47 protein-coding genes (1 of these 47 running past the window's edge) are annotated in these 57,671 nt (G+C 44.0%); 35 read left to right on the forward strand and 12 right to left on the reverse strand.

Features of this window, described 5'->3' with window-relative positions:
- The first annotated feature begins 436 nt into the window (after positions 1–436).
- The gene (locus ACPEPR_RS07760) at positions 437–1,798 is read left to right on the forward strand and encodes an aromatic acid/H+ symport family MFS transporter (protein ID WP_005181158.1); all 1,362 of its coding nucleotides are present in this window, start codon (positions 437–439) and stop codon (positions 1,796–1,798) included.
- 78 nt (positions 1,799–1,876) lie between these two features.
- Here ACPEPR_RS07760 and ACPEPR_RS07765 read toward each other — a convergent pair whose 3' ends face one another.
- Complete coding sequence (locus ACPEPR_RS07765) at positions 1,877–2,560, reverse strand: TIGR04219 family outer membrane beta-barrel protein (protein WP_156188662.1); 684 nt, start codon at positions 2,558–2,560, stop codon at positions 1,877–1,879.
- A 137-nt stretch (positions 2,561–2,697) separates the two neighbouring features.
- On the opposite strand from ACPEPR_RS07765, the gene ACPEPR_RS07770 reads away from it, so the two are divergent.
- From ACPEPR_RS07770 to ACPEPR_RS07780, 3 genes are all read left to right on the forward strand, one after another.
- Positions 2,698–4,149 carry an aldehyde dehydrogenase family protein gene (locus tag ACPEPR_RS07770; RefSeq protein ID WP_423562243.1) on the forward strand — a complete coding sequence of 484 codons (1,452 nt, stop codon included), beginning with the start codon at positions 2,698–2,700 and terminating at the stop codon, positions 4,147–4,149.
- Positions 4,150–4,673: 524 nt separating this feature from the next.
- Entirely contained in the window at positions 4,674–6,161 is a 1,488-nt protein-coding gene (locus ACPEPR_RS07775; protein WP_016658905.1) for a sodium-dependent transporter, read from the forward strand.
- A 1-nt stretch (position 6,162) separates the two neighbouring features.
- Positions 6,163–6,273 carry a methionine/alanine import family NSS transporter small subunit gene (locus ACPEPR_RS07780; protein ID WP_005181164.1) on the forward strand — a complete coding sequence of 37 codons (111 nt, stop codon included), beginning with the start codon at positions 6,163–6,165 and terminating at the stop codon, positions 6,271–6,273.
- Positions 6,274–6,352: 79 nt separating this feature from the next.
- Here ACPEPR_RS07780 and rsmB read toward each other — a convergent pair whose 3' ends face one another.
- Positions 6,353–7,657: a 16S rRNA (cytosine(967)-C(5))-methyltransferase RsmB gene (rsmB, locus tag ACPEPR_RS07785; protein WP_163143347.1), complete on the reverse strand. Its 1,305-nt coding sequence runs from the start codon at positions 7,655–7,657 to the stop codon at positions 6,353–6,355.
- Positions 7,654–8,616 (reverse strand): methionyl-tRNA formyltransferase, encoded by a 963-nt coding sequence (gene fmt / locus ACPEPR_RS07790; RefSeq protein ID WP_168399137.1) that lies wholly within the window; start codon positions 8,614–8,616, stop codon positions 7,654–7,656. The genes rsmB and fmt overlap by 4 nt, the downstream gene beginning before the upstream one ends.
- Positions 8,617–9,039: 423 nt before the next feature.
- Here fmt and ilvD (ACPEPR_RS07795) point away from each other — a divergent pair, with 423 nt between their 5' ends.
- The 6 genes from ilvD (ACPEPR_RS07795) to ACPEPR_RS07820 all read left to right on the forward strand — a co-directional run bounded on the left by ilvD (ACPEPR_RS07795) (position 9,040) and on the right by ACPEPR_RS07820 (position 15,508).
- Positions 9,040–10,869 (forward strand): dihydroxy-acid dehydratase, encoded by a 1,830-nt coding sequence (gene ilvD / locus ACPEPR_RS07795; RefSeq protein ID WP_423562244.1) that lies wholly within the window; start codon positions 9,040–9,042, stop codon positions 10,867–10,869.
- A gap of 199 nt (positions 10,870–11,068) precedes the next feature.
- On the forward strand, positions 11,069–11,272 hold the full coding sequence (locus ACPEPR_RS07800; protein ID WP_067731511.1) for a hypothetical protein: 204 nt from the start codon (positions 11,069–11,071) through the stop codon (positions 11,270–11,272).
- A gap of 293 nt (positions 11,273–11,565) precedes the next feature.
- Complete coding sequence (ilvD, locus tag ACPEPR_RS07805; RefSeq protein WP_005181175.1) at positions 11,566–13,251, forward strand: dihydroxy-acid dehydratase; 1,686 nt, start codon at positions 11,566–11,568, stop codon at positions 13,249–13,251.
- Positions 13,252–13,330: 79 nt separating this feature from the next.
- On the forward strand, positions 13,331–14,653 hold the full coding sequence (locus ACPEPR_RS07810; protein WP_423562245.1) for a hypothetical protein: 1,323 nt from the start codon (positions 13,331–13,333) through the stop codon (positions 14,651–14,653).
- On the forward strand, positions 14,634–14,921 hold the full coding sequence (locus ACPEPR_RS07815) for a chorismate mutase (RefSeq protein WP_075167674.1): 288 nt from the start codon (positions 14,634–14,636) through the stop codon (positions 14,919–14,921). Before ACPEPR_RS07810 ends, ACPEPR_RS07815 begins: the two co-directional genes overlap by 20 nt.
- Positions 14,922–15,331: 410 nt before the next feature.
- Positions 15,332–15,508 carry a hypothetical protein gene (locus ACPEPR_RS07820; RefSeq protein WP_423562246.1) on the forward strand — a complete coding sequence of 59 codons (177 nt, stop codon included), beginning with the start codon at positions 15,332–15,334 and terminating at the stop codon, positions 15,506–15,508.
- A gap of 242 nt (positions 15,509–15,750) precedes the next feature.
- Here ACPEPR_RS07820 and ACPEPR_RS07825 read toward each other — a convergent pair whose 3' ends face one another.
- The 3 genes from ACPEPR_RS07825 to ACPEPR_RS07835 form a co-directional block, all read right to left on the reverse strand.
- A complete protein-coding gene (locus ACPEPR_RS07825) occupies positions 15,751–17,061 on the reverse strand; it encodes a solute carrier family 23 protein (RefSeq protein ID WP_423562247.1) in 1,311 nt (436 codons plus the stop codon).
- Positions 17,062–17,360: 299 nt separating this feature from the next.
- Positions 17,361–20,045: a phosphoenolpyruvate carboxylase gene (ppc, locus tag ACPEPR_RS07830; protein ID WP_160240750.1), complete on the reverse strand. Its 2,685-nt coding sequence runs from the start codon at positions 20,043–20,045 to the stop codon at positions 17,361–17,363.
- Between the two features lie 139 nt (positions 20,046–20,184).
- On the reverse strand, positions 20,185–20,796 hold the full coding sequence (locus tag ACPEPR_RS07835; protein WP_160232189.1) for a TetR/AcrR family transcriptional regulator: 612 nt from the start codon (positions 20,794–20,796) through the stop codon (positions 20,185–20,187).
- A 153-nt stretch (positions 20,797–20,949) separates the two neighbouring features.
- On the opposite strand from ACPEPR_RS07835, the gene ACPEPR_RS07840 reads away from it, so the two are divergent.
- The 4 genes from ACPEPR_RS07840 to dnaJ all read left to right on the forward strand — a co-directional run bounded on the left by ACPEPR_RS07840 (position 20,950) and on the right by dnaJ (position 26,924).
- Positions 20,950–22,050, forward strand: a complete 1,101-nt coding sequence (locus ACPEPR_RS07840) for an efflux RND transporter periplasmic adaptor subunit (RefSeq protein ID WP_075167670.1) — start codon at positions 20,950–20,952, stop codon at positions 22,048–22,050.
- Positions 22,051–22,052: 2 nt separating this feature from the next.
- A complete protein-coding gene (locus ACPEPR_RS07845) occupies positions 22,053–25,199 on the forward strand; it encodes an efflux RND transporter permease subunit (RefSeq protein ID WP_423562249.1) in 3,147 nt (1,048 codons plus the stop codon).
- Positions 25,200–25,330: 131 nt separating this feature from the next.
- Positions 25,331–25,708 carry a hypothetical protein gene (locus tag ACPEPR_RS07850; RefSeq protein ID WP_005181203.1) on the forward strand — a complete coding sequence of 126 codons (378 nt, stop codon included), beginning with the start codon at positions 25,331–25,333 and terminating at the stop codon, positions 25,706–25,708.
- Positions 25,709–25,814: 106 nt separating this feature from the next.
- The gene (dnaJ, locus tag ACPEPR_RS07855; RefSeq protein ID WP_104472330.1) at positions 25,815–26,924 is read left to right on the forward strand and encodes a molecular chaperone DnaJ; all 1,110 of its coding nucleotides are present in this window, start codon (positions 25,815–25,817) and stop codon (positions 26,922–26,924) included.
- A gap of 72 nt (positions 26,925–26,996) precedes the next feature.
- Here the strand turns inward: dnaJ and ACPEPR_RS07860 are convergent, their stop codons facing one another.
- Complete coding sequence (locus ACPEPR_RS07860; RefSeq protein WP_016658893.1) at positions 26,997–27,269, reverse strand: hypothetical protein; 273 nt, start codon at positions 27,267–27,269, stop codon at positions 26,997–26,999.
- Positions 27,270–27,517: 248 nt separating this feature from the next.
- On the opposite strand from ACPEPR_RS07860, the gene dapB reads away from it, so the two are divergent.
- Positions 27,518–28,339 carry a 4-hydroxy-tetrahydrodipicolinate reductase gene (gene dapB, locus ACPEPR_RS07865; protein WP_075167666.1) on the forward strand — a complete coding sequence of 274 codons (822 nt, stop codon included), beginning with the start codon at positions 27,518–27,520 and terminating at the stop codon, positions 28,337–28,339.
- A gap of 56 nt (positions 28,340–28,395) precedes the next feature.
- Positions 28,396–29,040 (forward strand): START domain-containing protein, encoded by a 645-nt coding sequence (locus ACPEPR_RS07870; RefSeq protein ID WP_016658891.1) that lies wholly within the window; start codon positions 28,396–28,398, stop codon positions 29,038–29,040.
- A gap of 98 nt (positions 29,041–29,138) precedes the next feature.
- On the opposite strand, the gene ACPEPR_RS07875 is transcribed toward ACPEPR_RS07870, so the two are convergent.
- The 4 genes from ACPEPR_RS07875 to ACPEPR_RS07890 form a co-directional block, all read right to left on the reverse strand.
- A complete protein-coding gene (locus ACPEPR_RS07875) occupies positions 29,139–30,581 on the reverse strand; it encodes a capsule assembly Wzi family protein (protein ID WP_423562251.1) in 1,443 nt (480 codons plus the stop codon).
- A 145-nt stretch (positions 30,582–30,726) separates the two neighbouring features.
- Entirely contained in the window at positions 30,727–32,913 is a 2,187-nt protein-coding gene (locus ACPEPR_RS07880) for a polysaccharide biosynthesis tyrosine autokinase (protein WP_423562252.1), read from the reverse strand.
- 17 nt (positions 32,914–32,930) lie between these two features.
- The gene (locus ACPEPR_RS07885) at positions 32,931–33,359 is read right to left on the reverse strand and encodes a low molecular weight protein-tyrosine-phosphatase (protein ID WP_004814137.1); all 429 of its coding nucleotides are present in this window, start codon (positions 33,357–33,359) and stop codon (positions 32,931–32,933) included.
- The gene (locus ACPEPR_RS07890) at positions 33,359–34,441 is read right to left on the reverse strand and encodes a polysaccharide biosynthesis/export family protein (protein WP_423562254.1); all 1,083 of its coding nucleotides are present in this window, start codon (positions 34,439–34,441) and stop codon (positions 33,359–33,361) included. Before ACPEPR_RS07890 ends, ACPEPR_RS07885 begins: the two co-directional genes overlap by 1 nt.
- Before the next feature lie 317 nt (positions 34,442–34,758).
- Here ACPEPR_RS07890 and tviB point away from each other — a divergent pair, with 317 nt between their 5' ends.
- From tviB to galE, 19 genes are all read left to right on the forward strand, one after another.
- Positions 34,759–36,036 (forward strand): Vi polysaccharide biosynthesis UDP-N-acetylglucosamine C-6 dehydrogenase TviB, encoded by a 1,278-nt coding sequence (gene tviB / locus ACPEPR_RS07895; RefSeq protein WP_423562256.1) that lies wholly within the window; start codon positions 34,759–34,761, stop codon positions 36,034–36,036.
- A gap of 21 nt (positions 36,037–36,057) precedes the next feature.
- Entirely contained in the window at positions 36,058–37,083 is a 1,026-nt protein-coding gene (locus ACPEPR_RS07900; protein ID WP_423562257.1) for an NAD-dependent epimerase/dehydratase family protein, read from the forward strand.
- 1 nt (position 37,084) lies between these two features.
- Complete coding sequence (locus tag ACPEPR_RS07905) at positions 37,085–38,602, forward strand: hypothetical protein (protein ID WP_423562259.1); 1,518 nt, start codon at positions 37,085–37,087, stop codon at positions 38,600–38,602.
- Positions 38,599–39,936 carry a Coenzyme F420 hydrogenase/dehydrogenase, beta subunit C-terminal domain gene (locus ACPEPR_RS07910; protein ID WP_423562261.1) on the forward strand — a complete coding sequence of 446 codons (1,338 nt, stop codon included), beginning with the start codon at positions 38,599–38,601 and terminating at the stop codon, positions 39,934–39,936. Before ACPEPR_RS07905 ends, ACPEPR_RS07910 begins: the two co-directional genes overlap by 4 nt.
- A gap of 1 nt (position 39,937) precedes the next feature.
- A complete protein-coding gene (locus ACPEPR_RS07915; RefSeq protein WP_423562263.1) occupies positions 39,938–41,074 on the forward strand; it encodes a polysaccharide pyruvyl transferase family protein in 1,137 nt (378 codons plus the stop codon).
- A gap of 25 nt (positions 41,075–41,099) precedes the next feature.
- Positions 41,100–42,065, forward strand: coding sequence for a glycosyltransferase (locus ACPEPR_RS07920; RefSeq protein ID WP_423562265.1), 966 nt, complete (start codon positions 41,100–41,102; stop codon positions 42,063–42,065).
- Complete coding sequence (locus ACPEPR_RS07925; RefSeq protein ID WP_423562266.1) at positions 42,062–43,138, forward strand: glycosyltransferase family 4 protein; 1,077 nt, start codon at positions 42,062–42,064, stop codon at positions 43,136–43,138. The genes ACPEPR_RS07920 and ACPEPR_RS07925 overlap by 4 nt, the downstream gene beginning before the upstream one ends.
- A 197-nt stretch (positions 43,139–43,335) precedes the next feature.
- Positions 43,336–44,421 carry a glycosyltransferase gene (locus tag ACPEPR_RS07930; protein ID WP_423562268.1) on the forward strand — a complete coding sequence of 362 codons (1,086 nt, stop codon included), beginning with the start codon at positions 43,336–43,338 and terminating at the stop codon, positions 44,419–44,421.
- Between the two features lie 52 nt (positions 44,422–44,473).
- Positions 44,474–45,823 (forward strand): phenylacetate--CoA ligase family protein, encoded by a 1,350-nt coding sequence (locus ACPEPR_RS07935; RefSeq protein WP_423562269.1) that lies wholly within the window; start codon positions 44,474–44,476, stop codon positions 45,821–45,823.
- 2 nt (positions 45,824–45,825) lie between these two features.
- A complete protein-coding gene (locus ACPEPR_RS07940) occupies positions 45,826–46,965 on the forward strand; it encodes a hypothetical protein (RefSeq protein WP_423562270.1) in 1,140 nt (379 codons plus the stop codon).
- Positions 46,962–48,104 (forward strand): glycosyltransferase family 4 protein, encoded by a 1,143-nt coding sequence (locus ACPEPR_RS07945; RefSeq protein ID WP_423562271.1) that lies wholly within the window; start codon positions 46,962–46,964, stop codon positions 48,102–48,104. The genes ACPEPR_RS07940 and ACPEPR_RS07945 overlap by 4 nt, the downstream gene beginning before the upstream one ends.
- Entirely contained in the window at positions 48,105–48,716 is a 612-nt protein-coding gene (locus ACPEPR_RS07950; protein WP_423562273.1) for a sugar transferase, read from the forward strand.
- On the forward strand, positions 48,709–49,365 hold the full coding sequence (locus ACPEPR_RS07955; RefSeq protein ID WP_423562275.1) for an acetyltransferase: 657 nt from the start codon (positions 48,709–48,711) through the stop codon (positions 49,363–49,365). The genes ACPEPR_RS07950 and ACPEPR_RS07955 overlap by 8 nt, the downstream gene beginning before the upstream one ends.
- A 41-nt stretch (positions 49,366–49,406) precedes the next feature.
- A complete protein-coding gene (locus ACPEPR_RS07960; RefSeq protein WP_423562277.1) occupies positions 49,407–50,576 on the forward strand; it encodes a DegT/DnrJ/EryC1/StrS family aminotransferase in 1,170 nt (389 codons plus the stop codon).
- Between the two features lie 139 nt (positions 50,577–50,715).
- Entirely contained in the window at positions 50,716–52,590 is a 1,875-nt protein-coding gene (locus ACPEPR_RS07965; protein WP_423562278.1) for a polysaccharide biosynthesis protein, read from the forward strand.
- A gap of 24 nt (positions 52,591–52,614) precedes the next feature.
- Positions 52,615–53,490: a UTP--glucose-1-phosphate uridylyltransferase GalU gene (galU, locus tag ACPEPR_RS07970; protein WP_075167645.1), complete on the forward strand. Its 876-nt coding sequence runs from the start codon at positions 52,615–52,617 to the stop codon at positions 53,488–53,490.
- Positions 53,491–53,508: 18 nt separating this feature from the next.
- Positions 53,509–54,765, forward strand: coding sequence for a nucleotide sugar dehydrogenase (locus tag ACPEPR_RS07975; protein WP_423562279.1), 1,257 nt, complete (start codon positions 53,509–53,511; stop codon positions 54,763–54,765).
- Positions 54,765–56,429 (forward strand): glucose-6-phosphate isomerase, encoded by a 1,665-nt coding sequence (gene pgi, locus ACPEPR_RS07980; RefSeq protein ID WP_423562280.1) that lies wholly within the window; start codon positions 54,765–54,767, stop codon positions 56,427–56,429. Before ACPEPR_RS07975 ends, pgi begins: the two co-directional genes overlap by 1 nt.
- Positions 56,422–57,438, forward strand: a complete 1,017-nt coding sequence (gene galE, locus ACPEPR_RS07985; protein WP_423562281.1) for a UDP-glucose 4-epimerase GalE — start codon at positions 56,422–56,424, stop codon at positions 57,436–57,438. The genes pgi and galE overlap by 8 nt, the downstream gene beginning before the upstream one ends.
- Before the next feature lie 57 nt (positions 57,439–57,495).
- On the opposite strand, the gene ACPEPR_RS07990 is transcribed toward galE, so the two are convergent.
- Positions 57,496–57,671: the 3' end of a phosphomannomutase CpsG gene (locus ACPEPR_RS07990; RefSeq protein ID WP_423562282.1), read on the reverse strand. 1,195 nt of this gene lie beyond the right edge of the window; only the last 176 of its 1,371 coding nucleotides appear in the window; its start codon lies beyond the right edge, outside the window; the stop codon is at positions 57,496–57,498.

The following is a 57,671-nucleotide window of genomic DNA, read 5'->3' on the forward strand; positions in this document are numbered from 1 at the left end:
TTCAAAATCCCCCGAGCAAAAGCTTGGGGGATTTTTTTATGGGCGTAATTTCTAGTTTCTACATCTACGACTTGGATAGTATTTTTCTGGCTTTATGACACAATTTTTACATTTATTTGCAAATTTGTGTGGTAGAAGTTGTCATTTAAGCCTGTCTTAAAAATTGCAATGATGAAGCTTTTATTTCACTGTTTTGTAATATAAAAATTTTAAAAAATAGAATAAGTTTCCACTAATTGTAAGATTTATAACTAAATTTTCTGCTCTGAAATTGAGCTTTATTGCTAAATCAAATCTGATTTTTAAGAAAAATTTATCATTTAGACCTTTTATCCATAGACAAAAAATGAATAATCATTCATTTTATAGACAAAAGTGAATGATTGTTCATTTTTTCATATTAAGAATAAAATCTCACAATTGGAGGTGAGGATTAATGACAGCAACAACAATGAATGTGAATGCTGTAGTGGACAAGGCGAAGTTCAAACCTTTTCATTTAAACGTCGTACTCTGGTGTTTATTTGTAGTCATCTTTGACGGTTATGACCTGGCGATTAATGGCGTAGCCCTACCACTACTGATGCAAGAATGGAATATGACTGCTGTGCAAGCAGGCATGTTGGCCAGTACTGCCCTGGCCGGAATGATGTTCGGTGCCATGTTTTTTGGCATGCTGGCCGATAAGATTGGCCGTAAAAATGTCATTTTAATTTGTGTGACCTTATTTAGCGGTTTTACCTTCTGGGGCGGTTTCGCATCTAACCCGACTGAATTCGGAATTTTGCGCTTTATTGCCGGTTTAGGAATTGGCGGAGTATTACCGAATCTGGTGGCCTTAACCTCTGAATATGCACCACAAAAACTGCGCAGTACCTTGGTGACCACCATGTTTAGTGGGTATGCGGTTGGCGGGATTATGGCTGCATTACTGGGTGCCTGGTTAACTCCAAGTTTTGGCTGGGAAGTGATGTTCTATATCGCGGGTATTCCACTGTTGCTGTTACCGATCTTGTGGAAGTTTTTACCTGAATCATTGACCTTTTTAGTGAAAAAACAGCAGGATGAAAAAGCGCGCCAGATTATTCAGAAAATCACGCCAGAAGAAAAAGTCAGTGCGCAGACTCAACTGGTCTTAAATGAAGTACAGGTGCCGGATGCCTCTATTGCCGCCTTATTTAAGCAAAACCGTGGCATGAGTACCTTATTGTTCTGGTGCTGCTTCTTTATGTGTTTATTGATGGTCTATGCACTGGGCAGCTGGTTACCAAAACTAATGATGGCCGCTGGTTACTCGCTGGGTAGCAGCCTGATGTTCCTGATGTCGATGAATATTGGCGCAGTAATTGGCACCATTGGCGGCGGGATTCTGGCAGACCGTTTTCATTTAAAACCGGTGATTATTGGCATGTTCCTGATGGGGGCTGTGGCGCTGGTTGGATTAGGCTTTAACTCGCCACAACCGGTGATTTACCTACTGGTGGCGCTGGCTGGGGCTTCCGCAATTGGCAGTAGTATTCTGCTATACAGCTTTGTGGCGCAGTATTATCCACTAGCGGTGCGCTCAACCGGGATTGGTTGTGCCTCTGCGGTCGGCCGTGTAGGTGCAATTGTCGGCCCGATTATTATCGGGGTGCTATTGGGTATGGAATTACCGCATAAACTGAATTTCTTGGCGGTGGCGATTCCAGCGGTGATTGGTGCAATTGCAGTTGCCCTGATTCGCATCCAGAAAGCCTCAGAGCCGGTTACTGAAACACCACCGGTGGTGTCTAAGGCCAGTCGCTCTTATAGCTAAACCGATGTAATTCATCTAAACCAACAAAAAGCCTCAGTAGAGGCTTTTTGTTTAAAGGGAAAAAGATGTTTTGTTGTTTTAGAAATGTGCTTCCAGCCCGAGATAAGGACCTTTGAAATCCAGCTGGAGATTACGTTCATCACCTTCGTTTAGCTCCACATCTAGAATGCGGTAACCGGCTTTCAGGCCGACATCGACCAGTAAATTATCAATAAAATTATATTTCAATTCTGCCTGCGCATCGCTAATGACAGTATCATCAAACTTGGCATAGCTGGCTTCGGCTTTGGCACTTAAACCGGTAAAAGGTAGTTTCACCCCGGCTTCGGCATACAGCATTGGCAAGGTTTCACTGACCTGTTCCACTTCGGTTAAATTCTGCTGCACGGTACCGTCCAGCACCTTGGCACCCACACCAATATCGGCACTGACAATATTGTCCAGAATTTCGTAATAGACAATGAAGTCGGAATAATCGAGGTCGATCCGCTCCATCTTTTCATTCAGAACTTCACGTTCTGATTCTGCCTCAAGTGTGCTGTGCTTGATTTTGACATTCGGCAATAACGGTACTGGATGTTCAACCGCCAAGGCAAAAGACAAACTGGAGTCATCTTTCATCTCGGGCTGGCCCAAGGCGCTCGATAAGTCACTGTCATAATGCCAGTAATCGACGCTACCTTTAACACCAATAATATCGGCCTGCGCGGCGCTAAAACAGCCAAGACCGAGGATGAAACACAATGCTGGACGGGTACGCATAAAAATCCCTGTAGAGCTTGTATATTCTCAGAATAAATTTATTGTGGAGGATGGAACCGGGAAACATCTCGGCGCATCATATCGGGAATTGGTATAAATTGCATTGACGCATCATGCAAAAAATAGAGGACCTGCACATGGCTACGCACACTGATCATCCGCACGATTATCCTTTATATCTGGCTGGACAGCCGCATGTGACCGGCCAGTGGCTAGAGGTCGAAGATAAGTATCTGCAGCGCTGTTATGCACGTGTGGCGCTGGCCGATGCAGAGACGCTGGAGCAGGCGATTCAGGCCGCAGTCCAGGCGGAAGCGGCGATGGCGGCGTTAAAACCGTTTCAGAAACAGAAAATCCTGCTGCATTGTGTGCAGCGTTTTCAGGAATGCCGGGCCGAGCTCACCGAACTGCTGATTATTGAAGGCGGTAAACCGAAAAGGGCTGCCGCTGCTGAAGTAGAGCGCTTAATCAATACCTTCCAACTGGCTGCGGATGCGGTCACCCAGATGGATCAGGGCCGGATGATGCCATTGGCGGTGACTGCTGCGGCTTGCAGTTATCAGGGCATCAGCAAACAGGTACCGATTGGCGCAGTGTCGCTGATCAGTCCATTTAATTTTCCTCTGAATTTGACGGCCCATAAAATTGCACCCGCGATTGCTGCAGGCTGTCCCTTTGTTTTAAAACCGGCCAGCCTAACCCCGATTTCTGCCTTAAAAATTGCCGAGATTCTGGCGGAAACCGATTTGCCGGCTGGGGCCTTTTCGGTATTGCCCTGTCCGCGTGAGCAGGCCGATGTGCTGGTCACCGATGACCGCTTTAAACTACTGAGCTTTACCGGTTCCGATGTGGTGGGCTGGGACATGAAAGCGCGTGCCGGACGTAAAAAGGTCACGCTGGAGCTGGGCGGCAATGCTGCCGTGATGATTGAGGCTGATACCGAAGTCAATGATGCGCTGGTTGACCGGTTAATTGGAGGTGCCTATAACCATGCCGGGCAGGTGTGTATTAGTGTGCAGCGTATTCTGGTACATCGCGCGATTTACACACAGCTTAAAGATAAACTGGTCAGCCGTTTGCAGTCATTACGGGCGGCTGATCCGCGGCTGGACAGCGCTTTGGTTGGGCCGATGATTAAAGAGAATGAAGCCGTGCGCCTGAAAAAATGGCTAGATCAGGCCGTAGCAGAAGGCGCGACGATACTGGTGGGCGGTGAACAGCAGGGAGTGATGTTCGAGCCGACATTGCTGGAGCAGGTTTCGCCTCAGTCAGAAATTTACCAGAATGAAGCTTTTGGTCCGGTGGCTATTCTGGAGCCGTATGAACAGTTTGAGCAGGGCATTGAACGGATTAACCAGAGCCGCTTTGGTTTGCAGGCCGGGGTCTATACCCAGAGTCTGCAGCAGATGCTATATGCCTGGGACCAGCTGCATGTTGGCGGGGTAATTATTAACGATATTCCATCATTTCGGGTCGATAATATGCCGTATGGCGGGGTCAAAGATTCAGGTCTGGGCCGTGAGGGAATTCAATCGGCAATTCGTGATATGCAGGAAGAACGTTTACTGGTGATCCATCAACCGGGTTGATGGCTTGGGGATACATCAAGGGCAATATTGAACTTGATGCATCCTTATCTATAGATCACGGCAATCTATTTATTAAACAGGCCTCTGAAGAAAGCGCTGCGGGTAGGCGATAGGCATTTTATATCATCGGGTATAAATGACCGTTTAAAGGATGGCAATTGAGTTTTCAGTTTTACTTCATAATATATTCCAAAAAGTTTGGTGATTCATAACCAAAATTGTACAATAAATAAGCTGATTAATTGAGCGGTTGAATCAGGATAGATTATAAAAACCCAAGATTTGGAGCAGAAATTACAGAATAATTTTTTAAAAGTGAGTATTGTTGAACCATATAAAAGGGAGTCTTCACGATGCACTTTAAGCAAGTTTTCGTCATTCACTCCCTGTTTGTCATTTAGAAACCAGTACCCAAAAGGTCAAGGCTAAATCAAACACTCAAGATTAATATTGCATGGTGCTTTTTTGCTTGCGAGAAAACCACATAAAAAGCAGTGGAAAAAGCATCTAGGTTTAGGTGTTTTATGTCAGGAAATCGTGAAAACTGGTCCGCGCGATCAGGCTTTATTATTGCAGCGATTGGTTCAGCTGTAGGCTTGGGGAATATTTGGCGTTTTCCCTATGTGGCTTACGAAAATGGTGGTGGTGCCTTCCTGGTGCCGTATCTGGTGGCAATTTTTGCTGCTGGTTTGCCGTTATTATATTTAGATTACGCGGTTGGACATAAGTTCCGTAAAGCGCCGCCACTGGCGTATAAAAAGCTCATGAACAGCGAGTCCTTGGGCTGGTGGCAGGTGATGGTGACTTTGGTCATCGGGATTTACTATGCCAGCGTTCTGTCCTGGGCCGGTAGTTATATGTACTACGCGATTGGCCAGAAATGGGGGGCAGATACCCAGGCCTTCTTCTTTAATTCCTATTTGCAAAATGGCGAAGGGCTGGCCTTGGGCTTTGTACCGACCTTATTTTTCGGTCTGGTGATTGTCTGGGCGGTGGTGATGTTCATTCTTTACGGTGGTGTACGTCGTGGTGTGGAACTGGCCAATAAAATCTTTATGCCGTTACTGGTGGTACTGTTCACGATTCTGGTGATTCAGGCGATCCGTTTACCGGGCGCAACCGCAGGTTTAAATGCCTTCTTTACCCCGAACTGGGAAGCGATGGGCAACTATAAAGTCTGGCTGGCCGCATTTGGTCATATCTTCTTCTCGCTGTCTGTGGGCTTCGGGATCATGCTGACCTATGCCTCGTATTTAAAGCGTAAAACCAATATGACCGGTTCCGGTGCGGTGGTTGCGCTGGCCAATTCGTCTTTTGAAATTCTGGCCGGTATCGGGGTATTTGCGGCTTTGGGCTTTATGGCGTTCAGCTCAGGCTCAACCGTGGAAGAAGTGGTATCTGGCGGTATTGGTCTGGCCTTTATTGCCTTCCCGAAAATTATTTCCAGCATGGGCGCAGGCGGCGACTTATTTGGCTTCCTGTTCTTCGCCTCATTGACCGTTGCTGGGATTACCTCGATGGTCAGTATTCTGGAAGTGCCGATTTCAGCTTTCCAGGACAAGTTAGGCTGGTCACGTAAAAAATCGGTCAGCATTATTGCCGGTGGTTCAGCCATTGTTTCGACCCTGATTTTCTCGACCCATAGCGCGATTACCTTTGTCGACATCATTGACTACTTTGCCAATAACATTGGTATTGTCGGTGGTGGTTTACTGTCGATTATTCTAGTGTCATGGTTCCGTCGTCCGCTATTGTCACAGTTACAGGCGCATATCAACCAGTACTCTAGTATTAAACTGGGTGCCGGCTGGAACTTCCTGTTAACCGTGATTACTCCATTATCATTACTGGTGGCTTTAGGCCTAACCATCAAGTCGATTGTTGCAGAAGGTTATGGCGGTTATCCGGCTGAAATCTTATGGCTGGTGGGTGGCGGTACGCTGGCCCTGTTTATTGTGGGTGCCATTGTACTGAGCTGTCTGAAAGACAAAGTCCCGGAAGAGGAGAACTAAGATGAATACTGAAGCAATTATCATGATGATCATCTCGACTGTCCTGCTCTGGGGCGGTTTAATCTTGGCCATGATTCATCTGAGCAAACATCCAGATGAACCAGAGGATTAAGTCTGTGGTACATGCATGTGCAGACTAAGCTGCTGTAGAATAAAAAAAGGAACCACCTGAGGGTTCCTTTTTTTATCGTCTAGATTTTTTCGATCCGGCAATAATAGAAGCCATCGCCGCGTCCGGCTTCCGGTAACAGCTGGCGGCCATACTGCTGTTCGACACCATAGTCTGTGACAATTTTAATTTCTTTGGCATCGGCATGCTGGGCAAAGAACTGCTGCATCTGCTGTTCATTTTCTGCTTTTAAAATGGAACAGGTGATATACAGCAAGGTGCCGCCGACTTTTAGCTGGGACCACATCTGTTCCAGAATCTGCTGCTGCAGCTCGACAGTTTGCTGAATGTCAGCGGACTGGCGTAACAGGCGAATATCCGGATGACGGCGCATCACCCCAATGGCAGAGCAGGGTGCATCCAGCACAATACAATCGACCGGTTCGGTTGCGGTCCAGCGCGTAGCATCTGCCGCCAGAATTTCGACCTGCTGCGTATCGGTCAGTTGCAGGCGCTCCAGATTTTCCGTGACCCGTAGCAGGCGTTTCGGGTCCTGATCCAGTGCCACCAAAGTGGCCGGACTAAATTTTTCCAGAATATGTGCGGTTTTTCCGCCCGGGGCTGCACAGGCATCAATCACCACTTTGCCATTTAAATCTGGCAGTAACTGCGCACAAAGCTGGGCATGTTCATCCTGTACCGAGAACCAGCCGGCATCAAAGCCCGGCAGCTCCGGAATCTGCACCGCCTGTTCCAGAATAATCGCCACATCGGAACGCTCGCCCGGACGTGCCTGAATACCGGCGCCCAGCAGTTTATTCAGATAGGCTTCACGGCTGATCTTGCGCTGATTGACCCTTAAAGTCAGTGGTGCTGTCTGTTTCAGGTCCTGGGTCAGTTGCTCCAGCTGTTCCGGCCAGTCTTTTTTCAGACGTTTAAACAGCCAGCTGGGTAAACCATGCGCCGCTTGCAGCGTCTGCTCAAAGACCGATGTTTCACGTGAAACACGACGCAGGATGGCATTGACCACACCACTGAGCGCCTGAAAGCCTAACTGCTTGGTGGCAGTCACGGTTTCTGAAATAGCCGCATGGTCGGCAATACGGGTACATAAAATCTGATACAGCCCGACATAGAGACAGGTTTCGACGGTTTCATTGTTCAGTGGTTTGACCAGCAAAGGCAGGGTAATGCTTTTCAGGCCATACCATTGACGCAAGGTGCCCAAGACCAGTTCGTGATACAACGCCCGGTCACGCTCGGCGACCTTGGTCAGATGCAGCGGTAAAATACTGGCCAGAGATTGGCCCTGCTGGACGGCCAATAAAGTACGAATCACTTGGGCGCGTAAGTTCAGATGTGACTGACCGGATGGATGTTGATTCATGCCAGCACCTGCCCAATACTTAATTTCTGGGTTTGTGCAATCTGGACCGGATTCAGCGCTTTACCACCCGGCCATTGCAGGCTGGTCAGACAGATGGCTTTGCCATCGCCACAGGCCACATGCACGCCCTGTTTATCCAGTGCCAGAATGGTCCCCGCCGACTGGCCATTGACCGCTTCATTCGACAGCACAGATCCCCAGACCCGTAAATTACTTTGCTCATCCAGCGGAATAAACGCCACCGGCCACGGGTTAAAGGCGCGAATATTGCGGTCAATTGTCACAGCATCCTGAGACCAGTCAATTTTCGCTTCGGCTTTAGACAGCTTGTGGGCATATACCGTTAAAGCTTCATCCTGTACTTCGCGCTGTTCCAGATACTGTTGTAAAGTCTGCTCCGAAGCCAGTACCGCCACAATCGCCTCCGCACCCTGAATGGCCAGTTTGTCATGCAGGCTGGCAGAGGTATCTTCAGCTGTAATCGGGCACAGGGTTTTATACATCATATCGCCGGTATCCAGCCCGGCCGCCATCTTCATAATGGTCACGCCGGTTTCAGCATCACCGGTGGCAATGGCGCGTTGAATGGGCGCCGCTCCTCGCCAGCGTGGCAGCAGCGAACCATGAATATTCAGGCAGCCATATTTGGGTGTATCCAGCACCACTTGTGGCAAAATCAGGCCATAGGCCGCCACCACCATTACATCGGCATTCAGGGCTTTTAGTTCTGCCTGTGCCGCCAGACCTTCTTCTGTGGATGATTTAAAATGTAACGGTTGATATACCGGAAGATTATGTGCCAGCGCCAGTTGTTTCACGGCAGAGGCCGTAAGTTTTTGTCCGCGGCCTGCTTTGCGGTCAGGTTGAGTATAGACCGCCACAATTTCATGCTCGGTTTTTAATAAGGCATCGAGCGCTACAGCTGCAAATTCTGGTGTTCCCGCAAAGATAATTTTCACACATGAGATTCCATATAAACTTGCCCCACATTATATGCGAAAAGCCTTTTTAAGCCTAAATTGTCATGTAAATAGAGATTGCATCTTCATGAGTTTGGCTGGGTGCTGTTCTTTGCAAACAAAATTTTATTTAAAAAATTAATATCAATAAATTTTGTTTATATAAAAGGTAAAAATTATTCATGAAAATGCCGGAGCTAATGCTTTATGATCAAATCATATCGGCTCCGTAGGCGAGTCTCCCCAGTTTTCATCAGTTGAAAGATCGCAGAATAAAAGGTTCAAAAGACCCGATCACCCAGCACGCTGACAGATTGAGCTGTAGTATGATGTGACGAAATTTCAACTGATAACCTGAAGATCAGTACATTTTAGCCAGAGATGGGGATTCACCCTCTCAAGCACAACTCGTTGGAAATACACATGCCTGACTATCGTTCAAAAACATCGACACACGGAAGAAATATGGCGGGCGCACGTGGCTTATGGCGTGCGACCGGGATGAAAGATGAAGATTTTGGCAAGCCGATTATTGCGGTGGTCAACTCTTTTACCCAGTTTGTACCGGGTCACGTGCATTTAAAAGACCTAGGTCAGCTCGTGGCACGTCAAATTGAAGCGTCAGGCGGTGTAGCAAAAGAATTCAATACCATTGCGGTCGATGACGGCATCGCCATGGGTCATGACGGTATGCTGTATTCACTGCCTTCACGTGACCTAATTGCTGACTCGGTAGAATATATGGTCAGCGCACACTGTGCCGATGCGATGGTGTGTATCTCGAACTGTGACAAGATCACTCCGGGGATGTTAATGGCAGCAATGCGCCTGAACATTCCAGTGGTATTCGTGTCTGGCGGTCCGATGGAAGCCGGTAAAGTGAAAATCCGTGGTAATGATAAAGCCATCGACTTGATCGATGCCATGATCGTCGCTGCAGATGATAACTATACTGATGAAGAAGTGGCTGAATACGAACGTTCAGCCTGTCCAACCTGTGGTTCATGTTCAGGCATGTTCACTGCGAACTCAATGAACTGCTTGACTGAAGCATTGGGTCTATCGCTTCCAGGTAACGGTTCAACTTTGGCAACTCATGCGAACCGTAAAAAACTGTTCGAACGTGCAGGTTCTCTCATTGTTGAACTGGCAAAACGCCATTATGAACAAGACGATTACAGCGTATTACCACGTTCAATGGTGACTAAAGCTTCGTATGAAAATGCCATGACTTTGGACATCGCAATGGGTGGTTCAACCAATACCGTTCTACACTTATTAGCTGCTGCAAACGAAGCGGGTGTGGACTTCACCATGGATGACATCGATCGTCTATCTCGTAAAGTACCAGTGCTTTGTAAGGTCGCTCCTGCGAAGAATGATGTACATATGGAAGACGTGCACCGTGCCGGCGGGATCATGTCGATCCTCGGTGAACTAGATCGTGCAGGCCTGTTAGATACCTCTGTCGGTACGGTTCACGAAGCAACATTAAAAGATGCTTTAGATAAATGGGACATCATCCGTACTGAAGATGAAGACGTATATCAATTCTTTAAATCAGCACCAGGTGGCGTACCAACCCAGACTGCATTCTCACAAGACCGTTACTACTCACGTTTGGATGGCGACCGTGAAAATGGTGTGATCCGTAATGCAGAACATGCATTCTCTAAAGACGGTGGTCTGGCTGTACTTTATGGCAACATCGCGCTAGATGGTTGTATCGTAAAAACGGCCGGTGTAGATGAATCAATCCTGAAATTCAATGGGACTGCACGTGTATTTGAAAGCCAGGATTCTGCGGTCGAGGCGATTCTGGGCGGAAAAATCAGCGCCGGTGATGTGGTTGTGATTCGTTACGAAGGCCCACGTGGTGGCCCTGGTATGCAGGAAATGCTGTACCCAACCAGCTACCTGAAATCGAAAGGTTTAGGTAAGGAATGTGCACTGTTAACTGACGGCCGCTTCTCTGGCGGTTCATCAGGTCTGTCGATTGGTCACGTTTCTCCAGAAGCGGCTGAAGGCGGTGCGATTGGTCTGGTTGAAGATGGCGATCGTATCGAAATCGATATTCCAAACCGTAGCATTCACCTGGCAGTAGATGATGCGACCATGGCAGCGCGCCGTGAAGCACAGGAAGCCAAAGGCTGGCAGCCCGCTGAAGAACGTCCACGCAAGATTTCTAAAGCGCTGAAAGCCTATGCCATGCATACCACCAGTGCGGCCAAAGGTGCGGTACGTGAAATCTAAGCTGTAAATTTTTATAGCGCGAAAAAGCACTCCAGATGGGAGTGCTTTTTTATTCCTTAGCGATTTAAACTTAAGTAAAACACCTAAACTTTCAATAAAATCAATGGAGAGAGGGCTTTAGATACTTAAAACCGATAAAGTCTTAAAAAAAGTATGTGTATACTAAAGCGACAGTATCAATGCAAAAGTGATTACACGCATGTCCATGAAATTTATTAGCCGCTTTGTGGCAATTTTAGCGCTCATTATGATTTTAGCTGCACTGAGCATTCAATTTTTCTTTGATCCACATTATACCGTCGTCTTTTGGATCTTAGCTGTTCCTGTGATTTTGGCGGCTCCGATTCTGGCATCTGTGGTGTTGGCTTCCAATGAAGAACTTGGTCTGCATCAGGTGAATTAAGTACGCCTACACTAAAAATTTATAAGTAATTGATTTTAAATAGTGTAAAGATGAATCTAATCAGAAATCATCCCATGACTGATTTACAGTCTCAGTAAAAGGCCCGGCTTGAAAAGACCGGGTCTTTTATTATGTATGGCAACTTCGTACTTCAAATACTCATCTAAGAAAATAAAAAATAACTGAGTCAGATACACAGAGTCTTACTTTTATGTCGAGATTGCTTTCTATACAATCGGATAAAACCTAGCCAATATTTAGGCTTCTCAAAAATTACACTCAGGACGAATAAAATGAGTAAAGACAATATCCGAGAACATTCCGCGCCTGTTTATGAAGGCATTGAAAATGCACCGGCCCGATCCATGATGCGTGCCACCGGTTTTCAGGATGAGGATTTTACGCGTCCTTTTATCGGGATTGCCTCAACCTGGGCCAATGTCACGCCGTGTAATATGCATATTGATGGGCTGGCGCGTGAAGCCGAAGCCGGGGTCAATGCCGCTGGTGGTAAGGGGATTATCTTCAATACCATCACCATTTCTGACGGGATTTCAAACGGCACCGAGGGCATGAAATATTCGCTGCTGACCCGCGAAATTATTGCCGATTCGATTGAAGCCGTGGTCGGCTGTCAGGCCTATGATGGGGTGATTGCCATTGGCGGCTGCGATAAAAATATGCCGGGCTGTATTATGGGACTGGCGCGCCTCAACCGTCCGGGGCTGTTTGTCTATGGCGGCACCATCAAGCCGGGCGCAGGCCATACCGACATGATTTCGGTATTTGAGGCCGTGGGGCAGCATGCCAAAGGCGAAATTAACGAAATTCAGGTCAAACAGATTGAAGAAGTGGCCTTGCCTGGACCGGGTTCCTGTGGCGGCATGTACACCGCCAACTCGATGGCCTCGGCGATTGAAGCTTTGGGCATGAGTTTGCCGGGTTCATCGGCACAGGAAGCGGTGTCTGAGGACAAGAAAATTGACTGTCAGCGTGCCGGTGAAGCGGTAATGAACCTGCTGCGTCTGGACATTAAACCGCGCGACATTATGACCAAAGCCGCGTTTGAAAATGCCATTAAAGTGCTGATTGCTCTGGGCGGTTCCACCAATGGCGTACTGCATTTACTGGCCATGGCGCATACGGCCGGGGTCGAGCTGAGTCTGGATGATTTTGTCCGCATTGGACAGGATATTCCGGTGGTGGCCGATGTACGTCCATCCGGTCAATACCTGATGTCTGAACTGATTGCGATTGGCGGGATTCAGCCGCTGATGAAACGGATGCTGGATGCCGGTATGCTCGATGGTTCCTGCCTGACCGTGACCGGTAAAACACTGGCCGAAAACCTGGCGGATGTTGAAGACTATCCGGAAGGCCAGCAGATTATCCTGCCATTTGATGCACCGGTGAAAAAAGATTCGCATCTGGTGATTTTAAAAGGCAACCTGTCGCCAACCGGTGCGGTGGCAAAAATTACCGGTAAAGAAGGGCTGTATTTTGAAGGCCCGGCACGGGTGTTTGAAGGTGAAATTGGTGCCATGCGCGGTATTCTTGACGGTCAGGTGCAGCCGGGCGAAGTGGTGGTAATTCGCGGTGTTGGTCCAAAAGGCGGACCGGGCATGCCTGAAATGCTAAAACCGACCTCAGCGATTATTGGTAAAGGCCTGGGCGATGCTGTGGCCCTGATTACCGATGGCCGTTTCTCTGGCGGCAGTCATGGCTTTGTGATTGGCCATGTGACCCCGGAAGCCTATGAAGGTGGGCCAATTGGTTTGGTGAAAAATGGCGATAAAATCTCCATCAATGCCGAAACCCGTGAAATGACCTGGCATGTGTCTGAACAGGAAATTGCCGCGCGTCAGGCAGCCTGGGTCAAGCCAAAACCAAATTATACGCATGGTGCACTGGCCAAATTTGCCCGACTGACCTCAGGGGCAGAGACCGGCGCCGTGACCGATTTAAATTTGGATGTGTAATTGATCATTTAAGATCAAATTGTTATAAACCGGTGTAGTATCTTTTATTCCGCCGTTTAATCCTTTAGAGGCTCAGCTCATGTCACTGTTACGCCGTTGGTTTGATCCAATCCGATCGAGTTGGTTTTATCAAAAACCGTCTCGTCAAGCGGTGTTACCGATTGAGCAGGGCCTCAGTATTCATCTGCGTTTAGATGATGTGTATAGCTATCTGGCAGTGCAGGAACTGCCACAGCTTGAAGAAATTCTCTCCGATGCCTTAAAGCCGTTAAAGGTAATTATTTCCAGTGGCAGTGCAGAGCCGCCGAACCAGATGTCGGCGCTGGAATGGCAGAACTATTGCCTGAATGATGCACAGATCCTGTCCAAGCAGCATCGTTTCAGTTTTCATGACACCCCGGAACAGCCGACCCCGGAAGCCTTGGTGCAAGCTGAAACCATCTTGCGGCATACGCCTTTGCGTGGTCAGGATTTTCTGTATTTGCTGGAAGATGTATTCCATATGCTCTGGCAAAAACAGTATGGCAAATTGCGCACCCTGTATGCCATGGCCAGTCGCCATCATCAGGAACAGCATTTTCCGGAACGGATTTTTAATCAGGATGCCATCCTTGCCAGCTATTTCGAGTTTGGTGGCCGCCAGTATCATGCGGTAGATGATTTGTTGCGCCTGACCCGGCGCCTAAAACAGCAGAAGCTGCTGACCGGTAATCCGATTTTCCTGATTAATCATATTGAATGGCGTGAGCATTTAATTAATGATGCCGAAGCCTTAAATGAAATTCAGCGTATGGACCCGGAGCTGGATTTATATATCGCGCTGGAAGATCCGATTTCCTGGCTGCTGCTGGCCTATATTCAGGAAGAGCTGGCCAATTATTATAATATTCATTTGAATGTCTATCCGCTCAGTTATCAGGGCCGTGACCTGTTTGACTGGAGCCTGGCCACCCGTTTATCCAAACGCACCGAAGTCGCCTTTACCCCATTTTGCCGGCCGACCCAGGATGCCACCTATCAGATGGCGCGATTGTTTTATAGCGTGCCGGAAGAGCAGCGTATGCAGGCCATTCACCGAATTTTGCAGGCGGTATGGACCCAGGGCAAAGACCTGTCTTTTAAAGCCCATTTCGAGCAGTTACGCCGTGAGCTGAACATTGTTGAACTGAGCAGTGCCGATATTGAACAGTATCTGAAAGACAATGACATGCTCTGTGAAATGAAGTCTCAACCGAACTTACCGGTGCTGGAGCTGCGAATTGACGGACAAAGTTATGTGTTTAATAGCCTTTATCGCGTCTGGATGATTGAAAGTATTTTCAGTAATGTGTTAGAAGAAAAGTACAAAAGTGAAAACGAAGCTGAAAATGACATCTTACAACATGAAAAAAGAGAAAGTTGAGTCGCTGGAACAGGCTCGCGCACAGATTGATGTGATTGATAGTGCTTTGGTGGAGCTGATTGCAGCGCGTCAATATTATGTTGATCAGACCACCCGTTTTAAAAAATCAGAAACCGATATGCAGACCCCGGAACGCCAGGCCCAGATTCTGGAGCGTTTGCGTAGCCAGGCCACCAGCTTGGGGCTCGATGCTCAGCTGATTGAACAGCTGTACCAGACCATGTTCCAGCACTTTATTCAGCGTGAACTGAAACAGTTTAGACCTTAAAACCGATAACAATTAAAAACGCGCTGGCACTCTGTTTTCATCACAGCAGGCCGGGATAATCTTCCTGATTCCGGCGGCGCGGATTATTTTTGTTCGTCTTTAATCTTTAGCCAGAACCGTAGACATCAGCACTCGGCAGGTGAGATGAATCTGGGAGGTTATTTCGCTTCAAGATCAAGGTTGGTTGAAAAACAAGCGAATCATCTAACTTTAATTTAAAAATAAACCGATGGCGGTATTTTGCGCAAAGCTAGAGCCCGGCAGGCTTTGCGCGCGTCTATAGTTTTTTGGTAAACTAAATCTATTGATTTTATTACATATTTTAACACGATAGATTTGACTTAATTGAAAATGTATATATATTGTATATACATCTTTTTGTTAAAGCGTCTTTATTTTGGAGTGAAGCAATGAGCGAGCAAATCAAAAAAATAAAGACAGGCAAAAAAGATGGACAACTTTTAATTCGTATTAATAGTGCTGAACGCGATGAATTTATTCATCTGTGTGAAGAACTGGATACTAGTGCTGCTCGTGAATTAAGAAAATTTATTCGTAACTTTGTGAAACAGCACAAGCGCGAATAGCCTTACTAGGGAGTAATACCATGGCGAAGCAAGTTAAATCGTTAAAGCAAAAAATCAAAGCACGTTTGAAAAAGATTTCAAAACATCAGGGCAAATTGAAACAGCTGCAAAAAGCCCTGAAAAAGCAAAAATAATTTAATTTTGCCTTGAAACCTGACTGCTAGCGTTTAGGTTTCAGATAAAAAACCGAAGCCGGTACTGATCATACCGGCTTCGGTTTTTTTGTATATTAGTCAGGGCAGTTATGCTTTTTCTGATTTTTCGCCCAGGCTAAAGAACAGGTTCAGTAACAGCGCAGCAAAGGTCGCTGTCCCAATACCACCCAGGTTAAAGCTGCCGAATTGCAGGGCAAAGTCACCGGTACCTAAAATAATGGTCACTGCCGCCACCATCAGGTTTTTGTTTTTCGAGAAGTCGACTTTGTTTTCAATCCAGATTTTCGCTCCAGCAATGGTAATCAGACCAAACACCACAATTGAAGCACCGGTTAAAATCGCGCTTGGAATGGTATGAATAATGGCACCAAACTTAGGCGATAAACCAAGGAAAATGGCAAATACACCGGCAACTGCAAAAATAATGGTCGAGTAGACACGTGTCACTGCCATCACGCCAATATTTTCACCATAGGTGGTCATGCCCGGCGCACCGACACCACCGGCTAAAGTGGTGGCTACACCATCGGCAACAAAGGCTTTACCAATGTGTGGGTCCAGGTTTTCACCGGTCATGGCACTCACCGCTTTAATATGACCGAGGTTTTCTGCCACCAGAATCAGCGCTACAGGGGCAATGATCAGCATGGCATTGACTTCAAATTCCGGACCATGGAAGGTTGGCAGGCCAAACCATGCCGCCTGCTGGATTGGGGCAAAGTTAATTGGCGTGCCATAACCCATGACATTGCTGACAATAAAGTAAACCAGATAGGCCAGCAGCAGACCAACCAGGAGCAACAGGCGCTGTAACAGTCCTTTGGTAAATACCGCAATTGAACCCATACATAGGACAGTCACCAGCGCCATCCACATATTAAATGGATTACCAGCCACGCCTTTGACGGTGACCGGCGCCAGGTTCAGACCAATGATCATCACCACTGCACCAGTGACCACAGGCGGCATTAATTTTTCAATCCAGCGCGTGCCGGTGGCCATGATCAGAAAGCCGAGCAGGGCATATAAAATACCGCAGGCAATAATCCCGCCGGCTGCCACCGCAATATTCGGGTTGGGTCCGCCCGTGCCGGATGCGGCATAACCGGTCGCAGCAATTACCACCCCAATAAAGGCAAAGCTGGAACCTAAATAACTAGGAACGCGACCACCGGTCATAATAAAGAACAGGATGGTACAGATCCCGGACATCAGAATGGCCAGGTTCGGGTCAAAGCCCATCAGGAAAGGCGCAAGTACCGTCGCACCAAACATGGCAAACGCGTGCTGAACCCCCAGAACCACAGTTTGCGCAGGTGGAAGATACTCATTGGTACCTACAGGACGTGCATCGATACTGCCTTGATACGGGCGCCATTTGGGAAACCAATTGGACATATTTTGAGCACTCTAAAGACAAATTGTGCCAATCATACTCCTGTTTTTTAAAAGATTTAATCGGAGATACAAAATTTTTGTTCAAATTAATTCTATGACTTTGCTTTGTTTTTTACCGCAGGGTAAAAATTTTTCACTATAAAAATAGTATGAAATCAGTAGATTAATTCATCGACTCTGGCTGGAGGGAATGTATAAATAATAATTATTTTATTCATAAAAAAAGAAATGACAGCTTTATGACTGCTTAAAAATACAGCACATGCAGAACATGTGCTGTATGTTTTTGCCAATTTGACTTAGCCGGTGTTGCGTAATCCGGCGGCAATACCGGCAATGGTGACCATTAAGGCATGATCTACCGGACTATGCTCGGCCTGCTGGCTGTTGAGATACTGGCGGCGGCGTTTCATCAGTTCGGCCTGCAGCAGATGTAGCGGCAGCAAATATGGTTTACGCACTTTCATCGACTGATCCAGTACATCATTGCTGCTGAGTAGTTGCGACTCACCTTTTAGCGCCAGCAAGGTCTGGACTGCATCTTTCAGGCGTTGACGCAGCTCGGCGCCCAAGGCTTTCAGTTCTTCATCTTCAGTCAGATGCGCCTCATAGTAGAGCGCAATATGCCCATCGGCCTTGGACAGAACCATCTCCAGCATATCCACCAGGGTCTGAAAATACGGCCATTCGCGCAGCATTTCTTCCAGCAGCGCCTGCTGGTCTTGGGCAATCACCTGGTTAATAGCCGCACCGGTGCCCAGCCAGGCCGGTAGCATCAGACGAATCTGGGTCCAGGCAAACACCCAGGGAATGGCACGTAGCGATTCAATGCCGCCGCTGACTTTACGCTTGGCCGGACGTGAACCAAGCGGCAGCATTTGCAGCTCCAGTTCCGGGGTCACGGTACGCAGGTATTTCACAAAATGCGGATTTTCCCGCACGGTCTGGCGATAGACCTGCACCGACAGGTCGGTCATGCTGTGCATTAACTGGCGCCATTCCTGTTTAGGAACCGGCGGTGGCAGCAAGGTCGCCTCCAGCGTCGCGGCGGTATAGATTTCCAGATTCTGTAAGGCAATTTCTTCCAGACCAAACTTGAAGCGGATCATTTCGCCCTGTTCGGTAACGCGAATCGCGCCGGAAATTGAACCTGGTGGTTGTGAGAACAGGGCCTGCTGGGTCGGTGCGCCGCCACGGCTGATAGAACCACCACGACCGTGGAACAGGGTCAGCTGAACCCCGTGCTGCTGCGCCACAGCAGTCAGTTCTTCCTGGGCACGATACTGGGCCCAGTTGGCCGACATAAAGCCGGCATCTTTGGCCGAGTCGGAGTAGCCAATCATCACCTCATGTTTGCCCTGAATATGCTGCTTGTACCAGTGCATGCCAAACAGGGTGTGCATGGTATTGGCTGCGCCGTCCAGATCTTTCAGGGTTTCAAACAGCGGCACCACGCGTAGCGGCGTTTGAATACCGGCTTCTTTTTGCAGCAATAACACCGCCAGCACATCACTTGGATATTCGGCCATGGAAATAATATAGGCACCGAGCGATTCCGATGGCTGTTCGGCCAGAGTCCGCATGGTGGCAAACACTTCCTGCACATCCGGATGTTCAATCAGGCTCTGTTTCGGTTCCTGCAGGTATTTAGGCAACAGCGGACGTTTGCTTTGCAGTTCCTGTAGCAGGAAATTCTGCCGTGCCTGTTCGGTCCAGGTTTCAAAATTGCCCAGCCCAAGATATTCGGTAATTGCCGAAATGGCCTGACGATGACGACCAGATTCCTGACGGATATCCAGCTTGAGCAGTTCAATCCCGAAACAGTTGACCCGGCGAATGAAATCCAGCAGCTTGCCATTGGCAATTTCCGGCATGTTGCAGGCCATTAATGAGCGGTGACACAGCAATAACGGGGTCAGCAGTTCCTGTTTGCTTTTGATCACCTGGCTGTCATCAGCATCCAGGCCTTGCAGCTTTTGCGCCAGCCAGTCACGGGTGGCGGTCAAACGCTGGCGCGTCTCACGTAAATATTCACGATACGGTTCAGGATGCGGCGTACCAATGGCAGCCAGCAGCTCCGGACTGCATTGCTGGATCGACAGTTCCCAGCGCAAATCTTCAATATCGCGCAGGTACAAATCGGCGGCTTTCCAGCGCGAGAGCCACAGCACTTCCTGGGTCACCTGATGGGTCACATTCGGGTTGCCATCGCGGTCACCGCCCATCCAGGAGGCAAAGCGCAGCGGTGCAATTTCCAGCGGCAGCTGCTGGCCACACTGGGCCTGCACCATGCTGTCCAGTTCCCGGATAAATTTAGGCACTGCATTCCACAGCGTCTGTTCAATGGTGGTAAAGCCCCATTTGGCTTCATCAATCGGGGTTGGACGATGCTGACGAATTTCATCGGTCTGCCAGGCCGAGCTGATCAGCTGTTTCAGCTCTTCCAGCACCGCCTGACGTTCACGCGGTGTCAGTTTCTGCTGGTCAAAAGCCGACAGGCAGGCATTGATGCCATCATATTTCTGAATGAGGGTGCGGCGGCTGACTTCGGTCGGATGCGCGGTTAAGACCAGTTCAATATTCAGCTCGCAGATCTGCTGGAACAAGGTCTCGGCAGAAATATCGTGCTGCTGGAATTTCTGAAACAGATGATCGAGTGGATTCGGGGAGGGCGCGCTATCATCAAATTCGCTCTGGCGGCGGCTACGCACCACATGATACTGCTCGGCAATATTGGCAAAATTTAAAAAGTGGGTAAAGGCACGGGTCAGCGGCAGAATTTCTTCATCTTCCAGACTGGACAGCAGTTGTTCGAGTTGTTTTTCTGCTTCAATCTGGCCATCACGGGCGCCTTTGGCCAGCGCACGAATCTGTTCGACCTGATTAAACAAATCTTGTCCGGCGTGCTGTTTCAGGGTATCGCCCAGTAAATTTCCCAGCAGACGCACATCTTCGCGTAATGGAGTAGCAATTTGTTGAATCATTTTTTTCCCTCTCCAGAGTTCCTGTTTTGACTATACCCGGAATTCGTGACAATCCAAGCCAGCACAAGGCGAAAGTCGGATAATTTTTATCCGGAAGCGCTGCAAGAAAGCCGGTTTTGTTCAAGGCTTAGGCAGCCAGTCACTTGGAGATGGCTTGCAGGAACAGCTGGATACTAGACTGGATTAGCTGCTGCTGTTCATCGGCGGCCGGAATCGGACGGATGCCGAGCAAAATTTCATGATGGCGCTGACCGAGTAACAACGACAACATCAACTGGATTAACTGTTCTAGCGGCATCTGCTGGATAAAACCTAAATCAATGGCCTGCTGGAAAAAGTGCTGCCAGACCTGGTTCAGCTTTTGATGCGAGGCCTGATAAAACTGCTGTAACAGCGGACTTTGCTGTGAGGCCAAATCGAGCAGCAGATATTCCAGCTTGATGGCTTCCGGTAAATAGACAATTTCCAGGGACAGCGCACACAGCTGCGCCAGCGCCTGCTGGAAATTGCTGTCGGCACTGAGCTGCGGCGGACGCGCCATAATCAGGGCTTCACAGGTATCTTCAATGGCACAGGTAAACAAGGTGGCCTTGTCCTGAAAATGGTTATAGACCGTCAGTTTGGTCACGCCGGCATCGCGGGCAATTTCATTCATGCTCGAACCATGATAGCCCTGCTTTAAAAACAAGGATTTAGCCGATTCCAGAATGCGCTGGCGTTTTTCGAGATCTTTGGGACGTCCGACGTTCATTTGCTGAAAATATCCTAAATAAAATAAAAACAGTCATTGTATTTTGCTGTTTCTTGCAATTAATGTACTCATCGGTATATTAATTAAAAATTGATCATTTTTAATATATTGCTATTTTGCCTGAAAAACATCTGACAAATAAGAGTCAACCGCATGAGCACGATTAACACGGTAGTTCTCAGCCTGATCCTGGTGTGTAGCACCCTGGTCGGTTGCAGCAAGGACAGCGCCAGCACTGAACAGAATATTCCCTATGTGATGGTGGCCCAGCCCACCTCCAGTCATCAGGCACAAAAAAGCTATGCTGGTGAGGTGCAGGCGCGTCAGCAGACCGCGTTGGCCTTTCGGGTGGGCGGTCAGGTGGTGGAACGCTATGTCGATGTTGGCGATCAGGTCAAGGTCGGGCAGGTGCTGGCACGTTTAGATGTTAAAGATGCCCAGTTACAGCTGAATGCAGCGCGCGCCCAGCTCGACAGTGCCCAGTCGGCCGCCAAAATTGCCCAAGATGAATTGCAACGTTTTCAGCAGCTGTTGCCAATGAATGCGGTTAGCCGCTCGCAATACGATGCCATCGACAATCAGTACAAATCTGCCGTGGCAGCACTGAAACAGGCGCAGTCCAATTATGCGGTGGCGCAGAACCAGACCGTATATAACCGGCTGGTGGCCAATAAAAACGGGGTGATTACCGCACGCAATATTGAAGTGGGGCAGGTGGTGGCAGCCGGTCAGGCGGCGTATCAGCTGGCAATTTCCGGTGAACGTGAAGTGGTGATTGGCGTGCCGGAGCAGGCCATGAGCCAGATTAAAGTCGGTCAGCCGGCTACGGTCACCTTATGGTCACAGCCGGATCAGCGCTTTGAAGCCTATGTGCGGGAGATTTCACCGGCAGCTGACCAGTCACGTACTTTTAGTGTCAAGGTGGCGCTGCGTGCTGCCAATCCGGCCATCCAGCTGGGACAAAGTGCGCGGGTGTTTTTAAATGGCAATGCACAGCAGCAGCTGACCGTACCGCTGTCCAGCGTCTCGGCCAATGGCCAGCAGGCCTATGTCCTGGTGGTGGGTGCCAATCATCAACTACGTAAAGTAGATGTGCAGCTGGGCGCTTATGGCCGTGACAGCGTACCGGTACTTAGCGGGCTGAAGCCAACGGACTATGTGGTGGTGGGTGGGGTACATCTGCTGCGCGACCAGCAAAAAATTCATCCGATTGACCGGGAAAACCGTGCCGTCAAGCTTCAGGCAGGGGGTTAAGCATGAGCGCACCGCTAAACTTTAACCTGTCGGAATGGGCCTTAAAAAACAAGGGCCTGATTCTGTATTTCATGCTGCTGCTCGGCATTATCGGCATGTATTCCTATTCCAAGCTATCGCAGAGTGAAGACCCGTCGTTTACCTTTAAGGTGATGGTGGTGCAGACCTACTGGCCGGGCGCCACCGCCAAGGAAGTGTCCTTGCAGGTCACTGACCGGATTGAAAAAGAGCTGATGACCACCGGGCAGTACGAGCGGATTCTGGCTTATTCGCGTCCGGGAGAATCGATGGTGACCTTTATTGCCAAAGATTCGCTGCGTTCCGGGCAAATTCCGGATATCTGGTATACCGTGCGCAAGAAAATCAATGATATCCGGCATGAGCTGCCCCAAGGTGTGCAGGGGCCGTTTTTTAATGATGAGTTTGGCGATACCTTCGGCAATATTTATGTGCTGACCGGCGAAGATTTTGACTATGCCACCTTAAAAGAATATGCCGACCGCCTGCAGCTACAATTGCAGCGGGTCAAGGATGTCAGCAAGGTCGAACTGATTGGCCTGCAAGACCAGAAAATCTGGATTGAACTGTCCAATACCAAAGCGGCCCAGCTCGGTATTCCGGTTACCGCCATCCAGCAGGCGTTGCAGCAGCAGAACAGCATGGCCAGTGCCGGCTTTTTTGAAACCGAAACTGACCGGATTCAGGTCCGGGTTAGTGGCCAGCTAAACAGTGTTGAAGCCTTGCAGCAGATGCCGCTACTGGTCAATGGCACCACCATTCAGCTGGGTGATGTTGCTGAGATTTACCGCGGTTTTAGCGATCCGGCCCAGCCACGGATGCGCTTTATGGGCGAAAACGGGATTGGCATTGCCGTATCCATGCGTAAAGGCGGTGACATTCTGGCGCTGGGGGAGAACCTGGCCAGCGAATTCCGGCGGCTACAACAGACCTTGCCACTGGGCATGCAGCTGCAAAAAGTCTCGGATCAGCCGGTGGCGGTCAAGCACAGTGTTAATGAATTTATGAAGGTACTGGCCGAGGCGGTGATTATCGTGCTGCTGGTCAGCTTTTTCTCGCTCGGGTTTCGTACCGGTCTGGTGGTGGCTTTTTCGATTCCGCTGGTGCTGGCGATGACCTTTGCCGGCATGAACCTGTTTGATGTCGGCCTGCACAAGATTTCCCTCGGTGCCCTGATTCTGGCGCTGGGTCTGCTGGTGGATGATGCCATTATTGCGGTAGAGATGATGGCCATTAAAATGGAGCAAGGCTATAGCCGGCTTCAGGCGGCCGGTTTTACCTGGAAAACCACCGCTTTTCCAATGCTGACCGGTACCCTGATTACCGCCGCCGGCTTTTTACCGATTGCTACGGCCGCGTCCAGTACCGGCGAATATACCCGCTCCATCTTCCAGGTGGTGACCATTGCACTGGTGGTGTCCTGGTTTGCCGCGGTGCTGTTTGTGCCGTATTTGGGCGATAAACTGCTGCCCGATTTTAATCAGTCGCCACAACAGGCCAGCTGGTATCAGCGGCTTTGGGCACGCTTACGCAAGCAGCCCGCTCCAGTGCCTGTGGTACATCATGCTGGTGAGCAGCATGATCCGTATCAGACCCGTTTTTATCAGGGCTTTCGCCGCTGGGTCGATACCTGTGTGACCTACCGCAAAACCGTGATTGCCGCTACGGTAGGCATTTTTGTGCTGTCGATTTTGATGTTCAAGCTGGTACCGCAGCAGTTTTTCCCACCCTCAAACCGGGCCGAAATTCTGGTCGATCTGAAACTTGAAGAAGGCGCTTCTTTAACAGCCACCGAAGCCGCAGTACAAAAGGTTGAGCAGTTCCTGGCCAAGCAGGAGGGGATTGATAACTATGTGGCCTATGTGGGCACCGGCTCGCCACGTTTTTATTTACCGCTGGATCAGCAGTTGCCGCAAACCAGTTTTGCCCAGTTTGTGGTGCTGGCTTCATCGCTAGAAGACCGGGATGAAATTCGCCGTTCGCTGGATGAGCAGATTCGCAAGTTATTACCGGAAGCGCGTACCCGGGTGTCGCTGCTGGAAAATGGCCCGCCGGTTGGCTATCCACTCCAGTTCAGGGTTTCCGGTGAAGATCTGGCTCAGGTACGGCAATGGGCGCAGCAGGTCGCAGCTCAGGTCGATGACAATCCGAACACCACCAATGTCCATCTGGACTGGGGTGAGCCAAGCAAGGTGATTCATTTGCAGATTGATCAGGACCGGGCGCGACAAATGGGCGTTAGCAGTGTTGATTTGGCTAATTTCCTCAACAGTTCCATTCTCGGCAGCGCAATTGACCAGTACCGGGAAAAACGTGAGCTGATTGAAATCCGCCTGCGCGGTGATGCAGCCGAGCGGGTTGATGTCGGTTCGCTCAGCAGCCTGGCAGTGCCGACTGCACAGGGCAGTAGTGTGCCATTGGCCCAGATTGCCCAGATTGAATACCGCTTTGAAGAAGGCTTGATCTGGCATCGTAACCGTTTACCGACCATTACCGTACGGGCTGACATCAGCAGCGGTTTACAGCCAGCCACGGTGGTAGGGGAGCTAAGCGAACCCTTACAGCAGATTCGCAGCCAGTTGCCAAACGGCTACCTGTTAGAAGTCGGCGGGACGGTGGAAGAATCGGCGCGTGGACAAAGCTCGGTCAATGCCGGTATGCCACTGTTTTTGGCGGTAGTGTTTACCCTGTTAATGCTACAGCTAAAAAGCATATCACGGGCCTGTATCGTGTTTTTAACCGCACCGCTTGGCATTATTGGGGTGGTGCTGTTCCTGCTACTGTTCAATAAACCTTTTGGTTTTGTGGCCATGCTCGGCACCATTGCGCTGTCGGGGATGATCATGCGTAACTCGCTGATTCTGATTGACCAGATCGAGCAGGATATTCAGGCCGGTGAAGCGCCGTGGGATGCGATTATCAATGCCACGGTGCGCCGCTGCCGTCCAATTGTGCTGACTGCACTGGCCGCCGTGCTGGCCATGATTCCGCTGTCGCGCAGTATTTTCTTTGGTCCGATGGCGGTGGCCATCATGGGCGGATTGATTATTGCGACCCTGCTCACTTTATTCTTTTTGCCGGCCCTGTATGCGCAGTGGTTTAAAGTGAAAAAAAATCAGAATATGGCCTGATTTTGTGTCAATATAAGGTGCGAAAGCTTGAAAATTTCAATATAGTAGCACCTTCGTTTTTACAATTTTCAATAGGTAAATTTACTGCATATTATAAAACCAAACATGCAGTAAATGGGGTTGAAGCACACATGCAGCAAGATAGCTTAGCCAAGTTACGTCGTTCGATTGCTCTTTCTTACGTCTTCATGTTTTTCGCCCTGTTTACCTTAATTAGCGCCATTTTTGCCTACTGGCTGGCCCGTAAAGTGGTGATGGTCGATCAGACCGAAGTCTGGTTACAGGCCCAGGCACTCTGGGTCATGCGCAATGTCATGATCTACTCCATTTTGGCGGTCTTTGCAGCCCTGTGGTTTATTCCGCTATTTTTCTATGCCTGGAATGATGCCACTTGGGTCACTGCGACCACCATTGCCGGTGTGGTGTTTAGCGCCATTGCCTTCTTATATTTACTCAATGCCTGGATCAAAGGCTTAAGTAAATTCATGAAAAACAAGGCGGTGTTTTAAGCAGCCTAAATTTTTTTCGCTGCCTGCCCTTGTAAATCTGGGATAAACCCCAATTTCAGACCTCAGTTGAGTCTTAAATAAAATTCCGTGAGGAGCATCGCCAGACATGGCTAAACGTGATTATTATGAGGTTTTGGGTGTTGCTAAAACCGCTAGTGATGATGAAATTAAAAAAGCCTACCGTAAGTTGGCGATGAAATATCATCCGGACCGTAACCCAGATAACCCGGAAGCTGAAGAAAAATTTAAAGAAGCTTCAGAAGCCTATGAAGTGCTGTCGGACAGCGAAAAACGCAGCATGTACGACCGTATGGGCCATCAGGCTTTTGAAGGCGGCATGGGCGGTGGTGGCTTCGGCGGCGGCTTTAGTGCTGAAGATATCTTTAGCCAGTTCGGCGATATTTTTGGGGGTGCCTTTGGGGGCGGTGGCCGTCAGCAACGTGCGCGCCGTGGTTCGGACCTGCGCTATGTGATGGAACTGACCCTGGAAGAAGCGGTTAAAGGGGTGAAAAAAACCATCAGCTTTACCGCACCTGCACCGTGTGATGCCTGTGATGGTAAAGGCTCGCAGAATCCGAATGATGTTGAGACCTGTAAAACCTGTCATGGTGCCGGTCAGGTGCGTATGCAGCAAGGTTTCTTCTCGGTGCAGCAGACCTGTAGCACCTGTCGTGGCCAGGGTAAAATCATCAAGAACCCATGTAACAAATGTCATGGTTCAGGGGTATCTGACCGTCAGCAAACTCTGGAAGTTACCATTCCAGCCGGTGTCGATAATGGCGACCGGGTACGTTTAACCGGTAAGGGTGAAGCGATCCGTGATGGTCAGGCCGGTGACCTGTACGTAGAAGTGGTGGTGCGTGAGCATGAAATCTTCCAGCGTGATGGTGCCGATCTGTATATGGATGTGCCGGTTTCGATTGCCGATGCTGCCCTCGGTAAAGAAATTGAAATTCCGACGCTGGATGGCCGGGTGAGCCTGAAAATTCCGGAAGGCACCCAAACCGGTAAACTGTTCCGCCTGCGCGGTAAAGGCGTGAAACCGGTACGTACCAGTATGGTCGGTGATCTGCTGTGCCGTATTGTGGTGGAAACCCCGGTGAACCTGACGTCGCGTCAGCGTGAATTACTGAAAGAACTGCAAGCGACGCTGGATGGTGATAACAACAATTCGTCACCAAAGAAAAAGTCATTCTTTGACCGTCTGTTTGACTAAGCCAGTTTAAACAGCGCGCTCAAACACAAAGGGAGATGAACATCATCTCCCTTTTTTATGGCGAGTAAAAAATTAAACCCCTTCCACAGGGTCAATTTCTGCCACCAGCGCATCGTCCTGAGATACAGCCATCTCGGTGCTCTGTTCGCTTTGTTCTTCTTCAATTGCATCAATTAACGCCACTTGTGCTGCTTCTTCTGCCGATACTGCTGGCTGTAAAGTGGTGGTAATGCGGACTTGAGACAGGCTTTCCAAGGTATCACCCGGTTGTAATGGTGGTTCTGCCCAAGCCGAGCTCATCAGTAGCCCCATACATACTGCCATCCCCAGTTGTTTCGAATGCATGCTTGATCTCCTTATAATCTCTATTCTATTCATTCGTGACGGCTAGTCTGCTGTAGCAATTTTGCACTTTTGTGAAAAAACGCCAGAAATCAGAACTTTCTTTTCAATTTCTATTTTTAAATTACTGGGTGTTCGGGTTACGGTTGAGTCATCTTAGTTTTTTTCGGCTTTTTTAGACTGCCGGCTTAGTCTGGGCAGGGAGTTTTGATATAGTAAGGACAATTTCGAATCAACATCAGGAATATGTTATGTCAGCAACTCCACGCATTGGTGTATTAGGTGCCGGTGGCCGTATGGGACGCATCCTTATTCAAGCCGTTGAGCAGGCCGGTTATCAACTTGCAGCTGCGGTGGAACGTCCGGAAAGTAGCTTAATCGGTGCAGATGCAGGCGAGCTTGCGGGCATTGGCAGCCTGGGTGTGAACGTGGTCGGCAGCCTGGAAGAGGTGGTGAAGCAGTGTGACGTGGTCATCGACTTTACTGCACCGGCAGCCACCGTAAACCATCTGAAAATCTGTCGTGAAGCAGGCGTGGCGATTGTGATTGGCACCACCGGCATGAATGATGAACAGAAAGCCTATCTGGATGAATCGGCAACACAAACTCCAGTGGTGTATGCAGCCAACTATTCTGTCGGCGTCAATGTCTCAATCAAACTGCTGGAACTGGCCTCGAAAGTATTTGGAGATACAGTAGATATTGAAGTGATTGAAGCGCACCATCGTCATAAAGTCGATGCGCCATCTGGTACTGCACTCATGATGGGTGAAGCAATTGCAGAAACCCTGGGCCGTGACCTGAAAAAAGATGCGGTCTATCATCGTGAAGGACATACCGGTCCGCGTGAGCGTCAAAGCATTGGTTTCCAGACCATTCGTGGTGGCGATATTGTCGGTGAACACACCGCCATGTTTATTGGTGAAGGCGAGCGTGTGGAAATTACCCACAAAGCCACCAACCGGATGAACTTTGCTGCTGGCGCCGTGCGTGCTGCTGCCTGGGTGGTCGGTCGTGATGCGCGTAAATATGACATGAAAGATGTCTTGGGTTTTAACGATATTCAAGTTTAAAACCGCTGTAAAATCCGTTATAACAACACTAAAACTAAAATAAGATGAACAATGGAATGAAAAAATGGATTGTATTGGCCGGTGCGCTCGCCATGGCGGCGAGTGTACCCGCCCAGAATTTGCAGAATGCCAAACTCAATATTCATAAAAATAATATTAAGGTCTGGACCTATCAGCATCCGCAAAACCCAGTGTTCCTGTACAAGGCCGAAACCACTTTTCCGGTCTCGATTGAAAAAGCCGCCGGCCTGATTCTAGATGTGGAGCATGCCATTAGCTGGGTGCCGTATATGGGCAGCGTTAAGGTATTATCGCGTGATGACCAGAAAGGTGAGTTCCTGCTGTATATGGTGCTGGACTTTCCTTTTCCGTTAAAAGATCGTGATCTGGTGGTCAAAGGCAGAATGTTTAAAGATGCCCAAGGCGTGATTCATATTCAGAACAAAGCCGTCAGTCAAGGTTATCCCTTAAACCCGAGCTATGTGCGTTTAACCCATTATGAAGGCGACTGGACCTTTCAAAAACTGGGGGCCAACCGGGTTAAGGTCTCCACCTATGGCTATGCCGATCCGGCCGGTTCGATTCCAACCAGTTTTGTGAATATGTTTGTGCAGCAGCAGCCTTATCAGATGCTGCAAAAAATGAAACTTGAGCTGAGTTTGCCGGGTCGTGAGCGACCCTTACCGGCGATTTTAAGATAAACAAACCCGTCTGGTGCTAGACGGGTCCGGTATCAGCAGACTCAGAAAGCATATTGAAATAGTGCTGATCTGAGTCTTTAATATGAGATTTAACTGCTTTAGTAGCTAAACAGTCCTTTTTCCAGCGGGAATTCAATGCCGATTGAGGCACCGCCATCTTTACCGTGCAGGTCTGAATCTCCCAGCCAGCCATTCAGTTTAAGTGGAATATCCGGACGTAGGTAATGGGTCCAGGTGATATCTAAAGCTTTTAGCTCATCTTGTTCGGGGAAAGCCGCATTGGTGATCCGACCCGACCCATTCAGTTTAGCAAACAGCACCCGGCCATGCAGACGGTTTAAAGGATCAAAACGGATATCGCCGCCTACTGAGATCATTTGGCCATCGCCACCCATCGCATGGGCCAATGGGTAACCATGCTGATAGAAACCGTCCTTATAAGTACTATGGTTATAGGAAACACCTTGTGCCTTGCCATTGGTACGAGTATCAGCCCATTCGGTATACAGCTGGTAGGGCATATTCTGGTAACTGGATGAATAATCCACCCCGGCCAGATACATTTTTTTCGCGGGCAGGCCGCCGGCTTCATCTTCACCGACATATTGCGCATAGACACCCAGTGGCATTTGTACTAAAGGTTGCAGGTTTAAACGGGCATCAAAACCGGCAATCTGGTTCGATGGATCTGGTTCACCTGTGCCACCATTGTCTTTGTTGCCAACAAACGCATCCCAGAGTGAGCTCAAGCTTTCCGGACGTCCTTCACCCCCCCACTGAATGGCGCGTGAAGCCCCCAGTTCCAGATAGGGAAGCGGTTGAGCAGTAACACGCAGGCCAATCAGTTTGGCATCCGGAACCGCATCATAATTGTCCAGTTGACCGGCAAAGGCCTGGTATTGCCATGGCCCAATCCAGGACAGCCATTTACTGCTAAAAGCAGTCTGTTCTGCCCGCTGCGCCGTAATACCATAGACTGGGCGGCTGGCATCGCCACGAATCAGACTCCCCTCATGACCTGGCCCCCAATACGTTGGAATCTGGCCAGCAATTAGCCACTGATTCCAGAGTTTTCCGGCAATATAAGAGCCTTCAACATTCACATCCTGATCATGGTCAATCTGCGGGTCTTTTTCGGCATTCACCCGTAACCGGGCATCCCATTGGCTGCCGCCAGCATTCAGTTCCAGACCGGCCTGATATTGTGATTTTGCCTGATCGCCAAAGGCTTGAGGCAGATACTTATGATCAGTTTCTGCAAATAGCGCAGCTTTCAGAAACTGATTATCGGCATTTAAATGGGTGAGGACAGCATCCAGCACTTTTTGCTGGACAGGGGTGCTGATTTTGGCCTGAGACAGGGCGCGCTGAATTTCATCACCACTCATGGGCCAGGTGGAGGTGCTGATTTGAATCACCCCTTGCTGATTCAGCCAATTCAGGTCGGTACGCAGGTTCTGGTCATTCAGCACAATCCCTTGGGCAAAGCTCAGGGATGAGCTGAGGGCAAGGGTCGCAAGCAATATTTTTGATAGACGCATTTTTGATTCTCAGGAGTTTTTTGCTCTCCACACCATAGGCGGACGAGTTTATTTTTTCAATGCAAACTGTTGAGTAGAGTTGTAATCTGGGAAGATTAAAAATCCCGCCGTAGCGAGATTTTTAAAGCAATCGGTCACTGCAAAATTAGTCATTATCCTTATTGGCTTTATAGGCATAGGAATAGTTATAGCCATAACCATAGCCCGCACTAGAGCGCTGAATATCATTCAGGATAATACCATTGACTTTCACGCCCGCCTGTTCGAAACGGTTGATGGTCAATTCAAGCTCTTTCATTTGTGTCTTGGCATAGCGTGCAATCACCAGATTCACCCCGGCATGCTGGGAAATAATAATCCCGTCTGTGACTGCCAGAATTGGTGGAGTATCAATTAGAATATGATCATACTGTTCTGACAGCTGATTCAGCATCGTCGCAAATTGTGTGGTGCTGAGCAGTTCAGACGGGTTGGCCGGACTCTTGCCACGGGCAATCACATCCAGACCGGATACTTCCGTAGCTTTAATGACCTGGCTTAACTCGGTCTGGCCATTTAAGTATTCTGCCAGACCAAGTTGGGCTTGCTGATTAAAGTATTTATGCAAATAACCGCGGCGCAAGTCAGCATCAATAATCAGTACCCGTTTCTGGCTTTGTGCCAGAATGGTGGCCAGGTTGGTTGAAATAAAGGATTTACCGACTTCCGGTGCAGGACCAGAAACCATAATAATATTGTTCTTGGCACCGCTGAGGGCAAAATGAATGGCAGTACGCATACTGCGTAAGCTTTCAATGGCAATATCATCGCTATGCTTGACTGCCAGAATTGGAATATTCTTTTTCTTTTTCAGTAGTTTAATCTGGCTTTCCTGTACAGGCGAACGCGGTACAGTGGCATACACCGGCAAGTCCAGTTCATTTTCAATTTGGGTAGAATCCTTAACGCCACTACGTAGCATATTACGTAATAAGGCCAGCAGTGTGCCGAGGAAACCACCCAGAACAATTGACAGAATCAAGATTTGTAACTTTTTGGGAGCAATAGGTGCAATTGGCTCAACCGCGGTATCAACAATACGTACATTGCCAATTTCACCCGCTTTGGCTATACGCAACTGTTGATAAGAATTGAGCAAAGCGGTATATAGCTGTTGTTTCACTTCCACTTCACGGAAAAGTTGTAGGTATTGACGTTGTAATTCAGGTAGACGATTTAAAGTATTGTCAAGTTCAGCAATCTTTTTGTTTACAGCCATAAGCTGAGCATGCATTTGTTGCATAGCAGGATGTTCATCTGTATATTTTGCTGAAGTTTCTGCTATTTTTTGCTCAAGAGATGCTTTCGTTGTTTCTAGATTAATACTTTGAGAAATATAGAGATCTGATTCTTTAGTAATATCAACAGTATTGTATTTTTCACGAAATTTATTAAATTCTCGTTCTGCCTCATCTAATTGTTGCTTTAGTTCAGGCAGCTGATCTTCTAAAAATTTCAATGTTTGTTCGGTTTCAGCCGAGCGGCGCTCAATATTCTGTTGACTATAAGCCACCAAAATTGCGTTTAATACTTGAGTAATATATTGTTTATCGCTACCTTGATAGTTCAGACTGAGTACACCTGTTATTTTACCTTTTTCAGTCACAGAATAGTTGGCAAGCAGGCTTCGAACGGCTGCAGGCAGGCTCTGTTTTTGAATCCGGTATGTGGCATCAAAGCTGTCCTGACTATAAATACCGACTTTCCATAGACCATATTCAGACTGTAACTGGCTGGTCTGGTTTAGTGGGGCAGAAAAGACCACCTGTTCTGTGGCTGAATCAGTTAAATGGTATTGACCTTCGGCAAAACTAAGCAGCAGACTTTTATCACGATAGTAATTTGGAATCTCAAAGCTGCGTACATCAAAGCTTTTCTGGTTGTCTTTAAACAGCACTGATTTGCCCGAATATTCACTGTCATATTCATGCTTATTCAGTAAGCGGTTCCAGAAACTGTCTTCTGTGCCGTTAATCCGAATATTTAAATTTAAATGCTCAATTACGGTACCGAGGACCAGACGCGATTTTAAAATTTCAATTTCAGCTTGAGCTGATGGCATTTGATCTAGGGCAGAAGATAAATCTCCAGCTAAAACAGCTGAGGCTCCTTTACTGCTTTCAACTTGTATAAGAGCATCAACTTGGTAGGTATCAGGTGTAGTTCTTAAATAAAGTAAGGCACAGACCAAACTTAAAATGACACAGAGAGCAATCAGTTTCCACTGGGCAATTAAGGAGAAAAATAATTCCTTCAGGTCAATGGTATCTTCTGTATTGGTATTTTGGCTCATAGTCTTTTGTTCGAAAGTTAAATATATTTTTTCCAGTCTGCAATGCAGGCCTGAATCAGCTGGCAGGTTTCGTCAAATACAGCCTGATCATGCTGGTAAGGATCGGCCACATTTTTACTTTGCCAGTGCCCCAGCCTAAAAGTTTTACCTTTAGCAAAGGGCCAGGTCTGTTCCACATGTTTTTGCTGGTTCTGACTCATCACTAAAATCAGGTCGGCTTTCTTGACCAGCTCGGCATTCAGCTTTCGGGCCACATGCGGGCTCATATCAATCCCTAAACGTTGCATGCACAGGCTGGCTTTGTCATCTGCTGCATGACCGACCAGCCCGGAAATACCGGCAGATTCAATTTGTAAATGCGGAAATTCCTGTTTTAAAAAGTATTCCGCCATTGGGCTACGGCAAATATTGCCAATACAGACCACGAGAATATTGTTAATTTTCATTAGTTCCCCAAACGCTCAAAATTATATATAGCATTAGAGAACGGTACAATTTGGTTAATAATACGTTGCCAACGAACTAGTCCTGTAGCATCTACATAGACAATATCATTACTGCGCATTTTAAATTGGTTTGCTAGTCCAAAGTCACCAATACTGGTTAAATTAAGATTATAAATTTCGGTCATCTGGTTATTTGGTTGATAGCGTACGATATAAATTTTACTGCGACTGGCAGTAAAAGGATTAATCCCCAAACTTTCGCCTAAAACATCTGCTAAATTCATACCTTCTGCGCGCATAGGTAAAGATTGATTTTTACCAGCTTCACCCATCACATATATTTTTTGATTTTCTCGAGCATTAATATAAATTGTATCATTTGGCTGAATGAGTAAGTTATGCAAAGAATATCCTGCTCTTTCTAGTTCAATACTATTAAGAGTGTAACTTCTTCCTTGGCGAATTAAAGTAATCGAGGCATTGTCACCTTGTTGAGCATTAATACCGCCAGCCATACCTATAGCGCTATATATACTCACAGGCTGATCTGTTAGATGATAGACACCACTATTCTCAATATTCCCTTGAACTGAGTAGCGTTGTCCTTGATAAGATGAGACTCGAGCAATCACATCCGGAGTTTTTAAGTAGCGAGATAACTGACTGCGCAGCTCACGATTCACCTGACTTAAAGATTTACCAGCAGCTTTATAGCGACCAATAATCGGGAAATGGATATAGCCACTTTGGTCAATTTGATAACCATTTTTAGAGTCAGCGTTACTTCCTGAAATTTCAGGATAGGCCCATAAATAGATCGACAGGATGTCCCCTGGGCTGAGGCTATAGTTGCGATGTGACTGGGTAAACAGGTGAGCATAATCTTGCTGAATATTTTGTACTGCTGGTTGCAAACCGAGTACAGTATCTTGAGTAAGTCGGACCACATTCACCGAAGTCCCCAAGTCTGTTTGATAGACACCCTCAGAAGGTAAGTCATAGGTCTGTAAGCCGGAGGTGACCGCGCACCCGCTTGCTGTCACCAAAAAAGACAGTAGAATTATAGATTTAAATTGTCTCACACGTATTCCCGTTCTCGATTTTTCTAAAATCATAAAAAATAAAAAATAGTTTACCGAAGTTATTTTAAGGGTATATAACAAATTGTAAGTAGATTGCGAAAGTATACGCAAGCACAGCCAGAAAAATGAGGCAAAAAGTATCTAAATTGTGAGACACCGTAAAATTAAATAAAGATGATTTGCAAAAAACTGACACAAAAGGAAGCATTTTAGATTTTTTGGCTAAAAATCATAACAGAACATTCATGAATTTCTGCTAACATTCCCGCCGAAAGATTTACTCTTCATAAATATACGTAGATAAATAAGGCGTTAAAATGCTACAGCTCTCTGACCTGAAAATTGCCGTCATTGGTTTAGGCTATGTTGGTTTGCCACTTGCCGTGGAATTTGGAAAAAAAGTTCCGGTGATTGGTTTTGATATTCAGCAAAAACGGATTGAAGAATTACAAAGTGGTCAAGACCATACCCTAGAAGTATCACCAGAAGAACTACAACAGGCGAATCAGCTTTCCTATTCAGCCAATTTGGATGATTTAAAAAGCTGCAACTTTTTTATTGTGACGGTGCCTACGCCAATTGATGACTATAAACAACCCGATTTAACCCCGCTCATTAAGGCTTCGACCAGTATTGGTCAGGTATTAAAAAAAGGCGATGTGGTGGTGTATGAATCTACTGTATACCCAGGCGCAACTGAAGAAGACTGTATTCCGGTATTGGAAAAGGTTTCAGGTTTAAAATTTAATCAGGACTTCTTCGCCGGTTATAGCCCGGAACGAATTAATCCAGGGGACAAGTTGCACCGCGTCACCAATATTTTAAAAATTACCTCAGGATCTACCCCAGAAGTTGCAGACTTTGTCGATCAGGTCTATAACCTAATTATTGAAGCCGGCACCCATAAAGCAACCAGTATTAAAGTTGCTGAAGCAGCAAAAGTCATTGAAAATACCCAACGTGACGTCAACATCGCACTCATTAATGAGCTGGCCGTGATCTTTAATAAAATGGGTATTGATACTGAAGCAGTATTGCAGGCTGCCGGTACCAAATGGAATTTTCTGCCATTCCGTCCAGGCTTGGTGGGGGGGCATTGTATTGGTGTCGATCCGTACTATTTGACCCATAAAGCACAGTCCATCGGTTATCATCCTGAAATTATTCTGGCAGGTCGCCGTTTAAATGATGGTATGGGGGCTTATGTGGTGACCCAGCTGGTCAAGGCCATGATCAAGAAAAAAATTCAGGTCGAAGGCGCTAAGGTTCTGGTTTTAGGCTTAAGTTTTAAAGAAAACTGTCCGGATATTCGTAATACTAAGATTATTGATATTGTGAATGAGCTACAAGAATATAATATTCAGGCAGATGTTTATGACCCTTGGGTCGATACACAAGAAGCACAGCATGAATACGGTATTACCCCAATTGTAAGCCTAGAACAAGGCCAATATGATGCCATCATTTTAGCAGTTGCGCATGAGCAGTTTAAAGCAATGGGGGCTACAGATATTCGTGCTTTAGCCAAGCCGGAACATATTTTATATGACTTAAAATATGTATTAGAACAATCTGAATCTGATCTTCGTTTATAATTTTTAGGGACTTGTATAAGAATGAGCCAATATCAGACTGTATGTGAGCAATTAAAACAAAATCCTAAAACCTGGTTGGTAACAGGGGTGGCAGGTTTTATTGGCTCTAACCTTTTAGAAACTTTATTAAAATTGGATCAGACTGTGGTAGGGCTAGATAACTTTGCTACAGGTCATCAACATAATTTAGATGAAGTTCAAAGCTTGGTATCTGCTGAGCAGTGGGCAAAATTTAGCTTTATTGAAGGTGATATTCGTGACTTAGAAGACTGTCAAAAAGCCTGTTCTGGTGTGGACTATGTATTGCACCAAGCGGCTTTAGGCTCTGTACCACGTTCTATTGCTGACCCGATTACCACCAATGCAGCAAATATTACCGGCTTTTTAAATATGCTGACGGCTGCACGGGATGCAGAAGTGAAAAGCTTTACTTACGCTGCCAGCAGTTCAACTTATGGTGATCATCCCGCACTGCCTAAAGTCGAAGAAAATATCGGCAAGCCGCTTTCGCCTTATGCGGTCACCAAATATTTGAATGAGTTATACGCAGATGTATTTGCAAGGACTTATGGTTTTAAGGCAATTGGTTTGCGTTATTTTAATGTGTTTGGAAAACGCCAAGACCCGAACGGTGCTTATGCTGCAGTTATTCCTAAATGGACTGCTGCCATGATTGCAGGTGATGATGTTTTTATTAATGGCGATGGTGAAACCAGTCGAGATTTCTGTTTTATTGAAAACACGGTTCAGGCCAATATTTTGGCAGCAACCACACAAAATGATGAAGCTAAAAACCAAGTTTATAATGTGGCAGTAGGGGATCGTACCACACTCAATGATTTGTTTAATGCGATTAAAGTTGCTTTAAATGAGAGTGGTGTAGTTTATGAAAAAGAACCTATTTACCGTGAATTTAGAGCAGGGGATGTACGTCATTCACAGGCAAGTATTGAAAAGATTAAAAGTTTTTTAGATTATCAACCCAATTATAAAATAGGTTCGGGTATAGAGTTGGCGGTAAGTTGGTATTTGGCTGAAAATAACTAGAATGTCAAAAAATACTACAATTCTGAGAAATGCCTCTTATTTGGTATTTCGTACACTATTAGTCAGTTTAATTGGACTGTTTACAGTCCGTGAAGTACTTAGACTATTAGGCGTTGAAGAGTATGGATTATTCAATCTTGTTTTTGGTATTGCGGCTTTGTTTGCTTTTATCAATGGTGCAATGGTTTCATCGACTCAAAGGTATTTATCATATTATATCGGTAAAAAAAATAACAAACTATTTGAAGATGCTTGGAGTAGTAGTTTATTTCTACACTTATTAATAGCAGTAACTGTCTCTGTTGTTCTACTCAGTATAAGAGATTTAATGTTGAATAGAGTCTTATCTATTGATTTAAACTATATGAAATCTGCAAACTTTATATTCTACTTTGCTGTAATTTCTATTTTTATTTCGATATTTCAAGCACCTTTTAATGCATTAATACTAGCAAAAGAAAAGATGTCTTTTTATGCAGGATTATCTTTGTATGATGCTATTTCTAAATTAGGAATAGTTTTTTGCTTATATTTTATGCAAGAGTCGTTATTGGAAAAGTATACAATTTTGTATGTAAGTTCAAGTTTGGTGGTCTTTGTTATATATATTTTATATTGTTATAAAAAGTTTGATAAAAAAATACAGTTAAAAGTTTCAAATATTCCTTTATTAAAGGAAATGTTTTTTTATTCCTCATGGAATATTTCTGGTAATTTTGCTGCTATTTCTAAAATACAAGGCTTAAATATTTTACTGAATATTTTTTTTGGAGTCATAGTTAACTCTGCATATGCTATAACAAATACAGTTATAGGTGTAGTGGGTGGTTTAATAAATTCAATTACTACTGCGATTAACCCACAAATATATAAAAGTTATGCAGAAGAAGATTATAAGCGTAATAGCTTATTAATTAATATTGGATCAAAATTCAGTTTCTTTTTTTGTCTTCTAATAGTTTTACCAATCTTATTTAATACTCAATATTTATTAGAGTTATGGCTACATGAAATTCCTAGGTATTTGATATACTTTGTTCAGTTAGCATTGGTTATTATGCTAATAGATTGTCTTTCAGGAACATTAATGACAGGGATACAAGCAACAGGAAAAATTAAAATATATCAAATTATAGTAAGTATTTCAGTTTTTATGAATCTTCCTTTATCCTATTTAGCATTACAATTTATACCTAAACCATGGGTTATTTATTGGGTTGCATTATTGATGTCTTTTGTAAGCTTAGGGTTAAGATTATATTTTTTAAAGCGTTTGGCTAAATTTAGTATAATTGTATATATCAATTCAGTTTTGGTTAAAATAGCTCTTGTTTCATTTTTTTCAGTATTTTTCTCTTGGTTTTTGAAAGAGCTTTTTGAATTTGAAGATCAAATGATTTCATTTCTTTTATCATCAATTATTATAGTATTAATTGTAGTGGCTAACATCATTTTATTTGGGCTTTCAACTATAGAAAGGCAGTTTATACAAAATAAAATAAAGGGTTTTCTTAAATGAGTATTGATTTGATTGTTAAAAATCACTTATGCAGTGGTTGTGGAGTTTGTGTTTCTGAGGATCAAACTCATCAGGCAAAAATGATCTGGAATAATGAGGGATTTCTTGTACCTTTATTAGGTAAAAGTTCAACTCAAGATAAGATGGTTAAAGTTTGTCCTTTTGCAATTCAACAAAAAGATGAAGATGAATTAGGTGAATTATTTTTAAAACAGCCAGAAACTCAATATCACGATAAAATTGGATATTATTATGGGCTTTATGCAGGTTATAGTAAGCAATTTCGTGAAACATCGTCATCCGGTGGGATAGCCACTTATGTTTTTAATGCTTTGTTGGAGCGGAAGATAGTAGACCATTTGTTTATCGTTAAAGAAGTTGATGGTCAATATGCTTATCAGTTTTTTTCTAATGTTGAAGAAATTACTCAGATATCAAAAACAAGATATACCCCTGTAACTCTAGAGAAGCTATTTCAAGAACTTTCGAAAGTAGATGGAAAAGTAGCAGTTTCTGGTGTGGCTTGTTTTGTTAAGGCAATACGTTTAAAACAAATGTATGACCCAGTTTTAAAAGAAAAAATAGCATTTATTGTAGGTATTATTTGCGGTGGGTTGAAAAGTAAATATTATACAGACTATTTGGCACAAGAAGCAGGTTGTAAAAACGAATATAATTATGCTCAATATCGTGTCAAAAATAAAGAAAGTTATGCATTAGATTATAAATTTTCATGCATAGAAAAATCAGATAAAAAAATTCATATGGTAGATATGCAAAGTCTTGGGGATATGTGGGGGACAGGTCTATTTAAATCTAATGCATGTGATTTCTGCGATGATGTTTTAACTGAGTTGGCTGATATTTCACTAGGTGATGCTTGGATTGATCCTTATGATAAAAATGGTTTAGGTAATAGTATTATTATTACTAGAACTAAAATAGCAGAAAATTTAATAAAAAATGGCCTGAATAAAAATTTACTTGCTCTAGATGTGATGAATACAGAAAAAATAATATTATCTCAAAATGGAAGTTTTAATCATCGCCATAAAGGTTTAGCCTTTAGAGTAATGAAAGTGAATAAAGAAGGGAAACTTACTCCTAGGAAGCGTAATAAGCATATGGTTAATCAAAATCTTCTTTTCAATTTTGTTCAAAATTCTAGGCTAAAAACGCGACAAAAAAGTTTAGATTATTGGTTGGAAACACGAAATCATCTTAAGTTCAAAATAAAAATGAAACCATATCTAGAGAATTTAAAATTCTTTACTTTATGGAATCATCGCCTAATAAAGTTGAAGAAAATTCTTTTAAGTAAGAAGGATGCTTAAAATGACTAAAAAAATTGCAATATTAACACAACCCTTGCATGTAAATTTTGGTGGAACATTACAAGCATTTGCATTACAAAAGACTCTGATTAGTATGGGGTATGAGGTAGAAACTCTTAATTATCAATGGAAGAAAATATCCGACTTAAAGAAGCTATTGTCAGTTCTTAAGCATAAAATTTTATCCAATAGACAAGTTTATCCATTTTTTGAAAAAGAGCTAGAAGTATTAAAATCGGAACATATAAGATTTATAGACAGCAATATTAATTACTCGCCTATTTTATACTCTATAGAAGAGATAAAAAAATATTTTAATAGTAAGGATTTTGATGCTGTTATTGTGGGGAGTGATCAGGTCTGGCGTGTAGCATACTCTCCACGTATTGAAAGTTTCTTTTTAGATTTTTTAAGTGATAAAAAAGGTATTAAAAAAATTGCATATTCAGCTTCATTTGGAATTGATGAGTGGCAGTTTGATACAGAAAAGACTTTAGAAATTAAGAGTTTATTATATCAATTTAATGCCGTTTCAGTGAGAGAGAGTTCTGCAGTTAGTTTATGTCAGCAATATTTAAATATAAAGGTTAAGCATACTCTAGATCCAACTCTTTTATTGGAAGCTAGAGAGTATCTAAAATTATTAAATTCTCAGCAAATAGATAGTAAGAATATCGGGAAAATTTTCGTGTATATTCTTGATAGAAATGAAAGTAAAAAGAAAATAATTAAGAGTATTTCTAAAAAACTAGGTAAGGAAACTTTTTATAATCAACCTGGAAAGACTGTTAAGGAAGGTTTTTTTATTAAAGACTTAGATCTCTATATTTATCCTCCTATAGAAAATTGGATAAAATCTTTTACTGAAGCTGATTTTATTGTGACTGATTCTTTTCACGGTACAGTATTTTCAATTATTTTCAACAAACCATTTATTTCAATTGTAAATAAAGAAAGAGGTGCTTCTAGGTTTGAATCTTTATTAAAGCAATTAGGTTTAATGAATAGAATGGTGAACGTCAGTTCTGAAATTTCTGATGATTTAATACATGATAAAATTGATTATGAGTTAGTGAATAAAAAATTAATAGATTTAAAGCGTAAATCTATTAATTTTTTAAAAGAAGCATTAGTTTAAATAAATCGGATAGTTTGAAATTTTTATGTCTAAAATATTAAGTTTGATTATTCCTGTTTACAATGTTGAAAAATATATTGAAGAATGCATTAATAGCGTAATCATACAATTGGATAATCGAATTGAAATTATCATTGTTAATGATGGCACTCCTGATAATTCTATGAAAATTATAGAGCATTGTTTAAAAGGTTTGCCCCAAAATTTAAAGGATTGCTTTATTATATTAAATCAAGAAAATCAAGGTCAAAGTGTTGCTCGTAATAATGCTTTAAATATTTCTACAGGTGAATATATTGCTTTTTTAGATTCAGATGACTTGATTTCGAAGGATTATTTTTCAAATATTTTCAAGGTTATTAATTTATGTAAACCAGATATTATCCGATTTAAATCTTCTAGATTTAAAAATAAGGTTGAAGTTAAACCTATATTTAATACTGGGTTAAATTTAGCTGGGTTTCAGGAGTTAGATGATAATCTCTTAATAAAAATATTTAATGAGGGTAGTTGGTTTCCATGGTTAAATATTTATAAGGCTGAAAATTTTAAGAATTATTTTTTTCCTGAAGGGGTTTATTTTGAGGATGCTCATATTATACCGGAAATTTTTTTAAATTCTAAAAATATTTACTTTATTAATGAAATTTTATATTTTTATAGGATAAATGAAACTGGTAGTTTATTGGATTCGAGCTCTAAGAATATTGATAAGATAAAACTTAGTTTTGAAAAAATTTTAGAAGAATATGGAGCTAGAGTCAAATCAAATAAAATATATTCATCTTCTTTTGTTGCTTTGAGTCAGATTTATATTAGTTTTATTTTGAAAAATTTTGGATGGTATAATGCATTTTTAGAACAAAATAAGATAAAAAATTATATGAAAAATATTGATAAAAGATACTTGATGAAAAGAGGGCATCAACTATATTATAGGTTTGGTTTGGTATTTGTTTTTATTTTAAGTATTGGAGGGAAGCTGAAATGAAAAAAGTTTGTTTTCTTGTTGGTAATTTAAATGAATCAGGAGGAACGGAGAGGGTACCTACATTAATAGCTAATAAATTGGTAAATATTGGTTATGATGTTAGTATATTAAATTTAGTAGATGGTAAAGATCCTTTTTTTTCGCTTGATTCAAAAGTGAAAAATTTTTCTTTATATGAAAGGAAACTTTCTTTTAAGAAAAATTACTTAGGTGCTATTTATAAAATTAGAAACTTTGTTAAAGAAAAAAGAATAACGCATTTAATCGTTGTTGATAGTGGTAACTGTCTTTTTACGATCCCAGCTCTTGCTTATTTAGATATAAAGCATATTTGTTGGGAGCACTTTAACTTTAAGAATAATAATGGAGCAAAACAAAGAGATTGGAGCCGTATATTAGCAGCAAAATATTGTGATTTTGTTATTACTTTAACAAAAAAAGATAAAGAGTTTTGGTATCAAGGTATTAAAAAAGTTAAGGCACAAATAGTAACTATTCCAAACCCACAGCCTTATGAAGCTGTATATAGTTATCCTTCAAAATCAAATAAAGTTGTTTTAGCTGTTGGCAGATTACTTCCTGTTAAAGGTTATAATCTTCTATTGAGTGCGTGGAATCAAGTTGTTAAAAACCTCCCTGATTGGCAGTTAATTATAGTGGGAGAAGGAAGGGAGCGTTCAAATTTAACTGAATTCATTAACGAAAATAACTTACATAATAATGTTAAATTGGTTGGTAATACAAAAAATGTAACTCAGTATTATGAACAAGCAAGCATCTACTGCTTGAGCTCTTATTATGAGGGTTTTCCAATGGTTTTGCTGGAAGCTCAAGCATTTGGCTTACCTATTGTTGCTTTTGATTGTGATACAGGTCCTAACGATATTGTTATGCAGGGGATTAATGGGCTGTTAGTTCCACCAACTGATTACCAAAAGCTTTCAGAATCACTTATAAAATTAATGAGTATGCCTACTGAAAATTACAATGATATGGTGATTGCGAGTAAAAAAGTAGCTCAAAAATTTACTATTGATAATGTAATAGATGCTTGGATCAATATTTTAAAGTAGTTTAACTATAGGTATAATTTATATTATTGCCTTTTCTATTTAAAAATCGGTGACAAATGATGAGAAAGATAAAATTTATTAAAATTAAGAGAAGGTTAAACTAAATTATTCATAATCTGTAATTGCACAATGGGTCGAGCTGTTGGGTAGCATTTAATATTTACGTATTTGATTTTTTTAATTATTTTGAGTAAAACATGAATATTCTTCATATTATATCTTCTCCTGCATCTGGTGGTGCTGAAGTTTATGTTAAAGATTTAGCTAAATACTTAGCTGGTCAGGGTCATAATTTACATATAGCTTTTTTAAGTAATGCATCTGATATTGGTAGAGATAGCATATATGAAGAAAATTTTCTGAATGATTTAAAATTCTCAGGAATTCATATTTATATCATTGGTAACGAAACTCGTAAAAAACCATGGTTAGGTATGCTTCGTATCAAAAAGTATATTTCTGATCATAATATTGATATTTGTCATACTCATTTAGCTTTTGGGATACTATTTACCACTTTAAGCTCAGTTCCTGTTGTTTATACTCATCACTCTATGGAACCACGATGGGGAAAATTTTTATATCAAGTTTTCAATCGACTTGTAGATGAGTATGTTGGCATTTCCAACAAATGTGCTAAAGCTTTAGAAAGCTATACAATGCGTAATATCAATACAATCCCAAATGCTGTTTCAGAAGAAAAATTTATTGGTTATAAGCGGGCAAGAGTACCGAATGATGTTATTAATATTGTCATGGTTGGCCGTCTCACCGTACAAAAAGACTATATGAATATGTTGAGAGCTCTTAATGTTTTGGATGAAAAATTAAGAGCTAATCTAAGAGTGAAAATAGCTGGAGAAGGTGAAATTAACTATAAGAGTCAATTGTTAGAATATATAAACAAGAATAATTTAAATGAAGTGGTGGCGTTTGTTGGTGTTCAAACAAATATCCCTGAGTTCTTGTATAAAGCAGATATATTTCTTATGAGTTCTGCTTGGGAAGGATTGCCTATAGCATTAACAGAAGCTACTGTATCTGGTTTACCTTGTATTGTGACTGATGTTGGTGGATGTGCAGAAGTTATTGTGAATAGTGGAAATGGTATTGTTGTTGCTCCCCAAAACCCCCAGGATTTGGCCGAGGCTATCACTAGCTTAGTTAATCAACCTAATCTTATAGAACAGTATTCTAGAAATGCTCTTCACAACTCAGCTCAGTATTCAATCTCGAAAGCTGCACAACTACACTTGCATTTATATAGCAAAATGCTTAAATAAAGACACATCATTTATTAACATTATTTAATTTATATCAATATTGAGCTTAAAAATGTCACTCAAAGAAAGTTTAGTTCGTTTTAGTCCTCATTTTATTCAAAATCTAGCTGTTACGTTATTTAATGTATATCAGTATAAAATACGACATGGGGGGAGCTATTCTGATTTTAGAGAATATTATAAAAAAGTAGATCGTTTCTCAAAAGATGAACTAGAGCAGGAAGTCAATATCAAGAAAAGTAACTTTTTGACTTATGTTATAAATAATTCAGAATGGTATAAAGAAGAAAAATTAGACAATTTAGATAAAGCTAAAGTGCTTGAAAAAGAAGATATTATTAATAATTTAAATAAAATAAAAACAATAGCTGAGTCTGAAGGGATTGTAAGTTTAACAGGAGGCACAACAGGTGCCTCTATGAAAGTAATTTATACAAAAAAAGATATGCAAGAACGTTTTGCTATTTTAGATCATTTTCGTGCACAGCATGGTTATGCGCTAGGCAAAAAAACAGCATGGTTTTCTGGTAAAAACTTAATTACTCAAAAAGATATAAAAAAAGGAATTTGTTCACATTATGATTTTATAAATAAAATTAGGTTCTATTCTACTTTTCTAATCAATGAAAAAAACTTTGATGTGTATTGGAAGTCTTTAAATGAGTTTCAACCTGAATTTTTAGTCGGCTTTCCCTCTAGTGTGTTTGAAATTTGTCAAATTGCCAAGGCCAAAGGTTTAAAATATACGGGCAAGGCAAAAGTTTTTTTCCCAACAGCAGAAACAGTATTATCAGAACACCGTCACGTGATTTCTGAAGTCCTAGGCTGTAAATTGGTAGATCAATATGCTTCTTCAGAAGGTGCACCCTTTATACTAGAATGCAGTGCTGGACATTTGCATATTCATCCTTTAACAGGAATTTTTGAAGTTGTGGATGATAATTTAAAACCTGCTCAAGCCGGGCAAATGTTAGTAACTTCTTTCACAACACATGGCACACCACTAATACGTTATCGGATCGGTGACTCAATTACTTTAGCAGATTCTACAAAAAAATGTGTGTGTGGTTCTATTTTTCCATTAGTTGAACGTATAGAGGGGCGTACAAATGATTATATTCTTTCTCCTACCCATGGTAAGGTAAATTTAGGTAATATTAGTAATTCTACTAAAGATACTAAAGGGATTGTATGTTTTCAACTTATTCAAGATAAGGTGGATCATGTAGAAGTAAAAATTGTAGTAAATAATGAATTTGATAATAAACAGGAATCAAATTTTATTTCTGCTTTAAGAGAAAGAGTTGGTAATGATATTCAGTTGAATATAAGATATGTTGAAAGTATAGAGAAAGAAAAAAGTGGAAAATTTAGAATCGTTAAGAACTTAATAGGCCAATAATTATGTTGGAGTTTGATTTTTATCAAAATAACTTAACTTTACTATTTTTAATAATTAGTTTTATTATTGTTTTTATTTTTGGTAGTAAAAGCAAAGCAGATATTAAAGTTATTAGCATTTTGTTTTTTTGGCATACTGCTTTTTCAATTTTTTATTTTTATTTTACATTGTATAATGCGGCGGATGCGATAAACTATTATAGAATGTCCTTAGCTGATAATATTAACTTTTATCCTGGCTCTCCTTTTATTTATTATTTTTCTTCTATATTTTCTAAGGGGTTAGATGCAAGTTATCTAAATGTTACCTTAGTATATAATACTTTAGGATTATTAGGGCTTGTGTTTTTATATCATTCTTTAAAAAAATATCTTGAAAAACTTCCTTGGTATTGGTTTTTCTTATTATTTATACCTTCTATGAGTTTTTGGAGTGCTGGGTTAGGTAAAGATGCAATATCATTTTTTTCAGTATGTTTATTTTTATATGCTATAACTTCTAATAAAAATCTATATGTTCTCTTTCCAATATCATTTTTCTTTATGTTTATGGTACGACCACATATAGCATTAATGATGATTGTATCCTTTGTAATTTATTTTATTCTTCGATCTCAAGTACATTTATTAGTTAAATTGACTACCTTGCCTATTATTATAGCGGCAGTTGTTGTTTCCTCTGGTTTTGTACAGCAATATGTAGGGTTAGATGAAGCATCAATTGACAGTATTAGTGGTTATGTAGATGATCGTCAAAATTCTAACCAAGGAGGAGGTTCTTCTATAGATTTACAATCCATGAGTTATCCTGTACAAATATTTACTTATGTATTTAGACCTTTACCTTTTGATGCTCATAGTGCATTAGCTTTATTTACCAGTATTGAAAATACTATACTGTTAATATTATTTTTATATGTCTTGTTTAAAAATAAGTTTAGACTAAATTATTTTGTAGAGGGTAAAAATACCTGGTTATTAATTTATGCATTTTTGACATGTAGTATGTTAGCAATTACTACAGCAAATTTAGGTATTGCTACTCGTCAAAAATGGATGTTTATGCCAATTTTAATTTATTTATTAGTTTATGCTTTCTATCGTTACAAACAATCTCAGCATACGAATAGTACTAAAAAATGAAATTCTTAATAATATCTAGTTTTTTACCTTCAGTATTAAATTTCCGTGGAAAGTTACTCGAAGCCATCCATCAGCAAGGCTATGAAATCCACATTATTGCCCCTGATTTGGCTTCTTTTCCTGCCGAGCATGAAAAACTACTAGGTTTAGGTTATTACGTACATGAAGTTTCCATGCAGCGTACAGGTACCAACCCGGTAGCAGACTTAAAAACATTACGGGCAATGTATAATTTAATGAAAAAAATAAAACCAGACTATGTATTGTCTTATACCATTAAACCTGTGATTTATGGCACATTAGCCGCGTGGTTAGCCAAAGTACCACATCGTTTTGCACTGATTACAGGTTTAGGCTACGCCTTTCAAAGTGTAGAATACGGCAGTAAGCGTAGTTTTTTTCAAAAAATAGTACATGGTTTATATCAGCAAGCACTTTCACATAGTCATAAAGTCTTTTTTCAAAATCCAGATGATTTAAAGCTTTTTCAAGATTTAAAACTTTTGCAACCTAATTTGCCTACAGTGGTGGTTAACGGCTCAGGGGTGAATGTTACGGACTTTAATGTATTGCCTTTTCCTGTGAATGCACAAAATAATCCTAAACTTTCATTTTTACTCATTGCTCGGTTATTGGGTGACAAAGGCGTAAGAGAGTATGCGGAAGCAGCGAAGCTAATTAAACTGCAGTATCCAGAAGTTGAGTTCCATTTGGTGGGCTGGATTGATGAAAATCCTTCAGCCATTCGTCAGCAAGAATTGGATCAATGGGTGGCCAGTAATATATTAAAGTACTGGGGGAAACTAACTGATGTTCGCCCTGCAATTGCAGAGAGTTCGGTTTATGTTTTGCCGTCATATCGTGAAGGTACACCCCGTACAGTTTTAGAAGCCATGGCCATGGGACGGGCAATTATTACTACAGATGCTCCGGGTTGTCGTGAAACTGTAATTCAGGGCGAAAATGGCTTTTTAGTTGAAGTAAAATCTGTAAATAGTCTGATGAATGCCATGCAAGAGTTTATAAACAATCCTGCACTTATTGAGCAAATGGGGCAACGCTCCAGAGAAATTGCTTTAAATAAATATGATGTGCATCAAGTTAACCGGCATATGATGCAAGAAATGGGTTTAATATAAATGCTAAAACGCCTTCTCGATATTATCATCGCTTCCATCGCCCTGATCCTGCTTTCACCACTTTATTTTTATGTGGCACATAAAGTGAAAAAAAATCTAGGTTCGCCTGTTTTATTTCGTCAGGTACGCCCGGGTTTACACGGAAAACCGTTTGAAATGATTAAATTTCGCAGTATGAAAGACGCGGTAGATGCTCAAGGCAACCCCCTACCAGACAGTGAACGTCTAACACCATTTGGTAAAATGTTACGTTCAACGAGTCTTGATGAAATGCCTGAACTATGGAATGTGATTAAAGGCGATATGAGCATTGTCGGGCCGCGTCCATTGCTGATGGAATATTTACCCCTTTATAACGAAGAACAAGCCAAGCGTCATCTGGTCCGTCCGGGTATGACTGGTCATGCACAAGTGAATGGACGTAATGCCATAAGCTGGGAAGAAAAATTTAAACTCGATACGTGGTATGTAGAAAATCAATCGATCTGGTTAGATTTTAAAATTATGCTGAAAACGGTGAAAAAAGTGCTCGCCAAAGATGATATTAACGAAGCAGGCGGAGCGACCATGACTAAATTTACGGGTACAAAATCGGATCAACAGCATGACTGAACTATATGCAGTATATGGCGCTTCAGGCTGTGGGCGTAGCTTGATGCCAGTGGCAAGAGCCCAATTAAAGCGTTTGGGAAATCCTGCTGAAATCGTATTTATAGATGATAGCTTAGTTGTAGAAACCATAATCAATTCGCATCGAGCCATGAATTATGCGGCATTTAAAGCACACCCTGCGACTCAAAAACATGTATTAATTGCGATTGCCAATAGTCAAGTACGTGAAAAAATTTCAATACAACTTGAACAAGATGCAATTGAGCTCTGGAGTGTTCAGGCAGATAATGTAGTGCTGATGGATGAGGTTGAAATTGCCACAGGTGCAGCACTCAGTCCTTTTGTGAGCATTACCTCAAATATAAAAATTGGTAAATGCTTTCATGCCAACTTATATAGCTATGTCGAGCATGACTGTGTGATTGGTGATTATGTCACTTTTGCCCCTGGTGTAAAGTGTAATGGTAATATTCATATTGAAGACCATGCCTATATTGGAAGTGGTGCTGTCATTAAGCAGGGTACCCCAGACCAACCGCTAGTTATTGGTAAAGGAGCTGTGGTGGGTATGGGAGCTGTTGTCACAAAAAGCGTACCACCCGGTGTAACCGTTATTGGCAACCCAGCGCGTATACTTGAAAAGAAGTAGTTTTTTAATATTTAAAGAATCAGATTATTCCAGGATAAACCATGCTAAATACTGCCTTTGAACCATGGCCAAGCTTTACTCAACAGGAAGCAGATGCCGTATCTCAAGTATTGCTCTCGAACAAAGTGAATTACTGGACCGGGCAGGAGTGTCGCGAATTTGAAAAAGAATTTGCCCGCTTTGCAGGAACTCAATATGCCGTGGCACTGGCCAATGGTACAGTGGCGCTAGATGTTGCGCTTAAGGCATTAGGCATAGGCACTGGGGATGATGTGATTGTTACTTCACGTACATTCTTAGCATCTGCCAGCTCGATTGTGACTGCTGGGGCCAATCCGGTGTTTGCCGATGTAGAACTCGACTCACAAAATATTTCTGCCCGTACCATAGAAGCAGCACTAACTCCAAATACCAAAGCGATTATTTGCGTGCATTTGGCGGGCTGGATGTGTGATATGGACCCGATTATGCAACTGGCGCAGGACAAAGGCCTGTATGTTATTGAAGACTGTGCACAGGCACATGGTGCCATGTACAAAGGCAAGCCTGCCGGATCAATTGGACATATTGGTGCCTGGTCATTCTGTCAGGACAAAATTATGACCACAGGTGGCGAAGGTGGTATGGTCACCACCAATGATGAACAGCTCTGGAAAAAAATGTGGTCGTATAAAGACCATGGTAAAAATTACGACAGCATTTATCACAAACAGCATCCACCCGGGTTTCGCTGGTTACACGACTCTTTTGGCACCAACTGGCGCATGATGGAAATGCAAGCCGTGATTGGTCGACTGCAGTTGCAGCGGATGCCAGAATGGACACAAAAACGCACCGAGTATGCCCAACGTATTTTAAAGGTATTTCAGGACAGTCCGTATTTTAGCGTGCATTATCCGAACAGTGATTATGTCCATGCCAACTATAAGTGCTATGTACAAGTCAATACAGCGCAGTTGCCAGAAGGCTGGTCACGTGACCGGATTATGGCAGACATCAATGCACTGGGCGTGCCTTGCTTTAGTGGTTCCTGTTCAGAAGTGTATTTAGAACATGCATTTGATGGTACGCCATGGCGACCCGCCCAGCGTCTAGCCAATGCCCAGCAACTGGGTGAAAGCAGTCTGATGTTCCTGGTGCATCCAACCTTATCGGAAGATAATATTCGCACAACCGAACAGGCGATTGCCCAGGTGATTCAGCGTATCTAATTCAATATGCGCTACAATAATGTCATATAAAAAATGCATCAACTGATGCATTTTAAAAACTGAGTTTAATTGCAGTTTAATCATTCCAATATTAACAATTGAACTGAGCTGTACTATTCTTATTGAGAAGACACATCAAGTGAAATCCGTCATCCTACCTCTTGTCGAATCCCCCCGTGCTGCCAAACTGGCTTTCCTGGTCATTCTGGATTTCTGTGTATTTCCAGTCCTAATCTGGCTGTGTTATGCCATTCGTCAGTTTGACCTTGGTGCAGAGGTGGTGCCGAATATTCCGTTTGGTTCACTGTGGGTCAGTGCAATTGCGGTTATCCTGCTGTTTGTGTTTGGGGTGTACCGCTTTATTGTACGTACCTACAATGAAGTGTTTATGGTCAAGTTGGGCCTGGCGACCTTTCTGGCGGTGGCGGGACTCTATGCCTTGGCCTATTTAACAGATGCTTTTATTCCAACCTCAATTCCATTGATGTTCGGCTTTATGATGTTCGCCTGGGTGTGGTTTAGCCGTGGGATCATCCGTTTTATTGTCCGTTCTTATGTACAGGCGGGTATCCCAAAAAAACGCATCGCAATTTATGGGGCAGGCAATGCCGGTCAACAGGTCGCTGCGACCTTAAACCGCTCTAATGAACATTTACCCATTTTATTTATTGATGATAATCCATCTTTAAGTGGACAGAATATTGGCGGGATTGATGTCTATCTGCCGGAAACAGCACTTAAATGTTTTGCCAAATTGCGGATTGATGAAATTTTAATCGCCTTGCCCTCTGTGGGACGTAGCCGCAAAAGTGAAATCGTCAAATTTCTGGAACCTGCCCATTTAAAAATTACCGAAATTCCGGGGCTGACCAAACTGGTGGATGGTGAAATCCGTGTCTCCGATATTCAGGAAGTTGATATTATTGACTTGCTGGGTCGTGATCCGGTGCCGCCTGTGGCAGAACTGCTGGAAAAAAATATCAAAGACAAAGTGGTAATGGTCACAGGTGCCGGTGGTTCAATTGGTTCCGAATTATGCCGCCAGATTATTAAAAACCAGCCGCAGAAACTGGTCATCTATGAGCTGACCGAATTTGCCCTGTACAGTATTGATAAAGAACTGCGTCTGGCATCCAATGTCGAAATTATTCCGATTCTGGGTACGGTCTTGGATCAGGCCAAACTGGAACGGATTATTGAACAATACGCAGTGCAAACCGTCTATCATGCGGCAGCGTATAAACATGTACCGTTGGTAGAATGTAACCCGATTGCTGGCCTGAAAAATAATGCAATTGGTACCGCTTTTAGTTTAAATGCAGCCGTTAAAAATGGCGTCGAAACCTTTGTACTGATTTCAACCGATAAAGCCGTGCGTCCGACCAATGTCATGGGGGCATCAAAACGTATGGCTGAGCTGTACTGTCAGGCCATGGCGGAAGCGCAGGACCAGACCCAGATCAGTATTGTACGTTTTGGTAACGTGCTTGGTTCATCGGGTTCTGTGGTGCCACTATTTAAACAGCAGATTGCCAAGGGCGGCCCGATTACCGTGACCCATCCGGATGTGACCCGTTTCTTTATGACCATTCCTGAAGCCTCACAGCTGGTGATTCAGGCTGGTGCCTTGGGTCATGGTGGTGATGTGTTCCTGCTGGATATGGGCGAGCCGGTACGGATTCAGGACCTGGCCCGTCAGATGATTGCGCTCAGTGGCCTGAAAGTCCGTGAAGCCGACAGTCAGGATGGTGATATTGAAATCCAGTACTCCGGTTTACGTCCCGGTGAAAAACTTTACGAAGAATTACTGATTGATGCTGATAATACCGAAATGACACAACACAGCCGGATTTTACGTTCTTATGAAAAAATGTATCCTCTGGATGAGTTATTGCAGGTCTTTGAACGCTTCAATGATTTAACCGCGGTGCAATCGGATATTGATTGGGCATTAAGCCAGCTGGAGCACTATGTTGATGGCTATCAACGTGGTAAAGAAGTTAAAGTAAATTAAAATATTGAGATCAGGTTAAAGTATATGATTAAGAAGGCGATTTTACCTGTTGCAGGTTTGGGTACCCGTTTTTTACCAGCCAGTAAATCTATTCCCAAAGAAATGGTGACGGTGGTCGATCGTCCAGCGATTGAATATGTGGTGCGTGAAGCGGTTGCTGCCGGTATTGAACAGATTATTCTGGTCACACATTCTTCCAAAGCGTCAATTGAAAACTACTTCGATCGTAACTTTGAACTGGAAACCACATTAGAGCAGAAGCAAAAGTGGGATTTGCTAAAAGAAATTACCGAAATTTTACCGCCGCAGGTCAGCGTGGTCAGTGTGCGTCAGCCACAGCCGCTGGGCCTGGGTCATGCGGTGCTGTGTGCCAAAGATATTGTCGGCGATGAGGCTTTTGCCGTGTTATTGCCAGATGTGCTGGTCAAAGATCAGGCAGAAAAAAATGATCTGGCCTTGATGATTGAACGTTTTAATGCCACACAAGCGGCGCAGATTATGGTCGAAGCTGTGCCGGAGCATCTGGTCGATCAGTATGGCATTGTGGATGTTGCCGCTGCTCCTGCAGAAGGCCAGAGTGCGGAAATGCAGGGGATTGTCGAGAAACCAGCGGTCGGTACGGCACCGTCTAATCTTTCCGTGATCGGGCGTTATGTATTGCCGGCCAAAATTATGCAGCTATTGGCCACCACGCCAAAAGGGGCTGGGAATGAAATCCAGCTGACCGATGCCATTGCCGCATTACAGCAGCTGGAAACCGTCGAAGCCTACCGCATGAAAGGCCAGACCTTTGATTGCGGCAGCAAACTGGGCTATTTAAAGGCCGTCTTGCATTACGGAGTGGACCATCCAAGTTTAGGTGTAGCATTTAAACAGTTGATTCAAGAACTTAAAGACTAATACAGGGCAGAGGTCAGCATGAAGGTTGCAGTTTTTGGTCAAACGCTTTATGCCGGGGTGATGGCGGCGCTATTGGCAGAATGTGGGCACAAGGTCTATTGGTGTGACATTTTCGGGCAAGATAGCCCGGAAGCACCTGATTTTCAGGATGAGGCAGTTAATCGCCTGCTGCAGCAGCAACATGCCCAAGGCTTCCTGCATTACTGTAGCCTGAAAGAGCTGGGGCTAGAGATTGATATTTATCTGTTTAGCCTGAACCCGACTGAAGAGCCACTACTGATTGAACTGTTGCAGCAGCTCCAGCAGCGCCCGATCATTCATCCGAAACTGATGATCAATGCCTCGACCCTCGGTCTGCAGGGGACGGCACGTCTGAAACAGCTACTACCTGAAGATGACTGGGTGTATTTGCCGGATATGAGTCAGGAAGGGAATGCGCTGGCCAGTATCACCCAGGCGGAACAACTGACTGTGGGCTGTATGAATCCACAGGTGCAAAGCAAAGTACAAGAGTTTTTACGTCCACTATTTCCACGCAAGCAGCAATATCTGTTTATGCCGGTGCTGGATGCGGAATTTACCAAGCTGAGCATTTCCGGCATGCTGGCGACCCGAATCAGTTACATCAATGACTTGGCTGTGGTGGCCGAAAAACTGGGTATTGATATTGAACATGTGCGCCAGGGCATGGCTGCTGATAGCCGGATTGGCGCGTCCTATATGTATCCCGGTGCCGGTTTTGGTGGGGAAAATTTCTCGCATGATGTTTTAACCCTAGCCAATACCGTGTCAACCACCGGTGTCAAAAGCCAGCTTTTGGCCCAGGTCTGGGAAATTAACGAGCAGCAAAAAGAACTGCTATTTCGCAAACTGTGGAACTATTATCAGGGCAATTTAAAAGGCAAAACCATTGCCATCTGGGGCGCGGCCTTTAAGGAAAATACTTCACGCGTGCACCATTCACCGATTCACGCCATGCTCAAGGCACTCTGGGCGCAAGGACTCACGGTTAAATTACACGATCCGCAAGCCTTGCCGGAAATTCAGGCATTGTATGGCGAACGCGATGATCTGATCTTGTGTCAGGACCAGTATGAAGCCGTCAAAGACAGCCATGCGCTGTGTCTGTTAACCGCCTGGAAACATTACTGGAGTCCGGACTATAAAACCCTGCTCAACAGTATGCATCATCCACTAATTTTAGATGGACGTAATATCTATGATCCGCAATTTGTCAAAGCGCAGGGCTTTGCCTATATGGGAGTAGGACGCTAATGAGCAGTTCAGCAGCGGTACATACGCGTGATTCACTGTTATTACAGTTACAAAGCTTAAAAAATCAGTTTGAACAGCGTCATTTAACCGATTTATTTGCACAGGATGCGCAGCGTTTTGAGCACTTTTCTGTAGGCTTAAAATCGCTGGTTTTTGATTATAGCAAACAGCGGATCGATGCCGAAGTACTGGCGCAGCTGATTCGTTTTGCTGAGGCACATGACTTATCGGGCTGGATCAACACCCTGTTTTCCACTGACCCGATTAACTATACCGAACAGCGTGCAGCCATGCATTGGGCGCTGCGTTTGCCGGAACAGGACAGTACTCATCCGGAACTGGCGCAGCAGGTGCAGACCCAGCTACAGCGAATGTATCAGCTGGTAGAAAAAATTCATGCCGGACAATGCCGCGGTGCGACCGGTGAAGTAATTCAGGATGTGGTCAATATTGGCGTCGGCGGTTCAGACTTGGGACCTTTGATGGCCACTCAGGCACTGTCCGATTTTAAACATCCAAGTGCCAAGCCGCTGAGCGTACATTTTGTTTCGACCATGGATGGCAGCCAGCTCTCAGATTTACTGCATAAGCTGCGTCCGGAAACCACGCTATTTATTATTTCCTCTAAATCTTTTGGCACCATTGATACCTTGTCCAATGCACAAACCGTCCGTTTATGGCTGGAAAAAGCCTTGGGCAAACAGGCACGTGTATTACAGCATCATTTTGTTGGGGTATCGACCAAGCCTGATAAAATGACCGCATGGGGCATTGCACCAGAAAACCAGTTCCTGCTGTGGGATTGGGTCGGAGGCCGTTATTCCCTCTGGTCCTGTATCGGCTTGCCGATTGCGCTAATTATTGGCGTGGAAGGTTTTAAAGCCTTTCTGGCCGGGGCCTATGCGGTGGATCAGCATTTCCAGACCGCACCCTTTGCACAGAATATTCCGGTGTTGATGGGCCTACTCGGGATCTGGAATAATAATTTTCTGGATATTCAGACCCATGCAGTTTTGCCCTATGATGGCCGCTTAAAATATTTTGCCTCTTATCTGCAGCAGCTGGAAATGGAATCGAATGGTAAATCGATTCAGCGCAGTGGCGAAGCGGTGGAACTGGATACCTGTCCAATTGTCTGGGGAGAAGTAGGACCGAATGCCCAGCATGCGTTTTATCAGCTGCTGCATCAAGGGACACAGGCGGTCAGCTGTGATTTTATTGCGCCGGTGAAGCGCTACAATGCTAACCAGTTTACCTATGCAGAAAGTGCAGAGGCGCTGGTCGAGCAACATCATCTGGCGCTGTCTAACTGTCTGGCACAATCGCGCTTACTGGCTTTTGGTAATCAGGCGCTAGATCAGGCCGAGCTGGCCAGTCTGCCACCGTATAAGCAATATGCCGGTAATCAGCCGAGTTCAACCTTCTTGATTCAGGAACTGAATCCGTATAGCTTGGGGATGCTGATTGCCTTGTATGAGCATAAGGTGTTTGTCCAGTCGGTAATCTGGAATATTAACCCCTTTGATCAGTGGGGCGTAGAAAAGGGCAAGGAAATTGCCAATCAGCTGTTGCCAATTTTAAATGGCCAGCAGCAGGATGTATCGGCACTGGATGCTTCGACACAGGGTTTATTACACATTTTATTAGGAAAATCAGATGGCTAATATTCTGGTCACCGGTGGCGCCGGTTATATTGGTTCGCATACCTGTCTGGAGCTGCTCAATGCCGGGCATCAGGTGGTGGTGCTGGATAACCTGTCGAACAGTTCGGCAGAATCATTACAACGGGTACAAGAGCTGACCCAGAAAAGTCTTCATTTTATTGAAGGGGATATTCGGGATGGTGCCGGTCTGGATCAGCTGTTCCAGCAGCACAAGATTGATGCGGTGATTCATTTTGCCGGTCTTAAAGCGGTGGGGGAAAGTCAGCAAATTCCACTGGCTTATTTTGAGCATAATATTGCGGGTTCTATCAGTCTGGCCCAGGCGATGCAACGCGCAGGGGTGTTTAAACTGGTCTTTAGTTCCTCTGCAACGGTGTATGATGAAGCTAATACCTCTCCTTTAAATGAAGAAATGCCAACGGGGATGCCAAGCAACAATTATGGCTATACCAAACTGATTATTGAACAGTTATTGGAAAAACTGGCAGTTGCTGATGAGCGCTGGTCAATTGCCTTATTACGTTATTTTAATCCGGTTGGTGCGCATAAAAGTGGCCAGATTGGTGAAGACCCGCAAGGCATTCCAAATAACCTGATGCCGTATGTGACCCAGGTGGCTGTCGGTCGTCGTGAAAAACTTTCAATCTTTGGTAGCGATTACGATACCGTCGATGGCACAGGCGTCCGCGATTATATCCATGTGGTGGACCTGGCCAATGCACACTTATGCGCACTGAATAACCGTTTAAATGCCCAGGGCTGTCGTGCCTGGAATATTGGAACCGGAAACGGGATTTCCGTGTTACAGGTGAAAAATACCTTTGAACAGGTCAATGGGGTAGAGATTCCATTTGAACTGGCACCGCGCCGGGCGGGCGATGTGGCAACCTCTTTTGCAGACAATGGGCGTGCTATTGCCGAGTTAGGCTGGCAACCGCAGTATGGTCTGGAAGATATGCTGGCAGATAGCTGGAACTGGCAAAAACAGAATCCAAATGGCTATCGTTAAGTAGGTTCAGATCCTCGTACAATAAAAAAATGGAGCATTTATGCTCCATTTTTTGTTCTAAGCCTGAATTAAGCGGGTCAATTCATCGACATAGTCTTGCATTGGTTTGGGTTGCTGGTCACGGCGGCTTTCAATATTCAAACGCAGCAAAGGTTCGGTATTGGAGGCCCGCACATTAAAACGCCAGGCGCCAAAATCCAGACTGACGCCATCAGTCTGGTCAATGGCCGGAT

The organism is Acinetobacter sp. AND/436, assembly GCF_049546925.1.
In the GTDB taxonomy this organism is placed as follows: Bacteria; Pseudomonadota; Gammaproteobacteria; order Pseudomonadales; family Moraxellaceae; genus Acinetobacter; species Acinetobacter indicus.

Bases quoted from the DNA above. Each gene is read 5' to 3' on its own strand.
- ACPEPR_RS07760 (WP_005181158.1), top strand. From the start codon at position 437: ATGACAGCAACAACAATGAATGTGAATGCTGTAGTGGACAAGGCGAAG.
- ACPEPR_RS07765 (WP_156188662.1), bottom strand. From the start codon at position 2,560: ATGCGTACCCGTCCAGCATTGTGTTTCATCCTCGGTCTTGGCTGTTTT.
- ACPEPR_RS07770 (WP_423562243.1), top strand. From the start codon at position 2,698: ATGGCTACGCACACTGATCATCCGCACGATTATCCTTTATATCTGGCT.
- ACPEPR_RS07775 (WP_016658905.1), top strand. From the start codon at position 4,674: ATGTCAGGAAATCGTGAAAACTGGTCCGCGCGATCAGGCTTTATTATT.
- ACPEPR_RS07780 (WP_005181164.1), top strand. From the start codon at position 6,163: ATGAATACTGAAGCAATTATCATGATGATCATCTCGACTGTCCTGCTC.
- rsmB (WP_163143347.1), bottom strand. From the start codon at position 7,657: ATGAATCAACATCCATCCGGTCAGTCACATCTGAACTTACGCGCCCAA.
- ilvD (WP_423562244.1), top strand. From the start codon at position 9,040: ATGCCTGACTATCGTTCAAAAACATCGACACACGGAAGAAATATGGCG.
- ACPEPR_RS07800 (WP_067731511.1), top strand. From the start codon at position 11,069: ATGTCCATGAAATTTATTAGCCGCTTTGTGGCAATTTTAGCGCTCATT.
- ilvD (WP_005181175.1), top strand. From the start codon at position 11,566: ATGAGTAAAGACAATATCCGAGAACATTCCGCGCCTGTTTATGAAGGC.
- ACPEPR_RS07810 (WP_423562245.1), top strand. From the start codon at position 13,331: ATGTCACTGTTACGCCGTTGGTTTGATCCAATCCGATCGAGTTGGTTT.
- ACPEPR_RS07815 (WP_075167674.1), top strand. From the start codon at position 14,634: ATGAAAAAAGAGAAAGTTGAGTCGCTGGAACAGGCTCGCGCACAGATT.
- ACPEPR_RS07820 (WP_423562246.1), top strand. From the start codon at position 15,332: ATGAGCGAGCAAATCAAAAAAATAAAGACAGGCAAAAAAGATGGACAA.
- ACPEPR_RS07825 (WP_423562247.1), bottom strand. From the start codon at position 17,061: ATGTCCAATTGGTTTCCCAAATGGCGCCCGTATCAAGGCAGTATCGAT.
- ppc (WP_160240750.1), bottom strand. From the start codon at position 20,045: ATGATTCAACAAATTGCTACTCCATTACGCGAAGATGTGCGTCTGCTG.
- ACPEPR_RS07835 (WP_160232189.1), bottom strand. From the start codon at position 20,796: ATGAACGTCGGACGTCCCAAAGATCTCGAAAAACGCCAGCGCATTCTG.
- ACPEPR_RS07840 (WP_075167670.1), top strand. From the start codon at position 20,950: ATGAGCACGATTAACACGGTAGTTCTCAGCCTGATCCTGGTGTGTAGC.
- ACPEPR_RS07845 (WP_423562249.1), top strand. From the start codon at position 22,053: ATGAGCGCACCGCTAAACTTTAACCTGTCGGAATGGGCCTTAAAAAAC.
- ACPEPR_RS07850 (WP_005181203.1), top strand. From the start codon at position 25,331: ATGCAGCAAGATAGCTTAGCCAAGTTACGTCGTTCGATTGCTCTTTCT.
- dnaJ (WP_104472330.1), top strand. From the start codon at position 25,815: ATGGCTAAACGTGATTATTATGAGGTTTTGGGTGTTGCTAAAACCGCT.
- ACPEPR_RS07860 (WP_016658893.1), bottom strand. From the start codon at position 27,269: ATGCATTCGAAACAACTGGGGATGGCAGTATGTATGGGGCTACTGATG.
- dapB (WP_075167666.1), top strand. From the start codon at position 27,518: ATGTCAGCAACTCCACGCATTGGTGTATTAGGTGCCGGTGGCCGTATG.
- ACPEPR_RS07870 (WP_016658891.1), top strand. From the start codon at position 28,396: ATGAAAAAATGGATTGTATTGGCCGGTGCGCTCGCCATGGCGGCGAGT.
- ACPEPR_RS07875 (WP_423562251.1), bottom strand. From the start codon at position 30,581: ATGCGTCTATCAAAAATATTGCTTGCGACCCTTGCCCTCAGCTCATCC.
- ACPEPR_RS07880 (WP_423562252.1), bottom strand. From the start codon at position 32,913: ATGAGCCAAAATACCAATACAGAAGATACCATTGACCTGAAGGAATTA.
- ACPEPR_RS07885 (WP_004814137.1), bottom strand. From the start codon at position 33,359: ATGAAAATTAACAATATTCTCGTGGTCTGTATTGGCAATATTTGCCGT.
- tviB (WP_423562256.1), top strand. From the start codon at position 34,759: ATGCTACAGCTCTCTGACCTGAAAATTGCCGTCATTGGTTTAGGCTAT.
- ACPEPR_RS07900 (WP_423562257.1), top strand. From the start codon at position 36,058: ATGAGCCAATATCAGACTGTATGTGAGCAATTAAAACAAAATCCTAAA.
- ACPEPR_RS07905 (WP_423562259.1), top strand. From the start codon at position 37,085: ATGTCAAAAAATACTACAATTCTGAGAAATGCCTCTTATTTGGTATTT.
- ACPEPR_RS07910 (WP_423562261.1), top strand. From the start codon at position 38,599: ATGAGTATTGATTTGATTGTTAAAAATCACTTATGCAGTGGTTGTGGA.
- ACPEPR_RS07915 (WP_423562263.1), top strand. From the start codon at position 39,938: ATGACTAAAAAAATTGCAATATTAACACAACCCTTGCATGTAAATTTT.
- ACPEPR_RS07920 (WP_423562265.1), top strand. From the start codon at position 41,100: ATGTCTAAAATATTAAGTTTGATTATTCCTGTTTACAATGTTGAAAAA.
- ACPEPR_RS07925 (WP_423562266.1), top strand. From the start codon at position 42,062: ATGAAAAAAGTTTGTTTTCTTGTTGGTAATTTAAATGAATCAGGAGGA.
- ACPEPR_RS07930 (WP_423562268.1), top strand. From the start codon at position 43,336: ATGAATATTCTTCATATTATATCTTCTCCTGCATCTGGTGGTGCTGAA.
- ACPEPR_RS07935 (WP_423562269.1), top strand. From the start codon at position 44,474: ATGTCACTCAAAGAAAGTTTAGTTCGTTTTAGTCCTCATTTTATTCAA.
- ACPEPR_RS07940 (WP_423562270.1), top strand. From the start codon at position 45,826: ATGTTGGAGTTTGATTTTTATCAAAATAACTTAACTTTACTATTTTTA.
- ACPEPR_RS07945 (WP_423562271.1), top strand. From the start codon at position 46,962: ATGAAATTCTTAATAATATCTAGTTTTTTACCTTCAGTATTAAATTTC.
- ACPEPR_RS07950 (WP_423562273.1), top strand. From the start codon at position 48,105: ATGCTAAAACGCCTTCTCGATATTATCATCGCTTCCATCGCCCTGATC.
- ACPEPR_RS07955 (WP_423562275.1), top strand. From the start codon at position 48,709: ATGACTGAACTATATGCAGTATATGGCGCTTCAGGCTGTGGGCGTAGC.
- ACPEPR_RS07960 (WP_423562277.1), top strand. From the start codon at position 49,407: ATGCTAAATACTGCCTTTGAACCATGGCCAAGCTTTACTCAACAGGAA.
- galU (WP_075167645.1), top strand. From the start codon at position 52,615: ATGATTAAGAAGGCGATTTTACCTGTTGCAGGTTTGGGTACCCGTTTT.
- ACPEPR_RS07975 (WP_423562279.1), top strand. From the start codon at position 53,509: ATGAAGGTTGCAGTTTTTGGTCAAACGCTTTATGCCGGGGTGATGGCG.
- pgi (WP_423562280.1), top strand. From the start codon at position 54,765: ATGAGCAGTTCAGCAGCGGTACATACGCGTGATTCACTGTTATTACAG.
- galE (WP_423562281.1), top strand. From the start codon at position 56,422: ATGGCTAATATTCTGGTCACCGGTGGCGCCGGTTATATTGGTTCGCAT.